The sequence below is a fragment of the Pseudomonas sp. HMSC066A08 genome (assembly GCF_001813025.1).
Taxonomy (GTDB): domain Bacteria; phylum Pseudomonadota; class Gammaproteobacteria; order Pseudomonadales; family Pseudomonadaceae; genus Pseudomonas; species Pseudomonas aeruginosa.
In genome coordinates, this window is sequence record NZ_KV811348.1 from 258,153 (window position 1) to 298,566 (window position 40,414).

42 protein-coding genes are annotated in these 40,414 nt (G+C 68.0%); 19 read left to right on the top strand and 23 right to left on the bottom strand.

All coding sequences use genetic code 11. The features are described from left to right. Nucleotides 1-623, bottom strand: a 623-nt coding sequence (locus HMPREF2886_RS25005; protein WP_045108252.1) for a DUF1302 domain-containing protein, incomplete at its 3' end; no start/stop codon positions are given. A 284-nt stretch (nt 624-907) separates the two neighbouring features. Here HMPREF2886_RS25005 and HMPREF2886_RS25010 point away from each other — a divergent pair. The 3 genes from HMPREF2886_RS25010 to HMPREF2886_RS25020 all read left to right on the top strand — a co-directional run bounded on the left by HMPREF2886_RS25010 (nt 908) and on the right by HMPREF2886_RS25020 (nt 3,523). After that, nucleotides 908-1,648 carry an AraC family transcriptional regulator gene (locus HMPREF2886_RS25010; RefSeq protein WP_079989625.1) on the top strand — a complete coding sequence of 247 codons (741 nt, stop codon included), beginning with the start codon at nt 908-910 and terminating at the stop codon, nt 1,646-1,648. Between the two features lie 89 nt (nt 1,649-1,737). Continuing rightward, a complete protein-coding gene (locus HMPREF2886_RS25015) occupies nt 1,738-3,144 on the top strand; it encodes an NAD(P)/FAD-dependent oxidoreductase (protein WP_039027821.1) in 1,407 nt (468 codons plus the stop codon). Between the two features lie 34 nt (nt 3,145-3,178). Beyond that, a complete protein-coding gene (locus HMPREF2886_RS25020) occupies nt 3,179-3,523 on the top strand; it encodes a cupin domain-containing protein (protein WP_003091873.1) in 345 nt (114 codons plus the stop codon). Between the two features lie 19 nt (nt 3,524-3,542). Here the strand turns inward: HMPREF2886_RS25020 and HMPREF2886_RS25025 are convergent, their stop codons facing one another. From HMPREF2886_RS25025 to HMPREF2886_RS25055, 7 genes are all read right to left on the bottom strand, one after another. Continuing rightward, nucleotides 3,543-4,313: a crotonase/enoyl-CoA hydratase family protein gene (locus HMPREF2886_RS25025; RefSeq protein WP_003091874.1), complete on the bottom strand. Its 771-nt coding sequence runs from the start codon at nt 4,311-4,313 to the stop codon at nt 3,543-3,545. A 116-nt stretch (nt 4,314-4,429) separates the two neighbouring features. Beyond that, nucleotides 4,430-5,341, bottom strand: a complete 912-nt coding sequence (locus HMPREF2886_RS25030; protein ID WP_003111019.1) for an SDR family oxidoreductase — start codon at nt 5,339-5,341, stop codon at nt 4,430-4,432. Nucleotides 5,342-5,456: 115 nt separating this feature from the next. After that, complete coding sequence (locus HMPREF2886_RS25035; protein WP_033968505.1) at nt 5,457-5,750, bottom strand: hypothetical protein; 294 nt, start codon at nt 5,748-5,750, stop codon at nt 5,457-5,459. Between the two features lie 98 nt (nt 5,751-5,848). Next, nucleotides 5,849-6,745, bottom strand: a complete 897-nt coding sequence (locus tag HMPREF2886_RS25040) for an alpha/beta fold hydrolase (protein ID WP_033975541.1) — start codon at nt 6,743-6,745, stop codon at nt 5,849-5,851. Further along, nucleotides 6,742-7,521 carry a class II aldolase/adducin family protein gene (locus HMPREF2886_RS25045; RefSeq protein ID WP_003114490.1) on the bottom strand — a complete coding sequence of 260 codons (780 nt, stop codon included), beginning with the start codon at nt 7,519-7,521 and terminating at the stop codon, nt 6,742-6,744. The genes HMPREF2886_RS25040 and HMPREF2886_RS25045 overlap by 4 nt, the downstream gene beginning before the upstream one ends. 128 nt (nt 7,522-7,649) lie before the next feature. Then, nucleotides 7,650-8,336, bottom strand: a complete 687-nt coding sequence (locus tag HMPREF2886_RS25050) for an LrgB family protein (RefSeq protein WP_003102323.1) — start codon at nt 8,334-8,336, stop codon at nt 7,650-7,652. Further along, on the bottom strand, nt 8,323-8,712 hold the full coding sequence (locus HMPREF2886_RS25055; protein WP_003091885.1) for a CidA/LrgA family protein: 390 nt from the start codon (nt 8,710-8,712) through the stop codon (nt 8,323-8,325). Before HMPREF2886_RS25055 ends, HMPREF2886_RS25050 begins: the two co-directional genes overlap by 14 nt. 95 nt (nt 8,713-8,807) lie before the next feature. Between HMPREF2886_RS25055 and HMPREF2886_RS25060 the strand changes: the two genes are divergently transcribed. Beyond that, nucleotides 8,808-9,701 carry a LysR family transcriptional regulator gene (locus HMPREF2886_RS25060; protein ID WP_019726574.1) on the top strand — a complete coding sequence of 298 codons (894 nt, stop codon included), beginning with the start codon at nt 8,808-8,810 and terminating at the stop codon, nt 9,699-9,701. 341 nt (nt 9,702-10,042) lie between these two features. Here the strand turns inward: HMPREF2886_RS25060 and HMPREF2886_RS25065 are convergent, their stop codons facing one another. Further along, nucleotides 10,043-10,495: a flavodoxin gene (locus HMPREF2886_RS25065; RefSeq protein WP_031638865.1), complete on the bottom strand. Its 453-nt coding sequence runs from the start codon at nt 10,493-10,495 to the stop codon at nt 10,043-10,045. 279 nt (nt 10,496-10,774) lie between these two features. On the opposite strand from HMPREF2886_RS25065, the gene HMPREF2886_RS25070 reads away from it, so the two are divergent. From HMPREF2886_RS25070 to HMPREF2886_RS25095, 6 genes are all read left to right on the top strand, one after another. Then, nucleotides 10,775-11,332, top strand: a complete 558-nt coding sequence (locus HMPREF2886_RS25070) for a putative antibiotic biosynthesis monooxygenase (RefSeq protein ID WP_033968502.1) — start codon at nt 10,775-10,777, stop codon at nt 11,330-11,332. A gap of 110 nt (nt 11,333-11,442) precedes the next feature. Beyond that, nucleotides 11,443-12,147, top strand: coding sequence for a dihydromonapterin reductase (folM, locus tag HMPREF2886_RS25075; protein ID WP_058018105.1), 705 nt, complete (start codon nt 11,443-11,445; stop codon nt 12,145-12,147). Nucleotides 12,148-12,164: 17 nt separating this feature from the next. Beyond that, on the top strand, nt 12,165-12,725 hold the full coding sequence (gene folE / locus HMPREF2886_RS25080) for a GTP cyclohydrolase I FolE (RefSeq protein ID WP_003091896.1): 561 nt from the start codon (nt 12,165-12,167) through the stop codon (nt 12,723-12,725). Between the two features lies 1 nt (nt 12,726). Beyond that, nucleotides 12,727-13,098 (top strand): dihydroneopterin triphosphate 2'-epimerase, encoded by a 372-nt coding sequence (gene folX, locus HMPREF2886_RS25085; protein WP_003091897.1) that lies wholly within the window; start codon nt 12,727-12,729, stop codon nt 13,096-13,098. Nucleotides 13,099-13,226: 128 nt separating this feature from the next. Next, nucleotides 13,227-13,538, top strand: a complete 312-nt coding sequence (locus HMPREF2886_RS25090; RefSeq protein WP_003091898.1) for a DUF1244 domain-containing protein — start codon at nt 13,227-13,229, stop codon at nt 13,536-13,538. A 51-nt stretch (nt 13,539-13,589) separates the two neighbouring features. Then, nucleotides 13,590-13,928 carry a HopJ type III effector protein gene (locus tag HMPREF2886_RS25095; RefSeq protein WP_003091899.1) on the top strand — a complete coding sequence of 113 codons (339 nt, stop codon included), beginning with the start codon at nt 13,590-13,592 and terminating at the stop codon, nt 13,926-13,928. Between the two features lie 178 nt (nt 13,929-14,106). Here the strand turns inward: HMPREF2886_RS25095 and HMPREF2886_RS25100 are convergent, their stop codons facing one another. The 10 genes from HMPREF2886_RS25100 to HMPREF2886_RS25145 all read right to left on the bottom strand — a co-directional run bounded on the left by HMPREF2886_RS25100 (nt 14,107) and on the right by HMPREF2886_RS25145 (nt 22,528). Then, on the bottom strand, nt 14,107-14,322 hold the full coding sequence (locus HMPREF2886_RS25100; protein WP_003091900.1) for a TOBE domain-containing protein: 216 nt from the start codon (nt 14,320-14,322) through the stop codon (nt 14,107-14,109). Between the two features lie 40 nt (nt 14,323-14,362). Then, nucleotides 14,363-15,187 carry an aliphatic sulfonates ABC transporter ATP-binding protein gene (ssuB, locus tag HMPREF2886_RS25105; RefSeq protein WP_003102311.1) on the bottom strand — a complete coding sequence of 275 codons (825 nt, stop codon included), beginning with the start codon at nt 15,185-15,187 and terminating at the stop codon, nt 14,363-14,365. Beyond that, nucleotides 15,184-15,972 (bottom strand): aliphatic sulfonate ABC transporter permease SsuC, encoded by a 789-nt coding sequence (gene ssuC, locus HMPREF2886_RS25110; protein WP_003102309.1) that lies wholly within the window; start codon nt 15,970-15,972, stop codon nt 15,184-15,186. The genes ssuB and ssuC overlap by 4 nt, the downstream gene beginning before the upstream one ends. Nucleotides 15,973-15,992: 20 nt before the next feature. Next, nucleotides 15,993-17,141 (bottom strand): FMNH2-dependent alkanesulfonate monooxygenase, encoded by a 1,149-nt coding sequence (gene ssuD / locus HMPREF2886_RS25115; protein ID WP_058178422.1) that lies wholly within the window; start codon nt 17,139-17,141, stop codon nt 15,993-15,995. Nucleotides 17,142-17,222: 81 nt separating this feature from the next. After that, nucleotides 17,223-18,194, bottom strand: coding sequence for a sulfonate ABC transporter substrate-binding protein (locus tag HMPREF2886_RS25120; RefSeq protein WP_033975543.1), 972 nt, complete (start codon nt 18,192-18,194; stop codon nt 17,223-17,225). Nucleotides 18,195-18,312: 118 nt separating this feature from the next. Beyond that, nucleotides 18,313-18,906: an NADPH-dependent FMN reductase gene (ssuE, locus tag HMPREF2886_RS25125; protein WP_033968498.1), complete on the bottom strand. Its 594-nt coding sequence runs from the start codon at nt 18,904-18,906 to the stop codon at nt 18,313-18,315. A gap of 154 nt (nt 18,907-19,060) precedes the next feature. After that, on the bottom strand, nt 19,061-19,810 hold the full coding sequence (locus HMPREF2886_RS25130) for an ABC transporter ATP-binding protein (protein ID WP_003091922.1): 750 nt from the start codon (nt 19,808-19,810) through the stop codon (nt 19,061-19,063). After that, the gene (locus HMPREF2886_RS25135; RefSeq protein WP_003091924.1) at nt 19,807-20,631 is read right to left on the bottom strand and encodes an ABC transporter permease; all 825 of its coding nucleotides are present in this window, start codon (nt 20,629-20,631) and stop codon (nt 19,807-19,809) included. Before HMPREF2886_RS25135 ends, HMPREF2886_RS25130 begins: the two co-directional genes overlap by 4 nt. A 3-nt stretch (nt 20,632-20,634) precedes the next feature. Continuing rightward, nucleotides 20,635-21,639: an aliphatic sulfonate ABC transporter substrate-binding protein gene (locus HMPREF2886_RS25140; RefSeq protein WP_033968491.1), complete on the bottom strand. Its 1,005-nt coding sequence runs from the start codon at nt 21,637-21,639 to the stop codon at nt 20,635-20,637. A 250-nt stretch (nt 21,640-21,889) separates the two neighbouring features. Further along, nucleotides 21,890-22,528: a peroxiredoxin gene (locus HMPREF2886_RS25145; protein ID WP_003102302.1), complete on the bottom strand. Its 639-nt coding sequence runs from the start codon at nt 22,526-22,528 to the stop codon at nt 21,890-21,892. A gap of 206 nt (nt 22,529-22,734) precedes the next feature. Between HMPREF2886_RS25145 and HMPREF2886_RS25150 the strand changes: the two genes are divergently transcribed. Together HMPREF2886_RS25150 and HMPREF2886_RS25155 are read left to right on the top strand one after the other, a co-directional pair. Beyond that, entirely contained in the window at nt 22,735-22,944 is a 210-nt protein-coding gene (locus HMPREF2886_RS25150) for a DUF6316 family protein (RefSeq protein ID WP_016263198.1), read from the top strand. Nucleotides 22,945-23,146: 202 nt separating this feature from the next. Continuing rightward, nucleotides 23,147-24,718 carry a malate:quinone oxidoreductase gene (locus tag HMPREF2886_RS25155; RefSeq protein ID WP_003102300.1) on the top strand — a complete coding sequence of 524 codons (1,572 nt, stop codon included), beginning with the start codon at nt 23,147-23,149 and terminating at the stop codon, nt 24,716-24,718. Nucleotides 24,719-24,874: 156 nt separating this feature from the next. On the opposite strand, the gene HMPREF2886_RS25160 is transcribed toward HMPREF2886_RS25155, so the two are convergent. The 3 genes from HMPREF2886_RS25160 to pap all read right to left on the bottom strand — a co-directional run bounded on the left by HMPREF2886_RS25160 (nt 24,875) and on the right by pap (nt 28,491). Then, the gene (locus HMPREF2886_RS25160; RefSeq protein WP_033968489.1) at nt 24,875-25,537 is read right to left on the bottom strand and encodes a YceH family protein; all 663 of its coding nucleotides are present in this window, start codon (nt 25,535-25,537) and stop codon (nt 24,875-24,877) included. 126 nt (nt 25,538-25,663) lie between these two features. Continuing rightward, the gene (locus HMPREF2886_RS25165) at nt 25,664-26,848 is read right to left on the bottom strand and encodes a thiolase family protein (RefSeq protein WP_033968488.1); all 1,185 of its coding nucleotides are present in this window, start codon (nt 26,846-26,848) and stop codon (nt 25,664-25,666) included. Between the two features lie 152 nt (nt 26,849-27,000). Beyond that, a complete protein-coding gene (pap, locus tag HMPREF2886_RS25170; RefSeq protein WP_033975548.1) occupies nt 27,001-28,491 on the bottom strand; it encodes a polyphosphate:AMP phosphotransferase in 1,491 nt (496 codons plus the stop codon). Between the two features lie 143 nt (nt 28,492-28,634). On the opposite strand from pap, the gene mnmC reads away from it, so the two are divergent. Together mnmC and HMPREF2886_RS25180 are read left to right on the top strand one after the other, a co-directional pair. Beyond that, nucleotides 28,635-30,599: a bifunctional tRNA (5-methylaminomethyl-2-thiouridine)(34)-methyltransferase MnmC2/FAD-dependent 5-carboxymethylaminomethyl-2-thiouridine(34) oxidoreductase MnmC1 gene (gene mnmC, locus HMPREF2886_RS25175; RefSeq protein ID WP_070748600.1), complete on the top strand. Its 1,965-nt coding sequence runs from the start codon at nt 28,635-28,637 to the stop codon at nt 30,597-30,599. Nucleotides 30,600-30,699: 100 nt separating this feature from the next. Then, entirely contained in the window at nt 30,700-31,452 is a 753-nt protein-coding gene (locus HMPREF2886_RS25180) for a sulfite exporter TauE/SafE family protein (RefSeq protein ID WP_033968482.1), read from the top strand. Between the two features lie 181 nt (nt 31,453-31,633). Here HMPREF2886_RS25180 and HMPREF2886_RS25185 read toward each other — a convergent pair whose 3' ends face one another. Further along, nucleotides 31,634-32,107 (bottom strand): MarR family winged helix-turn-helix transcriptional regulator, encoded by a 474-nt coding sequence (locus HMPREF2886_RS25185; protein WP_003091943.1) that lies wholly within the window; start codon nt 32,105-32,107, stop codon nt 31,634-31,636. Nucleotides 32,108-32,249: 142 nt separating this feature from the next. On the opposite strand from HMPREF2886_RS25185, the gene HMPREF2886_RS25190 reads away from it, so the two are divergent. From HMPREF2886_RS25190 to HMPREF2886_RS25210, 5 genes are all read left to right on the top strand, one after another. After that, nucleotides 32,250-34,019, top strand: a complete 1,770-nt coding sequence (locus HMPREF2886_RS25190) for an N-acetylglutaminylglutamine amidotransferase (protein WP_070748602.1) — start codon at nt 32,250-32,252, stop codon at nt 34,017-34,019. 40 nt (nt 34,020-34,059) lie between these two features. After that, nucleotides 34,060-35,817, top strand: coding sequence for an N-acetylglutaminylglutamine synthetase (ngg, locus tag HMPREF2886_RS25195; RefSeq protein ID WP_033975551.1), 1,758 nt, complete (start codon nt 34,060-34,062; stop codon nt 35,815-35,817). After that, entirely contained in the window at nt 35,814-37,010 is a 1,197-nt protein-coding gene (locus HMPREF2886_RS25200) for an osmoprotectant NAGGN system M42 family peptidase (RefSeq protein ID WP_003091951.1), read from the top strand. Before ngg ends, HMPREF2886_RS25200 begins: the two co-directional genes overlap by 4 nt. A 136-nt stretch (nt 37,011-37,146) precedes the next feature. Next, entirely contained in the window at nt 37,147-39,903 is a 2,757-nt protein-coding gene (locus HMPREF2886_RS25205) for a hybrid sensor histidine kinase/response regulator (protein WP_033975553.1), read from the top strand. Nucleotides 39,904-39,954: 51 nt separating this feature from the next. Further along, nucleotides 39,955-40,185: a YheU family protein gene (locus HMPREF2886_RS25210; protein WP_003091959.1), complete on the top strand. Its 231-nt coding sequence runs from the start codon at nt 39,955-39,957 to the stop codon at nt 40,183-40,185. Nucleotides 40,186-40,414: the final 229 nt, after the last annotated feature.

Genomic DNA, 40,414 nt, shown 5'->3' on the forward strand with positions numbered 1-40,414 from the left:
ATGTTCACCGGGATCAGGCCTTCCTTGATCTCCGCGCCGGGCCGGCGGAAGGCGGCGACGTCCATCGGATTGATGCTGTTGATCGAGTTCTGGATGAACGTGCTCTCGCCCCAGCTCACCACCTGCTTGCCGACCCGCACGCTGCCGGGCAGGTCGCCGATGCTGTAGTTGTGGTAGAGGAAGGCATCGAGCAGCTGCGCCCCGGAGGACTTGGCGCCCTCCTTGCGATTGTGGTCGTCGATGTCGTAGAGCAGGCGGTGTTCGTCCTTCAGCTCGAAGTCGTACCAGTACTTGCCACGGAAGAACGCGCCGGTGTCGCCGTACTTGAGTTCGAGATCGTGGATGCCCTTGAAGATCTTCGAGAAGGTTTCGCCCTTCTTGAAGTTGAGCCGGCCGTCGTCGGAGGTCTGCGACGAGGCGTGGCCGCCGTTGCGGGTGCCGATGTAGTCCTTGTCGGCGGAACGCATGGACCAGCTGGCCCCCACCGACAGCGACGAGTCGAATTGCCCTTCGATCTCCCCGATGTTGAATGACACGGCCGAGGCCTGGGTGGCGCAACCCAGGGCTGTGGCCGCAGCGAGTGCGTGCAGAGGGAAGATTCCGCGCCTTTTTGTTGTTGTCATGCGGCTCTCCTGACAGGGTCGAGGTGGCTACACCCTACCCAGCGGCCCGAACGGCGGTAAGCGCACCAAGGAGGTATTCCGGCTGTCGCCCGAAAGAGTGAACAGGGGCCCTGGAAAGCGCCTCCGCGAACGCCATATGCAGGATGGATACGCCGTCATCCAGTGCATGGATGACGGCGCGGCACTGTTCCGCCGGCGACGGCGATGGCATCCTTCGCTGCATGCAGCCCGAACAGACCATTCCCGCCGACCGCGACCTCGCCGACGCCACCCGCGAGACGGTCATGCGCTATCACCTCAGCTGGAAGCACCGCGACATCGACGCGGTGATGGCGCTCTATCATCCCGAGGTCGAATACAACGACTTCTTCCAGAACCGCCGGATGCGCCTGGCCGATCTCCGCGAGTACGTCGAGGCGACCATGCCCAAGGGCCCCGACGAGTCGCTGGAGCACACCGACCGTATTCGCTTCGACGGCGATACCGCCTTCATCCAGTACCGCCTGCGGGTGACCCTCAGCGGCCGCCTGGCTTCGTTCCGCGCCAGCGAGGCGATCACCGTGCGCGACGGCCTGATCTGGCGCATCAACGAATACGCCTCGCTGGTCCACGAAAGCGGCGGCGGAGCCCAGGCCGGCGACGGCCGGCCGCCGGCCAGCCGCCTGGGGCTTTCGGCCAAGCAGCTGAGCCTGCTGGCGCGCGACCTGGAGCACTACTTCCAACAGGCCCAGCCCTATCTCGATCCGGACCTGGACCTGACCCAGGTGGCCAATGCCACCGGCTATACGCGCAACCAGATTTCCTACCTGCTCAACCAGGTGCTCGGCCTGAGCTTCTACCAGTACGTCAACCAGACCCGCCTGCAACACCTGCTCGGCCAGCTTTCCGGCGAGCTGCCCGGACGGGTCGACGAACTGGCCTTCGCCGCCGGCTTCAATTCGCTGTCGGCCTTCTACCGCTGCTTCCGCCAGCACACCGGCCAGTCTCCGCGCGAATACCTGAAGCGCCTGTCGTCGCGCCGCTGAGATTTCCCAGCGGACCCGCGCGCACGACAGGCGCACGGCATCTTCCTACTCTCGCCGCATCCCCCTTCCCTCTCGCTATGGAGCCCTCTATGTCGGCCTGGCGCCACCTCAGCCTGTGGATGAATCAACTGGACGATCCGCTCGAAGCGCGCCCGTCCCTGGAAGAATCCCTCGAGGTCGACGTGGCCATCGTCGGCGCCGGCTACACCGGCCTCTGGACCGCCTATTACCTGAAGCGCCGGGCGCCGCAGTTGCGCGTCGCCATCGTCGAGGCGGAAACCGCCGGCTTCGGCGCCTCGGGGCGCAACGGCGGCTGGCTGATGGGCAACCTGCTCGGCGAGGACGGCCTGCTCGCCGGCTTGCCGCCGGAGCGGCGCCGGGCCGGCTACGACCTGCTGCACGGGATTCCCGACGAGGTCGCGCGGGTGCTGCAAGAGGAAGGCATCGACTGCGACTACCGCAAGGGTGGCGTGCTCTACTGCGCGGCGCGCTACCCGGAACAGGAACGCCGCCTGCGTGCCTATCTGCATGATCTCTATGCCGAAGGCCTGGACGAAAGCGACTACCGCTGGCTGACGCCGCAGGAACTCGACCAGCAGTTGCGCATCCCCGGCAGCTACGGGGCGATCCATTCGCCGCACTGCGCCACCATCCAGCCGGCCAGGCTCGCGCGCGGCCTGGCCTGCGCGGTGGAGCGCCTGGGCGTGCAGCTGTTCGAGAAGAGCCGGGTGCTGCACTGGCAACGCGGCCTGCTGCGCACCGAGCGCGGCGAACTGCGCGCCGAATGGATCGTGCCGGCGGTGGAAGGCTATGCCGCCAGCCTGCCGCCGCTGGGCCACTACCAGTTGCCGGTGCAGAGCCTGCTGGTGGCCACCGAGCCGCTGCCGTCGTCGGTCTGGGCGGAGATCGGCCTGGAACGCGGCCAGGCCTTCAGCGAATTCAGCCGCCAGGTCACCTACGGCCAGCGCACCGCCGACGACCGCCTGGCCTTCGGCGCGCGCGGCGGCTACCGCTTCGGCGGCAAGCTACGCAGCGACTTCAGCCTCAACGACGAAGAAGTCGGCCTGCGTCGCTACCTGTTCGGCGAGCTCTTCCCGCTGCTCAAGGACGCCAGGATCAGCCACACCTGGGGCGGCAATCTCGGCATGGCCCGGCGCTTCCGCCCGCACATGCTGCTCGACCGCGCCAGCGGCATCGCCCTCTCCGGCGGCTACGGCGGCGAAGGGGTCGGCGCCAGCAACCTCGGCGGCCGCACCCTGGCCGCGCTGATCCTCGGCGAGGACAGCGAGCTGCTGCGGCAGCCCTGGGTGCTGGGCGAGCGTCCGCTGGACAGCCTGGCCCGCTGGGAACCGGAACCCTGCCGCTGGCTCGGCTACAACGCGATCATCCGCAGTTTCGTCCATGAGGACCGGGTCCTTGCCGATCCGCACAGCGCACCCTGGCGACGCAGCCTGGCGCAAACCCTCGCGGCCGGCATGGAAAGCCTGATGCGCTGAGAATCCCCTCCACCTCCCACAGAGGAAAAACCGCATGGCCCTGACCCTTCTGAAAAATACCGCCGGCGCCGATCTTGGCGCCGCCAGCCCGGTCGCGGTGCCCCTTGGCGAGCCGGTCGCGCAGACCCGCGCCTACGCCGTGGAGCGCACCGACCAGGTGGAAACCGGCATCTGGGAATGCACCCCCGGACGCTGGCGGCGGCAGATCGTCGAGCAGGAGTTCTGCCACTTCCTGCAAGGCCGCTGCACCTTCACCCCGGACGGCGGCGAGACCATCCGCATCGAGGCCGGCGATGCCCTGCTGCTGCCGGAGAACAGTCTCGGCGTGTGGGATGTACAGGAAACCGTGCGCAAGAGCTACGTGATCATCCATCGCTAGCCCCCGCGGCGCGACGGCGTCACTCGAAGCGCCCGTGGCGCCCCTCGCCGTCCTTGAAGCGCTGCGCGCCCTCCAGGGTCTCGCCGCTCTCGATCACCGCCAGCCCGCCCTGGAATTCGTTGGCCAGGGCCACGTCGAAGGACAGTTCCCACTGCGCGTATACGCTGGCGCGGTCGGCGAGCATGCAGGTCTGCGGGAAGGCGGCGAGTTCCGCCGCCAGCTCCTCGGCCTCGGCTCGCGCCGAACCGCTCGGCACCACCCGGTTGGCCAGGCCGATCTGCAACGCTTCGTCGGCCTTCACCGGACGCCCGGTAAGGATCAGGTCGAGCGCCCGGCCCTGCCCGACGATCCGCGGCAGGCGCACGCTGCCGCCATCGATCAGCGGCACCCCGAAGCGCCGGCAGAACACTCCGCAGATGGCGTCCTCGGCCATCACCCGCAGGTCGGCGAGCAGCGCCAGCTCCAGCCCGCCGGCCACCGCATAGCCTTCGATGGCGGCAATCAGCGGCTTGCCGAGCTGCATGCGGCTCGGCCCCATCGGCCCGTCGCCCTCCGCCTCCAGGCGATTGCGCCGCTCGCCATCCTCGGCCACCGCGGCGAGGTCGGCGCCGGCGCAGAAATTGCCGCCGCTGCCGGTGAGTACCGCGACCCGCGCCGTATCGTCCGCTTCGAATTCGCGCAGGGCGTCGGCCAGGGCCTGGGCGGTCGGCCGGTCCACCGCATTGCGCCGCTCCGGGCGAGCGATGACCAGGGTGGTGACCGGGCCGTTGCGTTCGACGATGACACTCATGACAGACTCCCTGCGGAAAAAGCGAAAAAAGACACCGGCCGGATGGCAGAAGACCGGCGTCAGCCGGTCTTCACCTTAGTCCTTTTCCCGCGGCCGCGCCGCATCCGCCGGGCGTCTCAGAGCGCGTGCTTCTGCAGGTTGGCCATCATTTCACGAAGCGCCTCGACATTGTCCGCCGGGTGCGCGGCGTTCTCGAAGTCGCAGATCTGCTGCCAGTGCGCGGCCACGTCCTCCGCGTCGAAGCCAGCCTTCGGATCGAAGCCGAAGCCCAGGCTGCGTTCCCAGCGCACCTTGCCGATCCAGCCACCGCCGACCTCATAGAGCCCCGAGGTATCCTCGCAGGCCGAGCTGCCGAGGTAGACCACCAGCGGGCTGACCAACTCCGGCTTGAGCTGCTCGAAGACCTGCGGCGGGATCAGCCCCTCGGTCATCCGCGTACCGCCGGTGGGGGCGATGGCGTTGACCAGGATATTGTTCTTGCGTCCTTCCAGGGCCAGGGTGCGGGTCAGGCCATAGAGGCCGAGCTTGGCCATGCCGTAGTTGCTCTGGCCGAAGTTGCCGTAGATGCCCGAGGTCGAGGAGGTGAACACCACCCGCCCGTAGGCCTGCTCGCGCAAGTGTGGCCAGGCGGCGCGAGTGACCTTGTAGGCGCCTTCGACATGCACCTGGTAGACCAGGTCCCAGTCGGCGTCCTCCATCTTGTGGAAGGTCTTGTCACGCAGGATGCCGGCATTGTTGACCACCACGTCGACGCGACCGAAGGCGTCCAGCGCGTTCTCCACTATCCTGCCGCCGTCCGTGACCGAGTCGTGGTTGGCCACCGCGGTGCCGCCGGCGGCTCGGATTTCCGCCACCACCTTGTCCGCCGCCGAGGCACTGGCGCCTTCGCCATGGGTGCTGCCGCCGAGGTCGTTGACCACCACCCTGGCGCCATGCTTCGCGAACAGCAGGGCGTGGGCGCGGCCAAGGCCGCCGCCGGCTCCGGTGACGATCACGACTTGGTCGTCGAAACGCAGGGCATCGCTCATGTTCGGGACTCCAGGGCAGTAGGAAGGATTGCCCGAGTGTCGGCCAGCCCGCCGGCGGGGACAAGGCTTCGCACCGCCATGAATGGCGCCCGATAAGGCAGCGGGATGTTCCGTTTCAGTCGAACGGAATGTACAGCCGGCCACGCGGGCCTAGCTTGAACAGCCACCAGTCGTAGTTGCGCCGGACCACCACCAGCAGCAGGCTGCCGAGCAACGCGCAGCCGGCGCCGAGGGCGTACCAGCGACTGCCTTCCTGCCAGCACAGGTAGCCGAGCCCGAGCGCCAGCAGCAGGCCGAGTTCGGCGAGGACCATCCCGGACTGGCGGATGAACGGCTGCGCCTGCACCATCTGGCGGAACAACCAGGAGCCCTCGTCGAACACACGCAAGGGAGAAACGGGATCGTGCATGGAGACCTCCATGGGTGACGAAACGCCTCGTCCAGCGAGGCGCCAGCACCCTAGCCCCGATCCTTGCGCGATGGCACTTGCTGCAATCTCAAAGTCGCTTAAGAAAACTCTGAATCATCCACTCGGGCGCGAAACGCCAGGTAATGTTCGAGCACCGCCGCCGGCGCTTCGATCTGCGGGTAGTGGCCGATGCCATCGAGCAACACGCAATCGGCATCGGCGACCAGTTGCCGGTAGCGCTCGACCATGTGCGCCCCGGAGATCGGGTCGACGGCTCCGTCGATCACCCGCAACGGCACCCCGCCGTGCTGCAATGCCGCCACCCAGCGCTCACGCTGCTCGCGGCGGTCGACGATGTAGCGGATCAGGCGGTGCATCACCCGCTGCCCCTGGTTGCTTTCGATCAGGCTCCAGAAGGCATCCAGCTCGGTCTCGCCGGGCTGGCTGCGCGGGCCGAAGACCTTGGCGAAGTTGCGCGCCAGGGCGCGGCGGTCGAACAGCCGGCCGAACAGCCCACCCAAGGGGCTCAGCAACAGCTTCTGGCTGAGCACCGGTCGGTGCGTTTCCGGGAACAGCCCGCCATTGAGGAACACGCAGGAGGCGAGCCGCAGCCGGCCTTCGTGGTGGCGGGCGAGCAGTTCCTGGGCGACGCTGTCGCCGTAGTCGTGGGCCAGCACGTGCAGCGGCTCGTCGATTCCCAGGCGGCCGAGCAGCGCCTGTTGCAGGTCGGCCTGCTCCAGCAGGCTGTAGCGATGGGCGCGCGGCTTGGCCGAGTCGCCGAAGCCGAGCAGGTCGCAGACCAGCACGCGGTAGCGCTGCGCCAGCGGCTCCCAGAGGTAGTGCCAGTCCCAGGCGGCGCTGGGAAAACCGTGGATCAGCAGCAACGGCCGGCCCTGCCCGGCTTCCCAGTAGCGGATCGGGAAGCCCTTGAAATCCAGGGTGCGGCCGCGCCTCCGCCAGGCCTCGAGGGGAATGCCGGGCAGCGCCGCGGTCACTGGCGGTAGCCCGGGTTCTGCTGGTCGAGCTTGCGCAGCAGCGCCGGCCAGGCCAGTTGGCCGCCCATGCCGGTCTTGCTGCGCATCACCCCGGCGATCATGTCGCGCGCGCCGGCGAGGATCTGCCCCGGGATGTGGATCAGCTCGGCACCGCCGCTCTGCGCCATCACCTGTACCTCGCAGGCGCGTTGCAGGGTGAACATCATCAGGAAGGTATCGGCGATGGAACCGCCGCAGGTGAGCAGGCCGTGGTTGGGCAGGATCAGGAAGTTGCTGGCCCCCAGGTCGGCCTGCAGGCGGGCCTTTTCCTCATGGTTCAGGGCGACGCCCTCGTAGGCGTGGTAGGACAGGCTGGAGAGCACGAACAACGATTGCTGCGACAGCGGCAACAGGCCCTGTTTCTGGCAGGACACCGCGATCCCCGCGGCGGTATGGGTGTGCAGCACGCACTCGACGTCGTGGCGGACCTCGTGCACCGCGCTGTGGATGGTGTAGCCGGCCGGGTTGATCTCGTAGGGGCTGTCCATCAGCTTCTTGCCGCTGGCGTCCACCTTCACCAGGCTGGAGGCGGTGATCTCGTGGAACATCAGGCCGAACGGGTTGATCAGAAAGTCCTCGGTGCCCGGCACCTTGGCCGAGATGTGGGTGAAGATCAGGTCGTCCCAACCGTGCAGGGCGACCAGCCGGTAGCAGGCGGCGAGATCGACGCGGGTCTGCCATTCGGCGGCGGAGACCTGGGCTTGCACATCGGCGGGCAGGGAGTGAACGGCGGTCACGGCGGCATCCTCTTTTGTCGTTATCGGATGCCCGGAGTCTAGCCCCGCCCTCCTCCGGCGACTGTCGCCGGGCTTACACTCGCGCGCCGGCTGAATGGCGGAGGATTCAGCCGGCCTATGCGCGCAGGCTACAGGCAGTGGGCGACCAGGGGGGCGACCAGCAGGTTGAACAGCCCGGTGAGAACCATCAGCAGACCGGCCGCCGAACCTTCCTCACCGCCGAACTCATAGGCCCGACTGGTGCCGGCGCCGTGCGCGCCGACGCCGAACAGCGCACCGCGGGCCAGCGGCGTACGCAAGCGCAGGACGCGCAACAGGGTGCCGCCGATCACCGCGCCGAACACCCCGGTGATCATCACGAAGGCGGCGGTCAGTTCCGGCACGCCGCCCAGGTCGTGGGACATCTCCATGGCGAACGGCGTGGTGATCGAGCGCGGCAGCAACGACAGCGTGACCTGGCCGTCCAGCGCCAGGGCCTGGGCCAGCGCCCAGGAGCTGCCGATGGCCACCGCGGTGCCGGCGAACATCCCGGCCAGCAGCGCCGGCCAGTGGCGCATCAGCAGCTCGCGCTGCTGCCAGATCGGGATGGCGAAGGCCACCGTCGCCGGACCGAGCAGCGCCACCAGCCAATTGGTGTCGCGGGCGTAGTCGGCGTAGCGGGTATGGGTGGGAATCGCCAGGGCATAGAGCAGCACCGGGACGAACACGATGGGCGACAGCCAGTACCACTTCACCCGGCGGTACAGCTGGCGGCTCAGCAGGTAGCCGCCGACGGTCGCCGCCAACCAGAACAGGGCTTGCTTATCGAGACTCATGGCGCGCCCTCCAGCGGCACATCCACTCCACCGACACCGCGGTGACCAGCATCACCAGCAGGGTGCTGAGCATGATCACCAGGAGGATGCGCCAGCCCTCGCTGCGTAGCAGCGCGCCGTAGTCGAGCAGGCTCATCAGCGCCGGGATGAAGAACAGCAACATCTCCGCCAGCAACAGGCCGGCGCCGGCCTGCAGCCAGGCCGGACGCAGCAGGCCGCTGGCGAACAGCAGCAACAGTGCCGCCAGGCCGACCACACCGCCTGGCAGCGGCAGGCCGATGGCCTTCGCCAGCCAGCCGCCGGCCCACCAGAAGGCGATGAGTACCGCCAGTTCGGCGGCAAGGCGGGAAAGACGGCGGACGAGCGGGGGCAACATGGGAAAGGCCTTGGCTGGGAAATCGGGGATGGAGAAAGGATAAGGCCCGGCCTATCATCCCCAAAGCGAATTGTCCGCATGAGAGCCATTCCAGAATGGAATTCCGTCAACTCCGTAGCTTCGTCGAAGTGGTCCGCCAGGGCAGCTTCACCCAGGCGGCCCAGGTCCGCCACGCCAGCCAGTCGACCATCAGCAAGCAGGTCGCCCAGCTGGAGCAGAGCCTCGGCGTGCAGGTATTGGAACGCAACGGGCCGCACGTGCGCCTGACCGACGCCGGCGCCGTGGTGTTTCGCCGCGCCGAGGAGATGCTGCGGCTGCGCCGCGACCTGCTCAGCGAACTGGACGACCTCAGCCAGCTCAACCGCGGCGAACTGCGCCTGGGCCTGCCGTTGCTCGGCGCCGACGCGCTGTTCGCCCAACGCTTCGCCGAATACCGGCGGCGCTATCCGAACATCGCCGTGCACCTGGTGGAAGGCGGCAGCAAGACCATGGAGCAGGCGGTGCTGGCCGGCGAACTGGAACTGGCCGGCAGCCTCACTCCGGCGGACGACGGCTTCGACTACCAGCCGTTCTGCAACGAACCGCTGGACGTGCTGCTGCCGGCCGGGCACCCCAAGGCCGCTGCCGCCAGCGTCGCCCTCGGCGAACTGGCGGACAGCCCGTTCCTGCTCTACCAGCAGAGCTTCACCCTCAACGACCGCCTGCTGCGCGCCTGCCTGGAGGCCGGCTTCAGCCCGCGCGAAGGTGGCCGCAGCGGCCAGGCCGACTTCCTCGGCGCGCTGGTGGCGGCCAACCAGGGGGTGGTGCTGCTACCACGGGTGATCGCTCGCGAGATCGAACGCCCGGGAGTGGTGCGGGTCCTGCTCAGGGAGCCGGACCTGCGCTGGGACATCGCCTTCATCTGGCGCCGTGGCGGCTACCTGTCGCGGGCGGCGCAGGCCTGGCTGGAGTTGCTGCGCGAACGGCCACTGGAAGAAAGCCCGGCGTAGGACGAATAACCGCCAGCTCGGCAGAGGCTACGGCGGATAACGCCTGGGGGCGTTATCCGCCCTACCGCTTGCTCCCTCCCCGTGTAGGGCGAATAACCGCTACGCGGTTATCCGCCACCTCGGCGGACGTTTCGGCGGATAACGCCTGGGGGCGTTATTCGCCCTACCGCTTGCTCCTCCCCGTGTAGGGCGAATAACCGCTACGCGGTTATCCGCCACCTCGGCAGGCGTTTCGGCGGATAACGCCTGGGGCGTTATTCGCCCTACCGCTTGCTCCCTCCCCGTGTAGGGCGAATAACCGCTACGCGGTTATCCGCCACCTCGGCGGGGCAAGTCCGGGATCAGCCCTTGAGGGCAGCGGCGAACTCGGCCAGCCAGGGTTCGGCGTCGGTCTCGGGGGTAACGGTTTCGCTGGCATCCAGGCGCAGCATCGGCAGCACTTCGCGCACGCCCAGTTCGCCGAACAGTTCGCGAACCTGCTCGCCGCCACCGCAGAACGTGTCGCCGTAGCTCGAATCGCCCAGGCCGATGACCCCGCCCGGCAGGCCGTGCCAGGCCGGCAGCTGGTCGCGGATCGCGTAGTACAGCGGTTGCAGGTTGTCCGGCAGTTCGCCCATGCCGGTGGTCGAGGTCACCACCAGGAATGCCTCGGGGGCGAAGGCCTTGAGTTCGTCGAGGCTGGCGCGGGGCAGATGGGTGGCCTCGAGGCCGGCCGCGGACAGCAATTTCTGGGCGTGCCGGGCGACTTCTTCGGCGGTGCCGTAGACCGAGCCGGAGAGAATGGCGACTTTCATGAACACTCCGTAAGCCAACAGGGGTAAGCCGGACATTATGCCGCATGCGTTCGCCGAGCGGGACGCACCGAATCAATGCAACCAGGACGTTCAAGCACCATTTTGGCGCACTCCCTGTCATCGGGATTTCATCGCGCTGCCGTAGACACGGCAGCGAACCTTCGCCACCACGGCGGGAACGATCCTTGCCTGTCCTCCGACGCAGCCCACCACCCCCGGCGCTGCGCCGTTGTCCGAGGGCGCCCACGAAGCGCGCTCAACCGTTCCAGGAGATACACGATGTCTACCGCTCCCGTTACCCTGCTGGTGGCCCGCCGCGTCGCCGCCGGCCGTTACCGCGACTTCCTCGCCTGGCAGCGCGAAGGCGAAGCCCTCGCCGCCGACTTCCCCGGCTACCTCGGCTCCGGGGCGCTGGCGCCGCCCGCCGGCGGAGACGAATTCCAGATGATCTTTCGCTTCGCCGACGACGCCACCCTCGCCGCCTGGGCCCACTCCGCCTCGCGCCAGGCCTGGCTCGAACGCGGCCAGGGACTCTTCGACGAACCGCGCGAGCGCCGCGCCCACGGCCTCGCCGCCTGGTTCGACGACAACCGCAAACCGCCGCGCTGGAAGCAGAGCGTGGCGATCTGGCTGGCGTTCTTCCCGGTCTCGCTGGCCTTCAACCTCGGCGCCGGCCCCTACCTCGGCGAGCTGTCGCTGGCCGCGCGGGTGCTGCTCAGTACCCTGGTCCTCACCCCGCTGATGACCTACTGGTTCATCCCCCTCTCCAGCCGCCTGCTCGCCCCCTGGCTGCACCGCCGCCCGCAGCGCGCCACCAGCCTGCCGGAAGCGCACTGAGGGCTTGCCGCCCACCCCGACGGGGTGGGCCGTAGCGCAAGGCTTTGCCCGACTGGCTCAGTCGGGTACCCTGCATCCATCCGATTCCCTTCGCCTGCTGTGAGAGTCCCATGGCGACAGCCCCGATCCTGATCACCGGCGCCAGCCAGCGTGTCGGCCTGCATTGCGCCCGCCGCCTGCTGGCCGACGGCGAGTCGGTGATCGTCAGCTACCGCAGCGAACGCCCGGCGCTGGACGAACTGCGCCAGGCCGGCGCGCTGACCCTGCACGCCGACTTCGCCAGCGAGGCCGGCATCTTCGCCTTCATCGGGGCCCTCCGGCAGCATACCGACAGCCTGCGAGCGATCGTCCACAACGCCTCGGACTGGATCGCCGAGACGCCCGGCCACGAAGCCGAGGCGTTCCAGCAACTGTTCAGCGTGCACATGCTCGCGCCCTACCTGATCAACCTGCACTGCGCCGAGTTGCTGGAACGCTCGCAGCCCGCCGACATCGTCCACCTCACCGACGACGTGGCGCGCAAGGGCAGCGCCCGGCGCATCGCCTACTGCGCGAGCAAGGCCGGGCTGGACAACCTGACCCTGTCGTTCGCCGCGCGCTTCGCGCCGAGGATCAAGGTCAACGCCATTTCACCGGCGCTGGTGATGTTCAACGACGGGGACGACGCCGAATACCGCGCCCGCACCCTGGCGAAATCCGCCCTCGGCATCGAGCCGGGGCCGGAAGTCATCTACCAGAGCCTTCGCTACCTGTTGGACAACCCCTACGTCACCGGGACCACCCTGACCGTGAACGGCGGCCGCCACGTCAAGTGAGGCGCCAAGGACCCCTTATGAACCCAGCACTTTCCCAGCATTACCGGGAGATCCTCGTCGGTCTCGGCGAAGACCCGCAGCGCGAAGGCCTGCTCGACACCCCGAAGCGCGCGGCCAAGGCCATGCAGTACCTCTGCCACGGCTATGGCCAGACCCTGGAGGAAATCGTCAACGGCGCGCTGTTCGCCTCGGACAACGATGAAATGGTCATCGTCCGCGACATCGAGCTGTACTCCCTCTGCGAACACCACCTCCTGCCCTTCATCGGCAAGGCTCATGTGGCGTACATTCCCACCGGCAAGGTGCTCGGCCTGTCGAAGGTGGCGCGGATCGTCGACATGTTCGCCCGCCGCCTGCAGATCCAGGAGAACCTCACCCGGCAGATCGCCGAGGCGGTCCGCCAGGTGACCAGCGCCGCCGGCGTGGCGGTAGTGATCGAGGCCCAGCACATGTGCATGATGATGCGCGGGGTGGAGAAGCAGAACTCGCAGATGTTCACCTCGGTGATGCTCGGCGCGTTCCGCGACTCGAACACCACCCGCCAGGAATTTCTGCAATTGATCGGAAGGAGCAAGTGACATGCCGCGACTGGAACCGGGAATGGCGCGAATCCGCGTCAAGGACCTGCGCCTGCGCACCTTCATCGGGATCAAGGAGGAGGAAATCCTCAACAAGCAGGACGTGCTGATCAACCTGACCATCCTCTACCCGGCCGCGGATGCCGTGGAGGTCAACGACATCGAGCACGCGCTGAACTACCGCACCATCACCAAGGCGATCATCCGCCACGTCGAGGAGAACCGCTTCGCCCTGCTCGAACGGATGACCCAGGAAATCCTCGACCTGGTGATGGAGAACCCGGCGGTGCGCTACGCCGAGGTGGAAGTGGACAAGCCGCACGCGCTGCGCTTCGCCGAGTCGGTCTCGATCACCCTCGCCGGCCACCGCTGAGGCGGCCGACGAGCGAACCGCGCGAAGACGCGCACAAGCGTTGCCCGCCGGCCGCGCCAACTCTTATCATCGCCGGACCTGGCCCTGTGCCTTCACCCTGCCCCGAGCCATCGTCGAGAAACACCGCCATGACCGCAGCCAACCTCACCGAACAGCAACGCCTGGAACTCGAAGCCGCCGCCTTCCGCACCCTGGTCCATCATTTGCAGACCCGCAAGGACGTGCAGAACATCGACCTGATGAACCTCGCCGGTTTCTGCCGCAACTGCCTGTCCAAGTGGTACAAGGCCGCCGCCGACGACCTCGGGGTGGAAGTCAGCAATGACCAGGCCCGCGAAGAGATCTACGGCATGCCCTATGCCGAGTGGAAAGCCAAGTACCAGAAAGAAGCGAGCCCGGAACAACAGGCCGCCTTCGCCAAGAGCCAGGGCAACGCCTGAGGCCACCGGGCCCCTTGCCAACCCTGCCCCAGACACCATGAGCCTGTTTCGATGACCCTGACCGACTTCCGCGCGCGCCTGCGCAGCGAACACCACCTGTTCACCGACACCCTGGCGTTCATCGCCGAGCACTACAGCTACACGCCGAGCGCCTTCGACAACGGCAGCGTGAGCAACCCGGCCGGGCAGAACGAAGGTTCCTGCAAGACCCTGGGCTTCGCCATCCTCGAGGGCCTCAGCCTCGAGGAAACCCTGCTGGCCTTCGGCGAGCACTATCGCGCGGTGCGCGACAACCCGGAAGGCGACGACCACGCCAACATCCGCGCCCTGCAACAGACCGGCCTGGCCGGCGTGCATTTCGAGCGCCAGCCCCTGTCGCGCCGGGGCTGAGAAGTCCCGGTCGCCCCCACGGCGGATAACTGCGAGCGGTTATTCGCCCTACCGACCGCTCCATAGCGACCCACGCCAGCCGTCGCCACCGGCCGGCCTTGCCGATACGCGACGAAAAAAGGCGGGGCCCCATCGGGGTCCCCGCCCTCTCGCCGCCGCAAGCGCGGCGCAGCCAGCGTCACAGCTTGGCGATGGATACCTCGGTGGACTTGACGAAGGCAATCACTTCGCTACCGATGGCCAGCTCCAGTTCCTTCACCGAGCGCGTGGTGATCACCGAAGTGACGATCCCGGCGGCGGTCTGCACGTCGATCTCGGACAGCACCGGCCCTTCGATGATTTCCTTCACGGTGCCCTTGAACTGGTTACGAACGTTGATGGCTTTGATGGTCATGGCGTTTCTCCTGGGGGGATTCGGAACGAGGCATGGTTGGTTAGAGCGCCCAGCGCAGTTGCGTGGGCAGGGGTGAAACGGGTTCGGGTTGCGGCGGCAGCTCCGGCTGCGCCAGCACCCGGTTGAGCACTTCGGCTTCCAGCGCGGCCAGTCGCGCCGAGCCACGCGAGCGCGGCCGGGGCAGTTCCACCGGCAGGTCGAGGCCGATCTCGCCGTCCTCGATGAGGATCACCCGGTCGGCCACCGCCACCGCCTCGCTGACGTCGTGGGTGACCAGCAGGACGGTGAAACCGTGTTCGCGCCAGAGTCCTTCGATCAGTTGCTGCATCTCGATCCGGGTCAGCGCATCGAGCGCGCCGAGCGGCTCGTCGAGCAACAGCAGGCGCGGCTCGTGGATCAGCGCGCGAGCCAGCGCGACGCGCTGCTTCTGCCCGCCGGACAGGGCCGCCGGCCACTCGTTGGCACGCTCGGCCAGGCCGACCGCCCGCAGCGCCTGCAGGGCCTTCGCCCGCCAGTCGCCGCGCAGGCCGAGGCCGACGTTGTCGATCACCCGCTTCCACGGCAGCAGGCGCGAGTCCTGGAACATCAGCCGGGTGTCCTCGCGGGCCTCGGCCAGCGCCGCCGAGCCGGCCAGCAACTCGCCGCGGCTGGGCTGGTCGAGGCCGGCCAGCAGGCGCAGCAAGGTGCTCTTGCCACAGCCGCTGCGACCAACGATGGCGACGAACTGCCCGGCCGGAACCAGCAGGTCGATGTCCTTGAGCACCTCGCGCTCGCCGAAGCGCCGCGCCACTCCGCGCAGGGCCAGCGGGATACCGCGCTTCAGGCGCTGCGGAGTGCCGCCAAGGGCGGCGTTGTGGGCATTCATGCGCCACCTCCCTTGACCTGGTAGGCCGGGTGCCAGCGTAGCCAGACGCGTTCCAGGCCGCGTGCGGCGAGGTCGGCGAGCTTGCCGAGGACGGCATAGAGCAGGATCGCCAGGACCACCACGTCGGTCTGCAGGAACTCGCGGGCGTTCATCGCCAGGTAACCGATGCCGGAGCTGGCGGAAATGGTCTCGGCGACGATCAGGGTCAACCACATGAAGCCGAGGGCGAAGCGCACCCCGACCAGGATCGACGGCAGCGCGCCGGGCAGGATTACCTGGCGGAACAGGGCGAAGCCGGACAGCCCGTAGCTGCGCGCCATCTCCAGCAGGCCGGGGTCGATGCCGCGGATGCCGTGGTAGGTGTTCAGGTAGATCGGGAACAGCGTGCCGAGGGCGACCAGGAAGATCTTCGCCGACTCGTCGATGCCGAACCACAGGATCACCAGCGGGATCAGCGCCAGGTGCGGCACGTTGCGGATCATCTGCACCGAACTGTCGAGGAAGCGCTCGCCCCACTTCGACAGGCCGGTGACGAAGCCCAGCACCAGGCCGATGGCGCCGCCGATGAGGAAACCGATCGCCGCGCGCCAGCCGCTGATCGCCAGGTGCTGCCAGATCTCGCCGCTGCGCAGCAGCGCCCAGCCGGCCTCGAGTACGGCGCTGGGCGCGGGGAGGATGCGGCTGGACAGCCAGCCGAACTCGACCGCCGCCTGCCACACCGCCAACAGGACCAGCGGCAGCGCCCAGGGCGCCAGGCGCTCGGCCAGTCGTTTGGAAATGCTCATGTCGTTCGCTCCGACCGCTCTCAACTCTGCGCGGCCTGCCGGGGCAGGATGTCGTTGGCCACCATCTCGCCGAACGGGCTGACATAGCCGCGTCCCTCGGGCTGCGCCGGGCGCTGCACGTCGAGGTGCGGGAACAGCAGTTCGGCGACCCGGTAGGACTCTTCCAGGTGCGGATAGCCGGAGAAGATGAAGGTATCGATGCCCAGCTCGGCGTACTCCCTGACCCGCGCCGCCACCGTCGGCCCGTCGCCGACCAGCGCGGTGCCGGCGCCGCCGCGCACCAGGCCGACGCCGGCCCAGAGATTGGGGCTGACTTCCAGGTTGTCGCGCGAACCGCCGTGCAGCGCGGCCATGCGTTGCTGGCCGACCGAGTCGAAGCGCGCCAGGGAGGCCTGGGCGCGGGCGATGGTGTCGTCGTCGAGGTGCGCGATCAGGCGATCGGCGGCCTGCCAGGCTTCCTCGCTGGTCTCGCGGACGATCAGGTGCAGGCGGATCCCGAAGCGCACCTGGCGGCCCTGGCGGGCGGCCTTCTCGCGTACCTGGGCGATCTTCTCGGCAACCGCCGCCGGCGGCTCGCCCCAGGTCAGGTACAGCTCGACCTGCTCGGCGGCGAGGTCCTGGGCGGCCTCCGAGGAGCCGCCGAAGTACAGCGGCGGACGCGGCTGCTGCAACGGCGGATAGAGCAGCTTGGCGCCCTTCACCTGGATGTGCTTGCCGGCGTAGTCGACGGTCTCGCCCTCCAGCACGCGACGCCAGATGCGGGTGAATTCGACCGACGCCTCGTAGCGTTCGGCGTGGCTCAGGTGCAGGCCGTCGCCAGCCAGTTCGTCGGGATCGCCGCCGGTGACCAGGTTGAACAGCGCGCGGCCGTTGGACAGCCGGTCCAGGGTCGCCGCCTGGCGCGCAGCGACGGTCGGCGAAATGATCCCGGGACGCAGCGCGACGAGGAACTTCAGGCGCTGGGTTACCGGGATCAGCGAGGCGGCGACCAGCCAGGAGTCCTCGCAGGAACGTCCGGTGGGGATCAGTACGCCGCCGAAGCCCAGGCGGTCGGCGGCCTGGGCGATCTGCTGCAGGTAGCCGTGGTCGACGGCACGGGCGCCCTGGGTGGTGCCCAGGTAGTGGCCGTCGCCGTGGGTGGGAAGGAACCAGAAAATCTCGAGGCTCATCGCAATTGACTCCAGGGTGAGCGCGCCGGCGTGGCGTAGCCGCGCGATGATCGTGTCGGTATGTGGGTGGGCGGTACGGGCTCAGGGTGCGCTGGCGACCTTGCCGGCCGGCGGCGTCCAGATCACGTCCTTGATGCTCAGCGGTTTGGGAATCAGCTTCAGCTGGGTGAAGGTGTCGGCGATCTTCTGCTGCGCCTCGACCACCGCCGGGGTGATCAACTGCGCGCCGTAGCCCTGGCGCTTCACCGCGGTAAGGGTGATGTCGGCGGGCAGCCCGAGCAGCGGCGCGACCTGCTCGGTCACCTGCTGCGGGTTGGCCCGCGACCAGTCGCCGACCTGGCGGATCTCGTCCACCAGCTTGTCGAGCACCTGCGGATGCCGTTGCGCGTAAGTCCGGGTGGCGAGGTAGAACTGGTGGTTGTCGACCAGCCCGCGACCATCCACCAGGACCCGCGCGGACAACTGTTTCTCGGCGGCGGCCTGGTAGGGGTCCCAGATCACCCAGGCGTCGACGCTGTGGCGCTCGAAGGCGGCGCGGGCGTCGGCCGGCGGCAGGTAGACGGGTTGGATGTCGCTGTACTTCAGGCCGGCCTGCTCGAGGGCGCGGACCAACAGGTAATGCACGTTGGAGCCCTTGTTCAGGGCGACTTTCCTGCCCTTCAGCTCGGCCACCGAACGAATCGGCGAGTCCTTCGGCAGGAGGATCGCCTCGCTGGTCGGCGCCGGCGGTTCGTAGGCCACGTAGAGCAGGTCGGCGCCGGCGGCCTGGGCGAATACCGGCGGGGTTTCCCCGGTCACGCCGAAGTCGATGCTGCCGACATTGAGTCCCTCGAGCAGTTGCGGGCCGCCGGGAAACTCGGTCCATTGCACCTTCACGCCGTCTTCGGCGAGACGTTTCTCCAGGGTGCCGCGGGCCTTGAGCAGGACCAGGGTGCCGTATTTCTGGTAGCCGATCCGCAGGGTGTTGGCCGACTTCTCGTCGGCCTGGACGCCGTAGGACAGGGCCGCCACCAGCAGGGCCGCCAGTCCACGACGCAAAGCGATGGTGCGCATGGCGCTCTCCTTTGTCGTTGTGGGTGCCGAACCTGCCGCGCCGTTGACGGAACAGTGAGGTCGTCGTGTGTGCGTTGTGCAATCGGGCCGCGGCGCGCGTGCGCTGGCGGCGGACGGATCAGATGCTCCAGCGGGCGTTCACCAGGCGCTCGTTGAGCAACTGCGGGTCGATCGGCTGCGGCCGTCGCGAGAGGGCCAGGTGGAAGGTTTCCAGGGCGTTTTCCAGGCGCTGCTCGAGGACCGGTTCCAGGCGCGCCGGGTCGCTCTCGGTGGCGTAGGCGATCTGCTTGTCCACGGCGAATACGCCGTGCAGTACCTCCTGGGCCTTGAGCGCGGCCAGGACCGGCTTCAATGCATAGTCCACGGCCAGCATGTGCGCGCTGCTGCCGCCGGTGGCGAACGGCAGCACCACCTTGTGCTCCAGGGCGCGCTCGGGCAACAGGTCGAGCAGGACCTTCAGCGCGCCGGAAAACGAGGCCTTGTACACCGGGGTGGCGACCAGCAGGCCGTCGGCGCGGCCGATCTGCTCGGCCAGCGCCAGTACCGGCGGACTGTCGAGGCGGGCATGCAGCAGGTCCTCGGCGGGAAAATCCAGCACCTGGTGGCTGGCCACCTCGACGCCGCGACGGCTCAGCCAGTCCCTGGCACGCTCCAGCAACACCCCGGAGCGGGAGCGTACGCTGGGACTTCCGGCGATGGAAACGACGAGCATGGGGGGATTCCTTATAACCGGAAAACAGGATATTCGTTTGGCTTGCTAACCAAGTTGCATAGACCTTAACAGGCAGCCTCATATTCCAATAAATGTTTTTTATTCATTTATTTATTCCATAAAGCATATAAGAAGCCCGGTTCGGGGTCTTGCCTCAGAGCACGTGCGCCCGCTGCATTTCGGTCAGGGCCTCGCCGCGCAAGTAGGCCAGCTCCACCGCCCGGCGGTCGCGGGGACGCGCCAGCGGTACGTGGAACTCGCGGCGGATGTGTCCGGGACGGCCGCCCATCAGCAGCACGCGGTCGGCGAGATAGAACGCCTCGTCGAGATCGTGGGTGACCAGCAGGACGCTGATCTCGTAGTTCTGCACCACGTCCTGCAGCAGGTCCTGGAGGCGCATGCGGGTGAAGGCGTCGACCGCGCTGAACGGCTCGTCGAGCAACAGCACCTGCGGCCGTCCGTAGAGACCGCGGGCGATCGCCGCGCGCTGCGCCATGCCGCCGGACAGTTGCTTGGGCAGCAATCCTCCGCAGCCGGCCAGTCCGACATCGGCGAGCAGGCGCTCGACCCAGTGCTCGTCCTCCAGCCAGCCGTCGGCGAAACCGACGTTCTGCGCCACCGTCAGCCAGGGCAACAGGCGCGGCTCCTGGAACACCACGCCGATGCCGCCGCTGCGGCCGTTCTCGCCGTCCGGGCCGAAGCCGAGGATCGGATTGCGTTCGACAGTGCCCTGGAAGTCGTCGTCCAGTCCGGCGGCGATCCGCAGCAGGGTGCTCTTGCCGCAACCGCTGGGGCCGAGCAGGCTGACCACCTCGCCGGGCGCCAGCGACAGCGCCACGCCCTCCAGCACCCGCGTATCGCCATAGGCCTTGCGAATCTCCAGCAGGTCGAGCAGGCCGCTCATGCGCCGCCCTCCCCGTCGAAGCTGTCGCGCCAGCGCAGGGCCCGGCGCTCCAGCGAGCGGAGCAGGCCATCGCTGAGCTTGCCGAGGGCCGCCAGGACCAGGATCGCGGCTATCACCAGGTCCGGACGCGAGGTTTCCCGACCGTCGCTGAGCAGGTAGCCGAGGCCCTGGGTGGCGGCGATCAGCTCCGCCGCGACGAGGAACATCCAGCTCAGGCTGAGCGCCCCGCGCAGGCCGGTGAACAGGTTCGGCAGCGCCGCCGGAAGGAGGATGCGGCGAACCAGGGCGAAGCGCGACAAACGGTAGAGCCGCCCCAGTTCCACCCACTTGCGATCGACCCCGCGTACCCCGGCGACCAGCGCGAGGTAGACCGGGAAGAAGGCGCCGAGGGCGATGAGGACGATCTTCGGCGTCTCGTCGATACCGAACCAGAGCAGCAGCAAGGGCACCCAGGCCAGGCTGGGGATCGCCCGCAGGGCCTGGAAGCTCGGCTCAAGGTAGGCTTCGGCGCGACGACTGAGGCCGACCCAGGTTCCGACCGCCAGGGCCAGGCCGCTGCCGATCGCGAAGCCGGCGGCGACCCGCGCCAGGCTCGCGCCGACATGCCCCCACAGCTCACCGCGAGCCAGTTCCACCAGGGTCAGCAGGATGCCGCTCGGCGCCGGCATCTGGTAGGCCGGCAGCCAGCCCAGGCGCACCAGCGCTTCCCACGACGATAGTGCCAGCAGCGGCAAGGCCCAGGCCCGCCAGGCGCCCGGCACGCGCAGTCGCCACGCCCGGCGCGAGACTCGCCGGGCCAGTCGCAGGCTCTGGCTGACCATGGCTCAGGGCTCCGTGCGCGCCAACGGGGCGCCGCCGACGACCTCGGCGGCCCACTGCGGCGCGATCAGTTCGTCGACCACCTTCTGCACGTCCACGCCCGGCCGCACCAGGCGCTCGTCCGCCAGGACCGACGCCGCGGCCTTGAGCGCGGCGACCTGTTCGGCGCCCGGCAGCGGCTGGCTGAAATCGGTGCGCGACAGTTGCAGGCGAGCCACTTCCAGCGGCAGGCCGGCTTCCTCGGCAAGCAGTTGCGCGGCCTCGTCGGGATGCCCGATCACCCAGTGGCGCGCCTGCTCGTAGGCCGCCAGCACCTGGCGGATCAGTTGCGGGTGGTGTTCGGCGAAATCCTCGCGGACGTTGAGCACGCCGTAGCTGTTGAAGCCGAGGTTGCGGTAGAGCAGCCGCGAGCCGGCCTGCAACTCGCTGGCCGCCATGTGCGGATCGAGCCCGGCCCAGGCGTCGACCTGGCCCTTCTCCAGGGCTACCCGCCCGTCGGGATGCTGCAGGTGGACGATACGCAGGTCGTTCTTGTCCAGGCCCACGCTGTGCAGGCTGCGGAGCAGGAACAGGTAGGGATCGGTGCCCTTGGTGGCAGCCACCTTGCGCCCCTTGAGCTCGGCGAGGCTGCGGATCGGCGAATCCTTGCGCACCAGCAGCGCGGTCCACTCCGGGCGGCTAGCGACGTATACGGTACGTACCGGGCTGCCGTTGGCCCGCGCGAGCACCGCGGCGAGGCCGGCGGTCGAGGCGAAATCGACGCTGCCGGCGTTGAGGTACTCCAGGGAACGGTTGCTGCCCTGGCTGAACACCCAGCGCACCCGGGTGCCGCTGCCGTCCAGGCTTTTCTCCAGCCAGCCGAACTTCCTGAGCGCCAGGCTGGTGGGGGCGTAGTAGGCATAGTCGAGACGGATTTCAGCGGGGGCGTCGGCGGCCTCTGCCGCGGGAAACACGGCAAGAACGGCGAACAGGGCCAGCCAGGCCCGGCAGCGACGGAGAGCGGCGATCATGCGTCTGCTCCTGGAAGGAGGTGGATGAGCGAGCCTTCTCCCCGTCTGGCGGGCAAGTCAGAGCCGGTTTCGGAAATGGATGGCGGATAAAAAGCGTCGCGGCGACGCGCTGGCGCAAATAAAAAAGAGGGCCGGTCGAAACCGGCCAAAAACCCTGCTCGTGGCTAAACAGCGTTGCATGACGGCACGCACCGTCGAATAAAAGGTCCCGCCTGCCGTGCCTGCCCATGCAGGCGGGACGAATCCGGCCTCAGCGGTTGGGCTGGGGCGTCAGGCGCAGGTAGGGCTTCACCGCGCGGTAGCCTTTGGGGAAACGCCGCTTGATCTCTTCCTCGTCCTTCAGCGAAGGCACGATCACCACCTCGTCGCCGTCCTCCCAGTTGGCCGGCGTGGCGACCTTGTGCTCGTCGGTCAGTTGCAGCGAATCGATCACCCGGAGGATCTCGTTGAAATTGCGCCCGGTGCTCGCCGGGTAGGTGATGATCAGGCGCACCTTCTTGTTCGGGTCGATGATGAACAGCGAACGCACGGTCAGCGTGTCGTTGGCGTTCGGGTGGATCAGGTCGTAGAGTTCGGAAACCTTGCGGTCGGCGTCGGCGATGATCGGGAAATTGACCCGGGTGTCCTGGGTCTCGTTGATATCGTCGATCCACTTCAGGTGCGACTCCACCGGATCCACCGACAGCGCCAGGACCTTGACTCCTCGCTGGGCGAACTGGTCCTTGAGCTTGGCGGTGAAACCCAGCTCGGTGGTGCACACCGGGGTGAAGTCGGCCGGGTGGGAGAACAGCACGCCCCAGCTGTCGCCCAGCCACTCGTGGAGGCGGATGCGCCCTTCGCTGGAGTCCTGTTCGAAATCGGGGGCGATGTCGCCGAGTCTGAGGCTCATGGGGTCACTCCTTGTTCGTGTTGGAGCCCACTATGCCCAAGGCCGGCTGACGTTAAAAAGAATAAATTCAGATTTTCTTATAACAAAAAAATAGAATACCCAACCCTTCGCCTGGAAATCCGTCTCCTTTCGTCCGCCGGCCTGCCGCCCGGCCAACCCCCGCCTACACTGAAAACACCTTGGCCCGCTATCCAGGAGTCGCCGTCATGTTGGGGAAACGTTCCACCGATCCCACACCGGCCACCCGCTTTCGCAGCGATCGCATAAGTTCGGTGAATGGGCAGTACTTCTTCTCCACCCGCGAAGGGACCCTGGAAGGTCCCTATTTCACCCGTTTCGACGCGGAGCGGGAAATCGACGCGTATATCCGCAGGATGCGCCAATCGGCGGAAATCCAGGCGCCGGGTTCCCGCTGAAACGATACAGGCGCTGAATTTATTTCCCGGCGGCTGAAACGTTCAAGAAAGGGAAGGCAGGTATTCTCGGCGGAACGCCGAGGCAAATGTCACCGCATGTGAACGCACTCACATCGGGGGTGAGTTCCAGTATCATTCACCCGGTGAATACCTGCCATGTCGTGCGTATCCACGCTTCTCCACGTTTTCTAGCGGTAAATCCATGAAAAAAATCTTATTGATGCTTTTGTGCGTCAGCGTGCTGGGTTGCTCCAAAAACAGCGTCGAATCGGAAAAACCGGTCGACGTGCTCCTGATCGGTGGCGGCATCATGAGCGCCACCCTGGGTACCTATCTGAACGAACTGGAACCGGGCTGGACCATCGAGATGGTCGAGCGCCTGGACAAGGTCGCCGAGGAAAGCTCCAACGGCTGGAACAACGCGGGCACCGGTCACTCGGCGTTCTGCGAACTGAACTACACCAGCGAGGCCGCGGACGGCTCGATGGATATCAGCAAGGCGGTGGCGATCAACGAGAACTTCGAGATCTCCAAGCAGTTCTGGGCCTACCAGGTCGACCGCAAGGTACTGAACGATCCGAAGTCGTTCATCAACAACGTCCCGCACATGAGCTTCGTCTGGGGCGACGACAACGTCGCCTTCCTCAAGAAGCGCCACGCCGCCCTGCAGCACAGCTCGCTGTTCCGCGGCATGGAGTACTCGGAAGACCCCGAGCAGATCAAGCAGTGGGTGCCGCTGGTGATGGAAGGCCGCGAGCCGGGGCAGAAGATCGCCGCCACGCGCATGTCGATCGGCACCGACGTCAACTTCGGCGAGATCACCCGCCAACTGGTGGGCTCGCTGTCGGCCAAGGACACCTTCAAGCTGCGCCTGCAACATGAGGTCCGCGACCTCAAGCGCAACGACGACAACACCTGGACCGTGACCATGGCCGACCTGGCCAACGGCGACAAGGAAACCAGCGTCAAGGCCAGGTTCGTCTTCATCGGCGCCGGCGGCGGTGCGCTGAAGCTGCTGCAGATGTCCGGCATCCCCGAGGCCGAAGGCTACGCCGGCTTCCCGGTGGGCGGTTCGTTCCTCGCCACCACCAACCCGGACGTGGTCAAGCGCCACCTGGCCAAGGTCTACGGCAAGGCTTCGGTGGGCTCGCCGCCGATGTCGGTGCCGCACCTCGACACCCGCATGATCGACGGCAAGCCGGTGCTGCTGTTCGGTCCGTTCGCCACCTTCTCCACCAAGTTCCTGAAGAACGGCTCGCTGTGGGACCTGCCGGGCTCGGTGACCAGCGGCAACATCGGCCCGATGTTCAACGCCGGCATCGACAACTTCGATCTCAGCCAGTACCTGATCGGCCAGCTGATGCTCAGCCAGGACGACCGCATGGCCTCGCTGCGCGAGTACTTCCCGGAAGCCCGCGACGAGGACTGGAAGCTGGTGCAGGCCGGCCAGCGCGTGCAGATCATCAAGAAGGACGCCGAGAAAGGCGGCGTGCTGCAATTCGGCACCGAAGTGGTGACCGCCGCCGACGGCTCCGTCGCCGCCCTGCTCGGCGCCTCGCCGGGCGCCTCGACCGCCGCGCCGATCATGCTGTCGGTGCTGGAGAAGGCCTTCAAGGACAAGGTCGCCACCCCCGAGTGGCAGGCACGCCTGAAGGAAATCGTGCCGTCTTACGGGCGCAAGCTGAACAACGACATCGAGCTGACCAACAGCACCCGTGCCTGGAGCAGCGAGCGCCTGCAACTGATCCACGTGCCGGTACAGCCGGAGGCCTGATCGGCCACCGACGCGCGCGCATGAAAAAGCCCGGCAATAGCCGGGCTTTTTTGGGTTGGAGTTCGTCTTGCGGGGCGGCGCATCGGCGCAGCGCCGCTGGTGCCACTCGTCCTACCTGGCCAGGGGAGAAGGGAGTGATTGCGCCCACCCGCGATATCACGCCCCTCCTTCGAGCCTGGCCAGGCGCTCCTCCAGCGCCGCCAGGCGCGTCTCCAGCTCGGCGATCCGCGCTTCCGCATCGGCCGACAGGGCCGGCGCGGCGCGCTCCGGGTCGCTGCCCATCGCCGCCACGGCGGCCTCGAGGTCGGCCTGGCTGCCGAGCAAGTGCATGTAGCGGTCCTCGCGCTGCCCGGCGCGACGCTCCAGGTGCACGGCCAGGCCACGACCGGCGAGGCGCTCCAGGTGGTGGCGGATCTGCTCGACGTCGTCGAAATCGTGCAGGCGATTGCTGCGGGTAAGCAGTTCGTTGAGGGTCTGCGGGCCGCGCAGGAACAACAGACCGAGCAACGCCACCTGCGGCGCTACCAGCTCCAGGCCCTTGCCCAGAGTGTGCTCCCAGCGGTCGGCGCGGCTGCCCATCACCAGCCTGACCAGGCCGCGCCCCTCGAGCTGGCGCAGGCTCTGGCCGACCTGGCCGGGCGTGAGGTTCATCACCGGATCGCGGCTGGTCTTCTGGTTGCAGGCCAGGACCAGGGCATTAAGGGTCAGCGGGTAGGTTTCCGGGGTGGTCGCCTGCTTCTCGACGAGGCTGCCGAGAATCCGTGCATCGACGGCGCTCAGCGGGTCGTCGACGAACGGCGAGTTGGGCTCGGTGGACATCGCTACATCCCTATGCAAGGAAAAGGCGCCTAGCCTAGCGCGAGTCACCGGGGATGGCACGGAGCATCATGTAAATAAACCCACGAGGCGGGCCCCGGCCTGCGGGGCCCGCCGGCGCGCACGGGCTCAGCGTACGGCTTCGAACAGCCCGCTGGCGCCCATGCCGCCGCCGACGCACATGGTCACCACGCCGTAGCGCAGGTTGCGCCGGCGCAGTTCGCGGACCAGGTGGCCGACCTGGCGCGAGCCGGTCATGCCGAACGGGTGGCCGATGGCGATGGAGCCGCCGTTGACGTTGTACTTCTCGTTGTCGATCTCCAGCCGGTCGCGGCAATACAGGCACTGCGAGGCGAAGGCTTCGTTGAGTTCCCAGAGATCGACGTCGGCGATCTTCAGCCCCTTCGCCTTGAGCAGCTTCGGCACCGAGAACACCGGACCGATGCCCATTTCGTCCGGCTCGCAGCCGGCTACGGTGAAGCCACGGAAGAAGGCCTTCGGCTCCAGGCCCAGCGCCAGCGCTTTCTCCAGGCTCATCAGCAGGGTCATCGAGGCGCCGTCGGAGAGTTGCGAGGCGTTGCCGGCGGTGACCGAACCGTCCTCGGCGAACGCCGGTTTCAGCGAGGCCAGGCCTTCGAGGGTGGTGTCCGGGCGGTTGCAGTCGTCGCGGTCGACCACTCCGTCGAGTATCTGCTTCTCGCCGCTGGCCTTGTCCTCCACCGCGTAGCGGGTGGTCATCGGCACGATCTCGTCGGCGAACAGCCCTTCCGCCTGGGCTCGCGCCATCCGCTGCTGGCTCTGCAGGGCGTAGGCGTCCTGGGCCTCGCGGGTGACGCCGTAGCGACGGGCGACGATCTCGGCGGTCTGCCCCATGGGGTAGTAGATACCCGGCACTTCCCTTTGCAGCAGCGGGTTCACCAGGTGGTCGGTGTTGACGCTCTTCAGGGTCAGGGTGATCGACTCGACGCCGCCGGCGACGATCACCTCGCTGCAACCGGAAGCGATCTGGTTGGCGGCGATGGCGATCGCCTGCAGGCCGGAGGAACAGTAGCGGTTGAGGGTCATCCCCGGTACCTGGATGCCGAGGCCGGAGAGCACCGCCACGTTGCGCCCGATGTTGTGGCCCTGGGCGCCTTCGTTGGAACCGGCGCCGACGATGCAGTCATCCACCAGCAGCGGGTCGAGGTCGTTGCGCGCCAGTAGCGCGTCGACGCAGTGGGCGGCCATGTCGTCCGGCCGGGTCAGGTTGAACTTGCCGCGGAAGGACTTGGCCAGGCCGGTCCGGACGCTGTCGACGATCACCACTTCACGCATGGGGGAACCCTCGCTGTTATTGTCGAGCGGCCGCCGGGGCAGCGGCCGGATCGAGCGAGGATAAGGCGAGGCAATCGCGCGAGGCACCGATCATTCATCCGGCGTATGCGTCGCCATCCCCTGGAGAGGACGGCGCCGCATTCCGGCAGGCCTCACTTGTCCTTCTTGTACGCCGCTTCGATGGCGTCGTTGATGGTGCGCAGCACCTTGACCCGGGCGAAGCGCTTGTCGTTGGCTTCGACCAGGGTCCAGGGCGCGATCTCGGTGCTGGTACGGTCGACCATGTCGCCCACCGCGTCCACGTACTGGTCCCACTTGTCGCGGTTGCGCCAGTCTTCCTCGGTGATCTTGTAGCGCTTGTAGGGGGTTTTCTCGCGCTCCTTGAAGCGCTCCATCTGGGTCTGCTTGTCGATCGCCAGCCAGAACTTCACCACGATTATCCCGTACTCGCTGAGCTGCTCCTCGAAGTCGTTGATCTCGCCATAGGCGCGCAGCCAGTCGGCCGGTGTGCAGAAGCCCTCGATGCGCTCCACCAGCACGCGGCCATACCAGGAACGGTCGAAGATAGTGAACTGGCGGCGCGCCGGAATGTGCCGCCAGAAGCGCCAGAGATAGGGCTGCGCGCGCTCCTCTTCGGTCGGCGCGGCGATCGGCACGATATGGTACTGGCGCGGGTCCAGCGCGTCGGTAACGCGGCGGATGGCGCCGCCCTTGCCGGCCGCGTCGTTACCCTCGAACACCGCGACCAGCGAATGCTGGCGGAAGCGCTTGTCGCGGATCAGCCCGGCCAGGCGCGCCTGCTCGGCGGCGAGCTGCTCCTTGTAGGCGTCCTTGTCCAGGTACTGGCCCAGGTCCAGGGAGTCCAGCAGGCCGCGGTTGTCCAGGCTCGACACCAGCGGCGCGGCGTGCGGCTGGCGCTTGGCGCGCTCCTTGGTGGCCAGCGCGGCCTGCAACCCTTCGAGGAGAATGCGGCCGACGGTCAGGGCGCGGTAGCGCTCGTCCACGCCTTCCACCACGTACCAGGGCGCGTAGTCCCGGCTGGTGCGGCGCAGCACGCGCTCGCCGTAATGCACGAAGCGGTCGTAGACCTCGCTCTGCTTCCAGTCCAGCGGACTGAGCTTCCAGCTGTGCTGCGGGTCCTTCTCCAGGGCCTTGAGACGCTCCTTCAACTGTTTCTTGGAGAGGTGGAACCAGAACTTGAAGAGCAGCGCGCCTTCGTCGCAGAGCATGCGCTCGAAGCGTTCGGCGGCATCGATGGCCTGGTCCAGCTTGGCCTCCTTGATATGCCCCTCGACCCGCGCGTAGAGCATCTGGCTGTACCAGTTGCCGAAGAAGATACCGGTCCGCCCCTTGGGCGGCAGGCGCCGCCAGAAGCGCCACTGCGGCGGCCGCTCCAGTTCCTCGTCGGAGGGACGGAGGAAGCTCTGCACCTCGATCAGGCGCGGGTCCATCCACTCGTTGAGCAGCTTGACCGTCTCGCCCTTGCCGGCGCCCTCGATGCCGTTGATCAGGATGATCACCGGGAAGCGCGCCTGCTGCTTGAGCTCGAACTGCGCCTCCAGCAGCGCTTCGCGCAACTCGATGACGGCCTTCTCGTAGGTGTCCTTGTCGATGCTGTGGCCAACTTCCGCGGATTCGAACATGGAGGTCTCCCTTAACCTGAGTCCTTCAAGGTAGCGGATCGGCGTGCGGCTGTCTGCGCGGCGCCGCGGCATGTTCGCGCAGCGCCTCGCCGCTGGCCGGCAAAGCCCCGTAAAATGCGCCATCCGCTTTTTCAGGTCCTGCCATGTCCGACTTCCAGCATGCCCAGCTCGACTGGGACGAAAACGGCCAGCCGCTGTCCCGCGCCTTCGGCGACGTATATTTTTCCCGGCATTCCGGGCTGAACGAGACGCGCCATGTGTTCCTCGCCACCAACCGCCTGGCCGAGCGCTTCGCCGCGCTGGGCGACGGCGAGGTGCTGTGCATCGGCGAGACCGGCTTCGGCACCGGACTGAACTTCCTCTGCGCCTGGCAGCTGTTCGAGCGGGTCGCGCCGGCCGGCGCGCGCCTGGAGTTCGTCAGCGTGGAGAAATTCCCCCTCGCCGCCACCGACCTGCGCCGCGCCCTGGCGCTATGGCCGGAACTGGCGCCCTGGAGCGAAGCCCTGCTGGGCCAGTACCTCGCCGTGCACCCGGGCTTCCAGCGCCTGGCGTTCGCGGGCGCAAGGGTCGGCCTGAGCCTGCTGCTGGGCGATGCCCTGGAGTGCCTGCCGCAGCTCGACGCGCGGGTCGACGCCTGGTTCCTCGATGGCTTCGCCCCGGCGAAGAACCCGGACATGTGGTCGCCCGCGCTGTTCGCCGAACTGGCGCGTCTGTCGGCGCCGCAGGCGACCCTGGGCACTTTCACCAGCGCCGGTTTCGTCCGCCGCGGGCTGATCGAGGCCGGTTTCGCCATGCAACGGGTACCGGGCTACGGGCAGAAGCGCGAGATGCTCAGCGGCACCTACCAGGGGCCGCCGGCGAACGCCGGCAAGCCCTGGTACGCGCGCCCCGCGCCCCACGCCGGGCGCCGCGCGGCACTGGTGGTCGGCGGCGGCCTGGCCGGCTGCGCCAGCGCCGCCAGCCTCGCCGCGCGCGGCTGGCAGGTGACCCTGATCGAGCGCCATCCCGGCCTTGCCCGGGAAGCCTCGGGCAACCCCCAGGGCGTGCTCTACCTGAAACTCTCGGCCCACGGCACGCCGCTGTCGCGCCTGGTGCTCAGCGGCTTCGGCCATACCCGCCGGCTGCTCGAACGCCTGCGGCGCGGCCACGACTGGGACGCCTGCGGCGTACTGCAACTGGCCTTCGACGCCAAGGAAGCGCAACGCCAGGCGCAACTGGCCGCAGCCTTCCCCGCCGACCTGCTGCACGGCCTGGACCGCGAGCAGGCCGAGCGCCTCGCCGGCGTCGCCCTGCCCGCCGGCGGCCTGTTCTATCCCGAGGCCGGCTGGGTCCATCCGCCCGCGCTGTGCCAGGCCCTGGCCGCCACCCCCGGAATCACCCTGCTGAGCGGCCGGGCGGTACGCTTGCGCCGCGAGGGCGACGACTGGTGCGCCTACGCCGGCGACGAATGCCTGGCCCGCGCGCCACTCGCGATCCTCGCCACCGCCGCCGACATCCGCGACTTCCCGCCCGCCGCCGAGCTACCGCTGAAGCGCATCCGCGGGCAGGTCACCCGCCTGCCGGCCACCCCGCAAAGCCGGGCGCTGCGCACCGTGGTCTGCGCCGAGGGCTACGTCGCACCGCCGCGTGGCGACGAACACACCCTCGGCGCCAGCTTCGACTTCAAGAGCGAAGACCTGGCGCCGACCCTCGCCGAACACCAGGGCAACCTCGAACTGCTGCGGGAAATATCCCCCGACATGTTGCAGCGCCTGGGCGCCGACGACCTGCCGCTGGAGCGCCTGGAAGGCCGCGCGGCATTCCGCTGCACCAGCCCCGACTACCTGCCCCTGGTAGGCCCGCTGGCCGAGCGCGCGGCCTTCGACGAGGCCTACGCGGTGCTCGCCCGCGACGCCCGCCAGGTGCCGGAGCGGGCCTGCCCCTGGCTGCCAGGCCTGTACCTGAACAGCGGCCACGGCTCGCGCGGGCTGATCAGCGCACCGCTGTCCGGCGAGCTGCTGGCGGCGTGGATCTGCGGCGAGCCGCTGCCGCTGCCGCGCGCGGTGGCCGAGGCCTGCCACCCGAACCGCTTCCTGCTGCGCGACCTGGTGCGCGGGCAGCGCGGCTGAAGCCCCGGGCGCACCGATTTGCGCTACCCTTCGGGCCTGCCGCACGCGCAGGCCATACCGGACTACCGGCTGGCTCACCCGCGGAAATAGTTGATCGACGATGGATGTACTGCTCTTCGAATCGCTGGGCATCGGCGCCGTTCTCGGCCTGCTGCTCGGCCTCACCGGCGCCGGCGGCTCGCTGGTCGCCCTGCCCCTGCTGCTCAGCCTGCACCTGCCGCTGCGCGACGCCATCGGCGTGAGCCTCGGCGCGGTCGCCCTGTCGGCGCTGATCGGCGCCATCCCGCGCGCGCGCCAGGGCCAGGTGGCCTGGCGGCCAGTGCTGGTCCTGGCGCTGGCCGGCCTGCCGAGCAACGCCGTCGGCCAATGGCTCGGCCGCTTCGTCCCGGAAGGCGTGCTGATCGTCGCCTTCTGCCTGCTGGTGCTCTGGTCGGCCTGGCGCATGTGGCGCGGCGCCGGGATGAAACGCGAGGCCAGCGACCAGGCACGGACCCTGCCGCTGCTCGGCATCGGCCTGGCGGTCGGCTTGCTGTCGGGATTGATGGGCGTGGGCGGCGGCTTCCTGGTGGTGCCGGGGCTACTCTGGTTCACCCCGCTGTCGATGATGGCCGCCACCGCCACCTCGATGGCGGTGATCGCGCTGGTCTCCGGCGGCGGCTTCCTCATCTACCTGACCGGCGCCCACCCGCCGCTGCCGCTGCTCGGCGGCCTCGCCGCCGGCGGCGCGGTCGGCGTGCTCGGCGGCAACCTGCTGGCGCAGCGCCTCGGCGGCCCGACCCTGCAACGCCTGTTCGCGCTGATGCTGGTGGCGGTGAGCTTTTCCCTGGCGGCGCAGAAGCTCTACGGCGGGTAGTTTTCCTCGGCGGCCGGGGCACCGGGGAAGCGGCGTTATACGCCCTACGCGGAGGTCATGCCATGGCGTAGGGCGGATAACCGCAACGCGCTTGTCCACCAGCCTGCACCGACAAGGCATCGGCAGGTTCGCCAGGTAAAGACCGCCGACGCGACTGTCTTTCGTAGCGAACCTGGCGCCCTCACTCTTCTTCGACGTCCTCTTCCGGCAGGCCGAACAGGTCGGCCGCGCGCAGCAGCGCGGCCAGCAGGCCGTGGCGCTCCCACTCGGGCAACGCGGCGAAGCGCTCGATCACGTACTCCGGCAACAGCGGCGGCGCCTCCGCCAGGGCTTCATGGCCGGCCGGGTCGAGGTGCAGCCAGGACTTGCGCCGGTCCTGTTCGTCGCGCCGACGATAGAGCAGGCCGCGTCCTTCGAGGCGGTCGAGCACGCCGGAAAGCGATGCCTGGGACAGGCTGACCAGCTTGGCCAGTTGCGTCGCGGTCAGCTCTCCCTCCACCGCCAGGACGTGCAGGATCAGCAATTGCAGCGGAGTCAGGCCGCCGTATCGGCTGAGACGCTTGGAGTGGATTTCGGCGGCCTGCTGGAGACGGCGAATGGCGCGAAAAATAGCGAGCGAATAGGTATCGGCAGCGGTCTTATTACTTTCAACCATAATAAATTCTTCGTTAAGGGTCCTGATAGGCCCGGAAAATTCGTATAGAACTCCTTCCAACTGTAACGGTCCTCTGTTAGGTAAGTCATGTACCCGGAAGGGGTACGCAACCCATTTCCCCAACGGAGAACCGGTAAGGAATATGTGCGGCATATCAGGAGAGTTTCGTTTCGACAACCAGGCAGCCGACCTCGCAGCGGTCGAACGCATCACCCACCACCTGGCCCCTCGCGGCCCCGACGCCTGGGGCTTCCACGCCCAGGGTCCGATCGCCCTCGGACATCGACGGCTGAAGATCATGGACCTGGCGGAAGCTTCCGGCCAACCGATGATCGATCCCGATCTCGGCCTGGCCATGGTGTTCAATGGCGCCATCTACAACTACCCCGAACTGCGTGGCGAACTGGAAAGCCTTGGCTATCGGTTCTTCTCCGGCGGCGACACCGAAGTTCTCTTGAAGGGGTACCATGCCTGGGGCGCCGATTTATTGCCCCGGCTCAATGGGATGTTCGCCTTCGCCGTCTGGGAGCGCGATCGCCAGCGGCTGTTCCTGGCCCGCGACCGCCTCGGCATCAAGCCGCTCTACTACAGCCTCGACCGCTCGCGCCTGCGCTTCGCCTCGAGCCTGCCGGCCCTGCTCAAGGGCGGCGACATCGACAGCGACCTCGATCCGCAGGCGCTGAATTTCTACCTCAACTTCCACGCCGTGGTTCCCGCCCCGCACACCTTGCTGGAGGGCGTGAAGAAGCTGCCGCCGGCGACCTGGATGAGCGTCGACCTCGACGGTAGCTGCGAACAGCACACCTGGTGGACGCTGGACTACGGCCCGCGCCCGGACGAGCGCGAGCTGACGCTCGACGACTGGCAGGAGCGCGTCCTCGACGGCCTCCGCGAAGCGGTGGCGATCCGCCAGCGCGCCGCCCGCGAGGTCGGCGTGCTGCTCTCCGGCGGGGTCGATTCGAGCCTGCTGGTGGGCCTGCTGCACGAGGCCGGGGTGGACAACCTGCTGACCTTCTCCATCGGCTTCGAGGATGCCGGCGGCGAGCGCGGCGACGAGTTCCAGTATTCCGACCTGATCGCCGAGCGCTACCACACCCGCCACCATCGCCTGCGCATCGGCGAACACGAAGTGATCGAGCAGTTGCCGGCGGCCTTCCGCGCCATGAGCGAGCCGATGGTCAGCCACGACTGCATCGCCTTCTACCTGCTCTCGCGGGAAGTCTCGAAGCACTGCAAGGTGGTGCAGAGCGGCCAGGGCGCCGACGAGCTGTTCGCCGGCTACCACTGGTATCCGAAGGTGGATGGCGCCGACGACGCCTTCGCCGCGTACCGCGCGGCGTTCTTCGACCGCGACCACGAGGAATACCTGGCCACCGTCGGCGAGCGCTTCCACGTCGAGGACGTCGCCGGGCGCTTCGTCCGCGACCACTTCGCCAGCCCCGGCGCCGAGGCCGCGGTGGACAAGGCGCTGCGCCTGGACAGCACGATCATGCTGGTCGACGACCCGGTCAAGCGGGTCGACAACATGACCATGGCCTGGGGCCTGGAAGCCCGCGTGCCGTTCCTCGACTACCGCCTGGCCGAGCTGTCGGCGCGCATTCCCGCCCGCTTCAAGCTCGGCGACGGCGGCAAGCAGGTGCTCAAGGGCGCCGCGCGCAAGGTGATTCCCAGCGAAGTCATCGACCGGCCCAAGGGCTACTTCCCGGTGCCCGGCCTCAAGCACCTGCAGGGCCGCACCCGCGAATGGGTACGCGAACTGCTGCTCGACCCGAGCCAGGACCGCGGCCTGTTCCAGCCGGCGATATTCGATCGCCTGCTGAGCGATCCGGACGGCGACCTCACACCGCTGCGCGGCTCCAAGCTGTGGCAGCTGGCCGCCCTCAACCTCTGGCTCAGCGAACAGGGACTTTGAAAATGGGCCCCCAACGCAGGGGCCCGAACCAGGAGCGATCATGAAAGGCCACTTGCATCTGCCTCACCCGCACAACCAGCGCCTGCAACGTATCCAGGCGCCCACCTACGAACGCCTCCAGGCGCGTCTCGCCGAAGATCACAGCGAGCCCACCGAGAAACCGCTGAGCATCCACTGCGGCTGGGGCCGCCTGCTGATCGGGCAGACCTACCCGGACGCCGAGGAACTGGCCCGCGACCTGTTGCAGGAAGCCCCCGGCGAACGCGACATCGCGCTCTACGTGGCGGCGCCGCAGCAGGTCCTGGCCCACGCCCCGCAGCAGCTCTTCCTCGATCCCTCGGATACCCTGCGCCTGTGGTTCACCGACTACCGCCCGGCGCGCCGTCCGCCACGTGGTTTCCGCATCCGCCGGGTGCATACCGAGGAGGACTGGGCGGCGATCAACCGCCTGTACCTGGCGCGCGGCATGCTTCCGGTGCAGACCGAGCGCCTCAGCCCGCGCCACCAGGGCGGGCCGATCTACTGGCTGGCCGAGGACGCCGACACTGGCGTCGCGGTAGGCACGGTGATGGGCCTCAACCACGCCAAGGCGTTCCAGGACCCGGAGGGCGGCTCCAGCCTCTGGTGCCTGGCGGTGGACCCGCAATGCAGCCGACCGGGCGTCGGCGAAGCGTTGGTGCGGCACCTGGTCGAGCACTTCATGAGCCGCGAGCTGGCCTACCTCGACCTCTCGGTGCTGCACAACAACCAGCAGGCCAAGGCGCTCTACCGCAAGCTCGGCTTCCGCGAACTGGCGACCTTCACCATCAAGCGCAAGAACGGCATCAACCAGTCGCTGTTCCTCGGTCCGGGCCCCGAGGAAGACCTCAACCCCTACGCCCGGATCATCGTCGACGAGGCCCACCGGCGCGGCATCGAGGTACGCGTCGACGACGCCGAGGGCGGCCTGTTCACCCTGACCCAGGGCGGCCGGCAGATCCGCTGCCGCGAATCGCTCTCCGACCTGACCACGGCGGTAAGCATGACCCTCTGCCAGGACAAGGTCCTCACCCACCGCGCCCTGCAGCGCGCCGGCCTGCGCCAGCCACAGCAGCGCCTGGCCGGCAGCGCGGAAGAAAACGCTGCATTCCTCGCCGAGCACGCTTCGCTGGTGGTCAAGCCGGTGGACGGCGAGCAGGGCCAGGGCGTGGCGGTGGACCTGCGCACCGCGGAAGAGGTCGAGGAGGCCATCGAGGCCGCCCGCCATTTCGATTCGCGCGTGCTGCTGGAGAGCTACCACGCCGGCCACGACCTGCGCGTGCTGGTGATCGGCTACGAGGTAGTGGCCGCCGCCATCCGTCGTCCCGCCGCGGTGATCGGCGACGGCCGGCACAGCATCCGCGAGCTGATCGAGGCGCAGAGCCGCCGGCGCCAGGCCGCCACTGGCGGGGAAAGCCGCATTCCGCTCGACCACGAGACCGAGCGCACCCTGCGGGCCGCGGGCTATGGCTACGACGACGTGCTGCCCAGCGGCGAACACCTGGCCGTGCGGCGCACCGCCAACCTGCACACCGGCGGCATCCTCGAGGACGTCACCGACGCCCTCCATCCGGCCCTCCGCGAGGCCGCGATCCAGGCCGCGCGGGCCCTGGAAATACCGGTGGTGGGCCTGGACTTCCTGGTCGAGGCCGCCGACCAGCCCGACTACGTGATCATCGAAGCCAACGAGCGCGCCGGCCTGGCCAACCACGAGCCGCAGCCGACCGCCGAACGCTTCGTCGATCTTCTCTTCCCCCTCAGCCGCGAGGTGCCTTCATGACCCCTCTGCCACAACCGGACCTCAACTACCTGCAACGGGTGCTGCTGGAGATGCTCGCCATCCCCAGCCCCACCGGCTTCACCGATACCATCGTGCGCTATGTCGCCGAGCAGCTCGATGAACTTGGCGTGCCCTTCGAGATGACTCGCCGGGGAACCATCCGCGCGACCCTGCAGGGCCGCCTGAATACCCCGGACCGGGCGGTTTCCGCGCATCTCGACACGATCGGCGCACTGGTCCGCGAGATCAAGCCCAACGGCCGCCTCGGCCTGGCCCCGGTAGGCTGCTGGTCGAGCCGTTTCGCCGAGGGTAGCCGGGTCACGGTGTTCACCGAACAGGGCGTGTTCCGCGGCAGCGTGCTGCCGCTGCTGGCCTCGGGCCACGCCTTCAATACCGAGGTGGACAACCTGAAGATCAGCTGGGACAACATCGAGCTGCGTCTCGACGCCTATACCGCCAGCCGCGCCGACAGCGAGAGCCTGGGCATCTCGGTGGGCGACTACGTGGCCTTCGATCCGCTGCCGGAGTTCACCGAGAGCGGCCATATCAGCGCCCGCCACCTGGACGACAAGGCCGGGGTCGCGGCGCTGCTGGCGGCGCTGAAGGCGGTCAAGGAAAGCGGCCAGGAGCCGCCGATCGACTGCCACCCGCTGTTCACCATCACCGAGGAAGTCGGTTCCGGCGCCGCCGGCGCCCTGCCCTGGGACGTCAGCGAGTTCGTCGGCATCGACATCGCCCCGGTGGCCGAAGGCCAGAATTCCAACGAACACAGCGTCAGCGTGGCCATGCAGGACTCCGGCGGGCCCTACGACTTCCATCTGTCGCGGCACCTGCTGCGGCTCGGCGAGCGCCACGACATCGCCCTGCGTCGCGACCTGTTCCGCTACTACCACAGCGACGCTCAGTCGGCGATCGCCGCCGGCCACGACACCCGCGCCGCGCTGCTGGCGTTCGGCTGCGACGCCACCCACGGCTACGAGCGCACGCACATCGACAGTCTCGCCGCGCTGAGCCGGCTGCTCACCGCCTACATCCTCAGCCCGCCGGTCTTCGCCAGCGACGCCAAGCCCCGGGAAACCTCGCTGGAACGCTTCAACAAGCAGCTCGAGCATCCGGTGCACATGGAAAGCTGCACCCACGTCCCGCCGGTGGACGAAGTGCTCGACAGCAGCAACAACAGCGACAAGGACTGAACCCGCGCCGGCCTCCCCGCACCCGGGGAGGCCGCCCTCCTCTCCAGCCAACTGCTAGGCTGATGGCAGGTTCCCTCGCCTGTCTCGTTTCCTCCGTAGCATCATGCGTGCCGACTCGTGTCCATGGAGTAGTTGCATGTCCCGACTCTGCCTGGTCCTGCTGTTGCTCTGCTGCGCGCTGCCGGCCCGGGCGCAGCCGCCCGCGCCGCTGGACGGAGAGGACCTGCGCCTGTCCCTGGGCGAGTACGCCGAGTACTACCGCGACGCCGGCGGCAAGGCGCATCTGGGCGACATCCTCGCCTTGCCGGCCCAGGCCTTCGCCTCCCTGCGCGGCGACCACGCGAACTTCGGCAAGAACGCCGCGGCCTGGTGGTTCAGGGTGCGCCTGGACAACCGCAACGGCACCGACCTGGCCGGTTTCCTGGAGATCAACTACCCGCTGCTGGACGACCTCAAGGTCTACCTGCTGACCGCCGATGGGCGCATCGAACAGCAGGAGAGCGGCGACCTGTTCGCCTTCTCCCAGCGCCCGGTGCAAGTGCGCAACTTCTGGTTCCCGCTGCGACTGCCGCCCGGCGAGAGCACCCTGCTGCTACGCGTGCAGAGCACCAGCACCGTCTACGTGCCGCTGTACTTCAGCACCTACGCGGCCAGCGCGGCCAGCCAGGAAACCCTGATGGGCTTCAACGGGGCCTTCTACGGGGTGCTGTTCGGGTTGTTCTGCTACAACCTGTTCCTCTTCGTCTCGCTGCGCGAGGCCACCTATGCCTGGTACCTGCTGTACAACCTCAGCCTCGGCCTGTTTTCCGCCAGCTTCGACGGCCTGCTGTTCAAGCTGCTGCCCGGACACGTGGCGCTGGAGTCGGTCGGCATCTACCTGCTGATGTACCTGAGCTGCCTGGTGTCGATCCAGTTCAGCCGCGGCTACCTCTACACCCGCCGCGACTTCCCGCGCCTCGACCGCTTCCTCCGCGGCCTGCTGCTGGCCTGCGTGGTCCTGTTGGCCAGCGAGCCGCTGGTGGGGCTGCGCGCCTGGAACGTCCTCGCCAGCCTGACGGTGATGCTGGTATCCCTCAGCCTGCTGCTGGCCGGCGTCCACGTCTGGCGCCAGGGGCTGCGCTACGGCCTCTACTACATCCTGGCCTGGGGCGCGCTGCTGCTGTCGTTCCTGGTCACCACCGCCGCCTCGCTGGGCTTCGAACTGTTCGGCCTGTTCGGCAGCAGCGTGGTCAAGATCGGCATGACCGTGGAACTGGTGACCCTGTCCATCGGACTCGCCGACCGCATCAATGCGCTCAAGGAGGAAGGCTTCCGCTCGCGCCAGGCGGCCGAGCAGGCGCGGGTGGAGAACGAGGCGAAGAGCCGCTTCCTGGCGAAGATGAGCCATGAGATCCGCACTCCGCTGAACGGCGTGCTGGGCATGCTGCAACTGCTCCGCGACACCCCGCTGGACCGCGGCCAGGCGGCCTGCGTGGAGACCATCGCCAGCTCCGGCAGCGCGCTGATGTCGGTGATCAACGATATCCTCGACTACGCTCGCATCGAGTCCGGCAAGCTGCACCTGGAGCGCATCGACTTCGACCTGGAGGAACTGCTCTCCGACACCCTGGCGCTGTTCAGCGCCCAGGCCGTGGAAAAACGCCTGCGCCTGCATCTCGGCCTGGACAGGGGCGTGCCGCGCCGCCTCAACGGCGACCCGACGCGGTTGCGCCAGGTACTGATGAACCTGCTCAGCAACGCCCTCAAGTTCACCGCCGAAGGCCATGTCGCCGTGCGCGTGCAGCGGCGCTTCGACGAGGGCGGACGCGAGCGCCTGCTGTACAGCGTCAGCGACAGCGGCATCGGGATATCCGCCCAGGCGCAGAAGACTCTGTTCGAATCCTTCTCCCAGGCCGATTCCAGCACCACCCGCCGCTACGGCGGCAGCGGCCTGGGCCTGGCGATCAGCCGCGAACTGGTGCAGATGATGGGCGGGCGCATCGAGGTGAGCAGCGAGCCGGGCAAGGGTACCCGGTTCAGCGTCGACCTGCCGCTCAGCCCCGCCCTCGACCCCGGCGAAGCGGACGAACTGGCGCAACTGCTGCAACACCGTCCGGCCCTGCTGGCCAGCGAGGACAACCTGACCCTCGACTGCCTGCAGGCATTGCTGGAGCGTTGGGGACTGCGGGTCGAACGCTGCCTGCAGCCGAGACGGCTGAACGCCTATCTGGAGGACTTCAGCGCACCGCCCCTGCTGGTCCTGGCGGCGCCCTGGCCGGGACCGCCGTCGATCTGGCTGGACACCCTCTATGCGCAACTGGAGCAAGGCCAGCGCATCCTCCTGCTATGCCCGCCGCAGCACTGCCAGGACCTGCCGCCGCACGAAGGCCTGCGCCTGCTGGCCCTGGCCCAGCCGGTGGCGGTGAAGGCCCTGCGCGAAGCCCTGCTGGAACTGTACCGGGAGCGGCGCCGACAGCCAGGGCGGAGCAGCGAGGTGGCCCCGGACGAACGCCTGGACGCCCCATGCATCCTGGTCGCCGAGGACAACCCGGTGAACCAGCTGGTGGTGCGCGGCTTCCTCGCCAAGCGCGGTTACGCGGTGCGCCTGGCCGGCAATGGACGGCTCGCGCTGGACGAGTACCTGCGCGACCCGAACGGCATCCAGTTGATCCTGATGGATGGCGAGATGCCGGAAATGGACGGCTTCGAGGCGACCCGCCTGATCCGCCGGGAGGAACGTACCCAAGGCTGGCCGCGCGTACCGATCGTCGCCCTGACCGCGCACATCCTCGACGAACACCGCCGGGCCGGAATCGAGGCCGGCATGGACGCCTACCTCGGCAAGCCGGTGGACCGGGCGGAACTCTATGCCACCCTCGAACGCCTGCTCGGCCAGCCTTCGCGACAGGCATGACAGTGCGCGATGCGTCGCGCTAGCATTCGCCGCCATACCGGAGTACCGCCAATGCTGATCCCCCACGACCTGCTCGAAGCCGACACCCTGAACAACCTGCTGGAAGACTTCGTCACCCGCGAAGGCACCGACAATGGCGACGAGACCCCTCTGGACGTGCGTGTAGAACGCGCCCGGCATGCCTTGCGGCGGGGCGAGGCGGTGATCCTGTTCGACCCGGAGAGCCAGCAGTGCCAATTGATGTTGCGCAGCGAGGTGCCTGCGGAGCTGTTGCGCGACTGAGTCGCGGTATCGACCCACCTGGCGGGGCGGGTTCGCCGCCCTGCACACCCCGGAAATGCCGGACAGCGCTCCAGCTCCGCAGGGCGAATAACCGCTCGCGGTCATCCGCCGCTCATCCGCTACATCGGCGGATAACGCCCATGGCGTTATTCGCCCTACACGACCCGAAAAAGCCGGACTGCGCCCCAGCTCCGTAGGGCGAATAACCGCTCGCGGTCATCCGCCGCTC

What these genes read in the sequence shown, in the direction of transcription:
- HMPREF2886_RS25180 (WP_033968482.1), top strand. Translation starts at nt 30,700, where the DNA reads ATGGATGTACTGCTCTTCGAATCGCTGGGCATCGGCGCCGTTCTCGGC.
- HMPREF2886_RS25205 (WP_033975553.1), top strand. Translation starts at nt 37,147, where the DNA reads ATGTCCCGACTCTGCCTGGTCCTGCTGTTGCTCTGCTGCGCGCTGCCG.
- HMPREF2886_RS25145 (WP_003102302.1), bottom strand. Translation starts at nt 22,528, where the DNA reads ATGAGCCTCAGACTCGGCGACATCGCCCCCGATTTCGAACAGGACTCC.
- ssuC (WP_003102309.1), bottom strand. Translation starts at nt 15,972, where the DNA reads ATGAGCATTTCCAAACGACTGGCCGAGCGCCTGGCGCCCTGGGCGCTG.
- HMPREF2886_RS25055 (WP_003091885.1), bottom strand. Translation starts at nt 8,712, where the DNA reads ATGTTGCCCCCGCTCGTCCGCCGTCTTTCCCGCCTTGCCGCCGAACTG.
- HMPREF2886_RS25030 (WP_003111019.1), bottom strand. Translation starts at nt 5,341, where the DNA reads ATGAGCGATGCCCTGCGTTTCGACGACCAAGTCGTGATCGTCACCGGA.
- folX (WP_003091897.1), top strand. Translation starts at nt 12,727, where the DNA reads ATGCCGCGACTGGAACCGGGAATGGCGCGAATCCGCGTCAAGGACCTG.
- HMPREF2886_RS25010 (WP_079989625.1), top strand. Translation starts at nt 908, where the DNA reads ATGCGCTATCACCTCAGCTGGAAGCACCGCGACATCGACGCGGTGATG.
- HMPREF2886_RS25035 (WP_033968505.1), bottom strand. Translation starts at nt 5,750, where the DNA reads ATGCACGATCCCGTTTCTCCCTTGCGTGTGTTCGACGAGGGCTCCTGG.
- pap (WP_033975548.1), bottom strand. Translation starts at nt 28,491, where the DNA reads ATGTTCGAATCCGCGGAAGTTGGCCACAGCATCGACAAGGACACCTAC.
- folE (WP_003091896.1), top strand. Translation starts at nt 12,165, where the DNA reads ATGAACCCAGCACTTTCCCAGCATTACCGGGAGATCCTCGTCGGTCTC.
- HMPREF2886_RS25020 (WP_003091873.1), top strand. Translation starts at nt 3,179, where the DNA reads ATGGCCCTGACCCTTCTGAAAAATACCGCCGGCGCCGATCTTGGCGCC.
- HMPREF2886_RS25065 (WP_031638865.1), bottom strand. Translation starts at nt 10,495, where the DNA reads ATGAAAGTCGCCATTCTCTCCGGCTCGGTCTACGGCACCGCCGAAGAA.
- HMPREF2886_RS25160 (WP_033968489.1), bottom strand. Translation starts at nt 25,537, where the DNA reads ATGTCCACCGAGCCCAACTCGCCGTTCGTCGACGACCCGCTGAGCGCC.
- HMPREF2886_RS25090 (WP_003091898.1), top strand. Translation starts at nt 13,227, where the DNA reads ATGACCGCAGCCAACCTCACCGAACAGCAACGCCTGGAACTCGAAGCC.
- folM (WP_058018105.1), top strand. Translation starts at nt 11,443, where the DNA reads ATGGCGACAGCCCCGATCCTGATCACCGGCGCCAGCCAGCGTGTCGGC.
- HMPREF2886_RS25100 (WP_003091900.1), bottom strand. Translation starts at nt 14,322, where the DNA reads ATGACCATCAAAGCCATCAACGTTCGTAACCAGTTCAAGGGCACCGTG.
- mnmC (WP_070748600.1), top strand. Translation starts at nt 28,635, where the DNA reads ATGTCCGACTTCCAGCATGCCCAGCTCGACTGGGACGAAAACGGCCAG.
- HMPREF2886_RS25140 (WP_033968491.1), bottom strand. Translation starts at nt 21,639, where the DNA reads ATGATCGCCGCTCTCCGTCGCTGCCGGGCCTGGCTGGCCCTGTTCGCC.
- ssuE (WP_033968498.1), bottom strand. Translation starts at nt 18,906, where the DNA reads ATGCTCGTCGTTTCCATCGCCGGAAGTCCCAGCGTACGCTCCCGCTCC.
- HMPREF2886_RS25095 (WP_003091899.1), top strand. Translation starts at nt 13,590, where the DNA reads ATGACCCTGACCGACTTCCGCGCGCGCCTGCGCAGCGAACACCACCTG.
- HMPREF2886_RS25190 (WP_070748602.1), top strand. Translation starts at nt 32,250, where the DNA reads ATGTGCGGCATATCAGGAGAGTTTCGTTTCGACAACCAGGCAGCCGAC.
- HMPREF2886_RS25150 (WP_016263198.1), top strand. Translation starts at nt 22,735, where the DNA reads ATGTTGGGGAAACGTTCCACCGATCCCACACCGGCCACCCGCTTTCGC.
- HMPREF2886_RS25135 (WP_003091924.1), bottom strand. Translation starts at nt 20,631, where the DNA reads ATGGTCAGCCAGAGCCTGCGACTGGCCCGGCGAGTCTCGCGCCGGGCG.
- HMPREF2886_RS25015 (WP_039027821.1), top strand. Translation starts at nt 1,738, where the DNA reads ATGTCGGCCTGGCGCCACCTCAGCCTGTGGATGAATCAACTGGACGAT.
- HMPREF2886_RS25120 (WP_033975543.1), bottom strand. Translation starts at nt 18,194, where the DNA reads ATGCGCACCATCGCTTTGCGTCGTGGACTGGCGGCCCTGCTGGTGGCG.
- HMPREF2886_RS25155 (WP_003102300.1), top strand. Translation starts at nt 23,147, where the DNA reads ATGAAAAAAATCTTATTGATGCTTTTGTGCGTCAGCGTGCTGGGTTGC.
- HMPREF2886_RS25200 (WP_003091951.1), top strand. Translation starts at nt 35,814, where the DNA reads ATGACCCCTCTGCCACAACCGGACCTCAACTACCTGCAACGGGTGCTG.
- ngg (WP_033975551.1), top strand. Translation starts at nt 34,060, where the DNA reads ATGAAAGGCCACTTGCATCTGCCTCACCCGCACAACCAGCGCCTGCAA.
- HMPREF2886_RS25050 (WP_003102323.1), bottom strand. Translation starts at nt 8,336, where the DNA reads ATGAGTCTCGATAAGCAAGCCCTGTTCTGGTTGGCGGCGACCGTCGGC.
- HMPREF2886_RS25210 (WP_003091959.1), top strand. Translation starts at nt 39,955, where the DNA reads ATGCTGATCCCCCACGACCTGCTCGAAGCCGACACCCTGAACAACCTG.
- ssuB (WP_003102311.1), bottom strand. Translation starts at nt 15,187, where the DNA reads ATGAATGCCCACAACGCCGCCCTTGGCGGCACTCCGCAGCGCCTGAAG.
- HMPREF2886_RS25060 (WP_019726574.1), top strand. Translation starts at nt 8,808, where the DNA reads ATGGAATTCCGTCAACTCCGTAGCTTCGTCGAAGTGGTCCGCCAGGGC.
- HMPREF2886_RS25025 (WP_003091874.1), bottom strand. Translation starts at nt 4,313, where the DNA reads ATGAGTGTCATCGTCGAACGCAACGGCCCGGTCACCACCCTGGTCATC.
- HMPREF2886_RS25185 (WP_003091943.1), bottom strand. Translation starts at nt 32,107, where the DNA reads ATGGTTGAAAGTAATAAGACCGCTGCCGATACCTATTCGCTCGCTATT.
- HMPREF2886_RS25130 (WP_003091922.1), bottom strand. Translation starts at nt 19,810, where the DNA reads ATGAGCGGCCTGCTCGACCTGCTGGAGATTCGCAAGGCCTATGGCGAT.
- HMPREF2886_RS25165 (WP_033968488.1), bottom strand. Translation starts at nt 26,848, where the DNA reads ATGCGTGAAGTGGTGATCGTCGACAGCGTCCGGACCGGCCTGGCCAAG.
- HMPREF2886_RS25070 (WP_033968502.1), top strand. Translation starts at nt 10,775, where the DNA reads ATGTCTACCGCTCCCGTTACCCTGCTGGTGGCCCGCCGCGTCGCCGCC.
- ssuD (WP_058178422.1), bottom strand. Translation starts at nt 17,141, where the DNA reads ATGAGCCTCGAGATTTTCTGGTTCCTTCCCACCCACGGCGACGGCCAC.